Annotated in this window: 52 protein-coding genes and 1 pseudogene (1 of these 53 cut by a window edge); 24 read left to right on the top strand and 29 right to left on the bottom strand. The window is 61.3% G+C overall.

Annotation, left to right across the window (positions count from 1 at the left end; genetic code table 11):
• The 10 genes from BFP89_RS18165 to BFP89_RS18120 form a co-directional block, all read left to right on the top strand.
• Positions 1-1585 carry the 3' portion of a DUF7844 domain-containing protein gene (locus tag BFP89_RS18165; RefSeq protein ID WP_065886795.1) on the top strand. Its footprint begins 377 nt before the window's first position, so 1585 of the gene's 1962 nt are visible here — the last part of the coding sequence; its start codon lies beyond the left edge, outside the window; the stop codon is at positions 1583-1585.
• Between the two features lie 367 nt (positions 1586-1952).
• Positions 1953-3260, top strand: a complete 1308-nt coding sequence (locus BFP89_RS18160) for a CitMHS family transporter (RefSeq protein ID WP_065886794.1) — start codon at positions 1953-1955, stop codon at positions 3258-3260.
• 68 nt (positions 3261-3328) lie between these two features.
• The gene (locus BFP89_RS18155; RefSeq protein ID WP_017139071.1) at positions 3329-4096 is read left to right on the top strand and encodes a TerC family protein; all 768 of its coding nucleotides are present in this window, start codon (positions 3329-3331) and stop codon (positions 4094-4096) included.
• 278 nt (positions 4097-4374) lie between these two features.
• On the top strand, positions 4375-6033 hold the full coding sequence (locus BFP89_RS18150; RefSeq protein ID WP_065886793.1) for a Na/Pi cotransporter family protein: 1659 nt from the start codon (positions 4375-4377) through the stop codon (positions 6031-6033).
• A gap of 58 nt (positions 6034-6091) precedes the next feature.
• Entirely contained in the window at positions 6092-7474 is a 1383-nt protein-coding gene (locus tag BFP89_RS18145) for a M16 family metallopeptidase (RefSeq protein WP_065886792.1), read from the top strand.
• A gap of 70 nt (positions 7475-7544) precedes the next feature.
• Positions 7545-8576: a DUF5924 family protein gene (locus tag BFP89_RS18140; RefSeq protein WP_065886791.1), complete on the top strand. Its 1032-nt coding sequence runs from the start codon at positions 7545-7547 to the stop codon at positions 8574-8576.
• 54 nt (positions 8577-8630) lie between these two features.
• On the top strand, positions 8631-9779 hold the full coding sequence (locus tag BFP89_RS18135) for an ABC transporter permease (RefSeq protein WP_065886790.1): 1149 nt from the start codon (positions 8631-8633) through the stop codon (positions 9777-9779).
• On the top strand, positions 9776-10579 hold the full coding sequence (locus tag BFP89_RS18130; RefSeq protein WP_065886789.1) for an ABC transporter ATP-binding protein: 804 nt from the start codon (positions 9776-9778) through the stop codon (positions 10577-10579). The genes BFP89_RS18135 and BFP89_RS18130 overlap by 4 nt, the downstream gene beginning before the upstream one ends.
• 1 nt (position 10580) lies before the next feature.
• Entirely contained in the window at positions 10581-11519 is a 939-nt protein-coding gene (locus BFP89_RS18125) for an MlaD family protein (RefSeq protein ID WP_065886788.1), read from the top strand.
• On the top strand, positions 11516-12127 hold the full coding sequence (locus BFP89_RS18120) for an ABC-type transport auxiliary lipoprotein family protein (protein WP_065886787.1): 612 nt from the start codon (positions 11516-11518) through the stop codon (positions 12125-12127). Before BFP89_RS18125 ends, BFP89_RS18120 begins: the two co-directional genes overlap by 4 nt.
• A gap of 93 nt (positions 12128-12220) precedes the next feature.
• On the opposite strand, the gene BFP89_RS18115 is transcribed toward BFP89_RS18120, so the two are convergent.
• The 5 genes from BFP89_RS18115 to BFP89_RS18095 form a co-directional block, all read right to left on the bottom strand.
• A complete protein-coding gene (locus tag BFP89_RS18115) occupies positions 12221-13450 on the bottom strand; it encodes a nucleoside recognition domain-containing protein (RefSeq protein ID WP_048721443.1) in 1230 nt (409 codons plus the stop codon).
• Between the two features lie 97 nt (positions 13451-13547).
• A complete protein-coding gene (gene gltP, locus BFP89_RS18110) occupies positions 13548-14879 on the bottom strand; it encodes a glutamate/aspartate:proton symporter GltP (RefSeq protein ID WP_065886786.1) in 1332 nt (443 codons plus the stop codon).
• Between the two features lie 715 nt (positions 14880-15594).
• The gene (locus BFP89_RS18105; protein ID WP_065886785.1) at positions 15595-16062 is read right to left on the bottom strand and encodes an inhibitor of vertebrate lysozyme family protein; all 468 of its coding nucleotides are present in this window, start codon (positions 16060-16062) and stop codon (positions 15595-15597) included.
• A 2-nt stretch (positions 16063-16064) separates the two neighbouring features.
• Entirely contained in the window at positions 16065-16229 is a 165-nt protein-coding gene (locus BFP89_RS18100; RefSeq protein ID WP_003187386.1) for a DUF1328 domain-containing protein, read from the bottom strand.
• Between the two features lie 78 nt (positions 16230-16307).
• Entirely contained in the window at positions 16308-16592 is a 285-nt protein-coding gene (locus BFP89_RS18095; protein ID WP_065886784.1) for a hypothetical protein, read from the bottom strand.
• A gap of 401 nt (positions 16593-16993) precedes the next feature.
• Between BFP89_RS18095 and algB the strand changes: the two genes are divergently transcribed.
• Together algB and BFP89_RS18085 are read left to right on the top strand one after the other, a co-directional pair.
• Positions 16994-18340: a sigma-54-dependent response regulator transcription factor AlgB gene (algB, locus tag BFP89_RS18090; protein WP_057725682.1), complete on the top strand. Its 1347-nt coding sequence runs from the start codon at positions 16994-16996 to the stop codon at positions 18338-18340.
• Between the two features lie 10 nt (positions 18341-18350).
• On the top strand, positions 18351-20138 hold the full coding sequence (locus tag BFP89_RS18085; protein WP_065886783.1) for an ATP-binding protein: 1788 nt from the start codon (positions 18351-18353) through the stop codon (positions 20136-20138).
• 8 nt (positions 20139-20146) lie between these two features.
• On the opposite strand, the gene BFP89_RS18080 is transcribed toward BFP89_RS18085, so the two are convergent.
• The 6 genes and pseudogenes from BFP89_RS18080 to BFP89_RS29400 form a co-directional block, all read right to left on the bottom strand.
• The gene (locus tag BFP89_RS18080; protein ID WP_065886782.1) at positions 20147-20923 is read right to left on the bottom strand and encodes an N-acetylmuramoyl-L-alanine amidase; all 777 of its coding nucleotides are present in this window, start codon (positions 20921-20923) and stop codon (positions 20147-20149) included.
• An 89-nt stretch (positions 20924-21012) separates the two neighbouring features.
• On the bottom strand, positions 21013-23049 hold the full coding sequence (locus BFP89_RS18075) for a diguanylate cyclase (RefSeq protein ID WP_065886781.1): 2037 nt from the start codon (positions 23047-23049) through the stop codon (positions 21013-21015).
• A complete protein-coding gene (locus BFP89_RS18070) occupies positions 23046-23924 on the bottom strand; it encodes an endonuclease/exonuclease/phosphatase family protein (protein ID WP_065886780.1) in 879 nt (292 codons plus the stop codon). Before BFP89_RS18070 ends, BFP89_RS18075 begins: the two co-directional genes overlap by 4 nt.
• Before the next feature lie 10 nt (positions 23925-23934).
• The gene (gene dsbA, locus BFP89_RS18065) at positions 23935-24570 is read right to left on the bottom strand and encodes a thiol:disulfide interchange protein DsbA (protein ID WP_065886779.1); all 636 of its coding nucleotides are present in this window, start codon (positions 24568-24570) and stop codon (positions 23935-23937) included.
• Between the two features lie 168 nt (positions 24571-24738).
• Complete coding sequence (locus tag BFP89_RS18060) at positions 24739-25350, bottom strand: c-type cytochrome (protein WP_065886778.1); 612 nt, start codon at positions 25348-25350, stop codon at positions 24739-24741.
• A gap of 33 nt (positions 25351-25383) precedes the next feature.
• Positions 25384-25485: pseudogene (locus tag BFP89_RS29400) on the bottom strand (cytochrome); the annotation flags it as partial.
• A gap of 211 nt (positions 25486-25696) precedes the next feature.
• Here BFP89_RS29400 and yihA point away from each other — a divergent pair.
• On the top strand, positions 25697-26338 hold the full coding sequence (gene yihA, locus BFP89_RS18055; RefSeq protein WP_042943980.1) for a ribosome biogenesis GTP-binding protein YihA/YsxC: 642 nt from the start codon (positions 25697-25699) through the stop codon (positions 26336-26338).
• A 269-nt stretch (positions 26339-26607) separates the two neighbouring features.
• On the opposite strand, the gene polA is transcribed toward yihA, so the two are convergent.
• Positions 26608-29403 (bottom strand): DNA polymerase I, encoded by a 2796-nt coding sequence (gene polA, locus BFP89_RS18050; protein ID WP_065886777.1) that lies wholly within the window; start codon positions 29401-29403, stop codon positions 26608-26610.
• A gap of 74 nt (positions 29404-29477) precedes the next feature.
• Here polA and BFP89_RS18045 point away from each other — a divergent pair, with 74 nt between their 5' ends.
• Together BFP89_RS18045 and BFP89_RS18040 are read left to right on the top strand one after the other, a co-directional pair.
• Entirely contained in the window at positions 29478-29768 is a 291-nt protein-coding gene (locus BFP89_RS18045; RefSeq protein ID WP_017528747.1) for a DUF2782 domain-containing protein, read from the top strand.
• A gap of 56 nt (positions 29769-29824) precedes the next feature.
• Positions 29825-30778 (top strand): homoserine kinase, encoded by a 954-nt coding sequence (locus BFP89_RS18040; protein ID WP_065886776.1) that lies wholly within the window; start codon positions 29825-29827, stop codon positions 30776-30778.
• 143 nt (positions 30779-30921) lie between these two features.
• Here the strand turns inward: BFP89_RS18040 and BFP89_RS18035 are convergent, their stop codons facing one another.
• Positions 30922-31851, bottom strand: coding sequence for a zinc ABC transporter substrate-binding protein (locus BFP89_RS18035; RefSeq protein WP_065886775.1), 930 nt, complete (start codon positions 31849-31851; stop codon positions 30922-30924).
• Positions 31852-31909: 58 nt separating this feature from the next.
• Between BFP89_RS18035 and zur the strand changes: the two genes are divergently transcribed.
• From zur to BFP89_RS18015, 4 genes are read left to right on the top strand one after another with little or no spacing between them, the layout of a single operon-like run.
• Entirely contained in the window at positions 31910-32392 is a 483-nt protein-coding gene (gene zur / locus BFP89_RS18030) for a zinc uptake transcriptional repressor Zur (RefSeq protein ID WP_065886774.1), read from the top strand.
• The gene (gene znuC / locus BFP89_RS18025) at positions 32392-33171 is read left to right on the top strand and encodes a zinc ABC transporter ATP-binding protein ZnuC (RefSeq protein ID WP_065886773.1); all 780 of its coding nucleotides are present in this window, start codon (positions 32392-32394) and stop codon (positions 33169-33171) included. The genes zur and znuC overlap by 1 nt, the downstream gene beginning before the upstream one ends.
• Complete coding sequence (gene znuB / locus BFP89_RS18020) at positions 33164-33952, top strand: zinc ABC transporter permease subunit ZnuB (RefSeq protein ID WP_065886772.1); 789 nt, start codon at positions 33164-33166, stop codon at positions 33950-33952. Before znuC ends, znuB begins: the two co-directional genes overlap by 8 nt.
• A gap of 37 nt (positions 33953-33989) precedes the next feature.
• Positions 33990-34709 carry a PA5502 family lipoprotein gene (locus tag BFP89_RS18015; RefSeq protein WP_065886771.1) on the top strand — a complete coding sequence of 240 codons (720 nt, stop codon included), beginning with the start codon at positions 33990-33992 and terminating at the stop codon, positions 34707-34709.
• A gap of 109 nt (positions 34710-34818) precedes the next feature.
• Here BFP89_RS18015 and katE read toward each other — a convergent pair whose 3' ends face one another.
• Positions 34819-36960, bottom strand: a complete 2142-nt coding sequence (gene katE, locus BFP89_RS18010; RefSeq protein ID WP_065886770.1) for a catalase HPII — start codon at positions 36958-36960, stop codon at positions 34819-34821.
• 265 nt (positions 36961-37225) lie between these two features.
• Between katE and BFP89_RS18005 the strand changes: the two genes are divergently transcribed.
• From BFP89_RS18005 to BFP89_RS17995, 3 genes are read left to right on the top strand one after another with little or no spacing between them, the layout of a single operon-like run.
• Positions 37226-38233 carry a methionine ABC transporter ATP-binding protein gene (locus BFP89_RS18005; protein ID WP_057725698.1) on the top strand — a complete coding sequence of 336 codons (1008 nt, stop codon included), beginning with the start codon at positions 37226-37228 and terminating at the stop codon, positions 38231-38233.
• Positions 38233-38907 (top strand): methionine ABC transporter permease, encoded by a 675-nt coding sequence (locus BFP89_RS18000; RefSeq protein WP_065886769.1) that lies wholly within the window; start codon positions 38233-38235, stop codon positions 38905-38907. Before BFP89_RS18005 ends, BFP89_RS18000 begins: the two co-directional genes overlap by 1 nt.
• Before the next feature lie 51 nt (positions 38908-38958).
• Positions 38959-39729: a MetQ/NlpA family ABC transporter substrate-binding protein gene (locus BFP89_RS17995; RefSeq protein ID WP_065886768.1), complete on the top strand. Its 771-nt coding sequence runs from the start codon at positions 38959-38961 to the stop codon at positions 39727-39729.
• A 161-nt stretch (positions 39730-39890) separates the two neighbouring features.
• Here BFP89_RS17995 and BFP89_RS17990 read toward each other — a convergent pair whose 3' ends face one another.
• Genes BFP89_RS17990 through BFP89_RS17970 form a run of 5 tightly spaced genes read right to left on the bottom strand, consistent with a single transcriptional unit; the run spans position 39891 to position 43814 of the window.
• Positions 39891-40526: an SCO family protein gene (locus BFP89_RS17990; protein ID WP_065886767.1), complete on the bottom strand. Its 636-nt coding sequence runs from the start codon at positions 40524-40526 to the stop codon at positions 39891-39893.
• On the bottom strand, positions 40523-41422 hold the full coding sequence (gene cyoE, locus BFP89_RS17985) for a heme o synthase (protein WP_065886766.1): 900 nt from the start codon (positions 41420-41422) through the stop codon (positions 40523-40525). The genes BFP89_RS17990 and cyoE overlap by 4 nt, the downstream gene beginning before the upstream one ends.
• Positions 41410-42489: a COX15/CtaA family protein gene (locus BFP89_RS17980; protein ID WP_065886765.1), complete on the bottom strand. Its 1080-nt coding sequence runs from the start codon at positions 42487-42489 to the stop codon at positions 41410-41412. The genes cyoE and BFP89_RS17980 overlap by 13 nt, the downstream gene beginning before the upstream one ends.
• Before the next feature lie 10 nt (positions 42490-42499).
• Positions 42500-43084 carry a hypothetical protein gene (locus tag BFP89_RS17975; protein WP_065886811.1) on the bottom strand — a complete coding sequence of 195 codons (585 nt, stop codon included), beginning with the start codon at positions 43082-43084 and terminating at the stop codon, positions 42500-42502.
• Positions 43050-43814, bottom strand: coding sequence for an SURF1 family protein (locus BFP89_RS17970; protein ID WP_065886764.1), 765 nt, complete (start codon positions 43812-43814; stop codon positions 43050-43052). Before BFP89_RS17970 ends, BFP89_RS17975 begins: the two co-directional genes overlap by 35 nt.
• 31 nt (positions 43815-43845) lie before the next feature.
• On the opposite strand from BFP89_RS17970, the gene BFP89_RS17965 reads away from it, so the two are divergent.
• Complete coding sequence (locus tag BFP89_RS17965; RefSeq protein WP_057725706.1) at positions 43846-44049, top strand: twin transmembrane helix small protein; 204 nt, start codon at positions 43846-43848, stop codon at positions 44047-44049.
• Between the two features lie 6 nt (positions 44050-44055).
• Here the strand turns inward: BFP89_RS17965 and BFP89_RS17960 are convergent, their stop codons facing one another.
• The 4 genes from BFP89_RS17960 to coxB all read right to left on the bottom strand — a co-directional run bounded on the left by BFP89_RS17960 (position 44056) and on the right by coxB (position 48441).
• Entirely contained in the window at positions 44056-44943 is an 888-nt protein-coding gene (locus tag BFP89_RS17960) for a cytochrome c oxidase subunit 3 (RefSeq protein WP_065886763.1), read from the bottom strand.
• Positions 44944-44978: 35 nt separating this feature from the next.
• On the bottom strand, positions 44979-45530 hold the full coding sequence (locus BFP89_RS17955; RefSeq protein WP_065886762.1) for a cytochrome c oxidase assembly protein: 552 nt from the start codon (positions 45528-45530) through the stop codon (positions 44979-44981).
• 138 nt (positions 45531-45668) lie between these two features.
• On the bottom strand, positions 45669-47255 hold the full coding sequence (gene ctaD / locus BFP89_RS17950) for a cytochrome c oxidase subunit I (RefSeq protein WP_065886761.1): 1587 nt from the start codon (positions 47253-47255) through the stop codon (positions 45669-45671).
• A gap of 58 nt (positions 47256-47313) precedes the next feature.
• Positions 47314-48441, bottom strand: coding sequence for a cytochrome c oxidase subunit II (gene coxB, locus BFP89_RS17945; protein ID WP_065886760.1), 1128 nt, complete (start codon positions 48439-48441; stop codon positions 47314-47316).
• A 370-nt stretch (positions 48442-48811) separates the two neighbouring features.
• Between coxB and BFP89_RS17940 the strand changes: the two genes are divergently transcribed.
• Complete coding sequence (locus tag BFP89_RS17940) at positions 48812-49447, top strand: hypothetical protein (protein WP_065886759.1); 636 nt, start codon at positions 48812-48814, stop codon at positions 49445-49447.
• 127 nt (positions 49448-49574) lie between these two features.
• On the opposite strand, the gene BFP89_RS17935 is transcribed toward BFP89_RS17940, so the two are convergent.
• The 6 genes from BFP89_RS17935 to BFP89_RS17910 form a co-directional block, all read right to left on the bottom strand.
• Entirely contained in the window at positions 49575-51122 is a 1548-nt protein-coding gene (locus BFP89_RS17935; RefSeq protein WP_065886758.1) for a SulP family inorganic anion transporter, read from the bottom strand.
• A gap of 85 nt (positions 51123-51207) precedes the next feature.
• Positions 51208-51939, bottom strand: coding sequence for a carbonic anhydrase (locus tag BFP89_RS17930; RefSeq protein ID WP_065886757.1), 732 nt, complete (start codon positions 51937-51939; stop codon positions 51208-51210).
• Between the two features lie 228 nt (positions 51940-52167).
• Positions 52168-53226, bottom strand: coding sequence for a PA0069 family radical SAM protein (locus tag BFP89_RS17925; RefSeq protein WP_065886756.1), 1059 nt, complete (start codon positions 53224-53226; stop codon positions 52168-52170).
• A gap of 70 nt (positions 53227-53296) precedes the next feature.
• Positions 53297-54595, bottom strand: a complete 1299-nt coding sequence (locus BFP89_RS17920; RefSeq protein WP_065886755.1) for a cytochrome c — start codon at positions 54593-54595, stop codon at positions 53297-53299.
• A 12-nt stretch (positions 54596-54607) separates the two neighbouring features.
• On the bottom strand, positions 54608-56392 hold the full coding sequence (locus BFP89_RS17915) for a GMC family oxidoreductase (protein WP_065886810.1): 1785 nt from the start codon (positions 56390-56392) through the stop codon (positions 54608-54610).
• A 2-nt stretch (positions 56393-56394) separates the two neighbouring features.
• Positions 56395-57147 carry a gluconate 2-dehydrogenase subunit 3 family protein gene (locus BFP89_RS17910; protein ID WP_065886754.1) on the bottom strand — a complete coding sequence of 251 codons (753 nt, stop codon included), beginning with the start codon at positions 57145-57147 and terminating at the stop codon, positions 56395-56397.
• Positions 57148-57506: the final 359 nt, after the last annotated feature.

Below are 57506 nucleotides of genomic sequence, written 5' to 3'. Positions count from 1 at the left end.
CCACATCTATGACCGTGCGCGCCTGTGGTCCAAAGACGAGCGCGCCCTGATCCAGCGCTGCAGCCGCCAGAACAACATCACCGGCCTGATTGGCCTGCCCGATCAATGCCGTGGCCAGAACGACCGTCGCTTCACCCTGAGTGACGACCCTCGCCTGCTGGACCTCGCCGGCTGGCCGCAATATGTCGGCCGTCGCGGCGAACGCGAGCAGCACAACAACCAGGTGGTTCGCAGCCCGGATATCTACGAAACCACCAGCCCGCTGGAATTCGTCGCGGTCAACATGGAGTACTTCCTCCTCGACCCCAGCTACGCCTGTCGCCGTCCCGCGCTGGCGCGCTATTACAAGGAACATTTCGGCTGGGCGCCGCCGGGGCAGGATAAGTGCGGCAATACCTACGCCTTTTTGAACGCCGGCAACGATTTCGCCAAGACCCCGCTCGGCCAGATCGACCCGGAACGTGTGTACGAAATCGACTACCTGCTCGCCGAAGCCAACCAGAATCTGGTGAGCCGCTGGGGCCATAGCATGCTGCGCCTGGTGATCTGCGCGCCCGGCCGTCCTCGCGGGCCGGATTGCCGGCTGGACCTGGATCAGCACCTGGTGCTGTCCTACCGCGCCTTCGTCGGTGACGTACAGCTGTCGAGCTGGGATGGCCTGGTGGGCAAATACCCGTCGCGACTGTTTGTCCTGCCGCTGGCCCAAGTCATCGACGAGTACACCAAGACCGAACTGCGTGGCCTGGCGTCAGTGCCGCTCAAGCTCAATCGCCAGGAAATCAACGAAACGGTCGAACACGCCGCCGAGATGCACTGGAGCTACGACGGCAACTACTTCTTCATTTCCAACAACTGTGCGGTGGAAAGCTTGAAGCTGTTGCGCAGTGGCAGCGCCAACCCGCAATTGACCGGCCTGGACAACATCACCCCCAACGGCTTGCTGGAGGTGCTCAGCGCACGCGGGTTGGCCGACACCAGCGTACTGAATGACAAGCGCGAAGCGTTGCGCCTGGGCTATCACTTTGACTCGTTCCGCGAGCGCTACCAGGCGATGTTCGATGTACTGCGCAAGCGCCTGCCGATCAAGCAGACCCAAGTCGAAGACTGGCTGTCGCTGAATGCGCAGGAGCGCCGCCAATGGTTCAGCCAGGCCGACTTGCGAACCAGCGCCGCGTTGCTGTTGCTGGAGCAGGCCAGCTTTCGCAAACAATTGATGCTCGCCCAGGACGAAGTCAAACAACGCTACCTCAATGCGCGGGAGCTGAAGAACGGTGGCATGGAAAAAGCCAACAACACGTTGCAGCAAATCCTCGCCAACAGCGGCTTCCTCAGTCGCCCCGCCGAGTTGCTCGACAGTGGCGGCTACGGCCTGCCGCAGCCTTCGGAGGCCAAGCGGCTGGAATCGGAAAGTGCCGAGCGCCAGAAGCAACTGCAATCGCTGACCGGCGAGCTGGATAAAGAAGTCAGGGCGCTGCTCGATCCGTCCCGCGCTGCCGAGATTGCCGCTTGCGAAGCCAATCTCAAGCAAATGGGCGAACACCTGCGAGCGTTGCATAAAGCGGCCGGCGGCCTCGAACTGCCGTAAACACTCAGCGAATCAAGTAATTCCAATGTGGGAGGGGGCTTGCCCCCGATAGCGGTAGGTCAGCTAGCCATAAGCTGCCTGACCCACTGCAATCGGGGGCAAGCCCCCTCCCACATTTTTTATCCGCATAGGCCGCAAGACCGAGTGTCACCTGTTTTCCCGGCGAAAGCTGGCTGAAAGCTTACCCGTCTAGGATCACCCCACTGTCGGCAATAGACCGACTGTTAACAACAACAATGGTGATTCCCGATGTCCGCCCGTACCCGTCTGTTTTTCCCTACTCCCCCCGTACGCCTCGTGCCTTTCGTTCTGCGCTGACCTCACCCGGTTCGCCATTCCCTAGCCGCGCTACGCCTGGAGTATTCCTATGCTGACTTTCCTTGGCTTTGCCATGGTCATCACGTTCATGTTCCTGATCATGACCAAGCGCCTGTCTGCGCTGATCGCCTTGATCATCGTGCCGATCCTGTTCGCGCTGTTCGGCGGCTTCGCGCCGAAGATCGGCCCGATGATGCTCGAAGGCATCACCAAGCTCGCGCCGACCGGCGTGATGCTGATGTTTGCCATCCTCTACTTTGCCCTGATGATCGACTCCGGCCTGTTCGACCCGGCCGTGCGCAAGATTCTCAAGATGGTCAAGGGCGACCCGCTGAAAGTCTCGGTCGGCACCGCCGTGCTGGCCCTGGTGGTGTCCCTCGACGGTGACGGCGCCACCACCTACATGATCTGCGTCGCTGCGATGCTGCCGCTGTACAAGCGCATCGGCATGAGCCCGCGCATCATGGCCGGCCTGATCATTCTTGCCGGTGGCGTGATGAACATGACCCCCTGGGGCGGCCCGACCGCTCGCGCCGCCAGCGCGCTGCATGTGGACCCCTCGGATATCTTCGTACCGATGATCCCGGCCATGGCGGCCGGCGTGGTAGCGATCCTGGCGATTGCCTATATGTACGGCAAGCGCGAGCGCGCACGCCTGGGTGAACTGCATCTGCAAGGCGACGAGATCGACCACAGCGAAATCAGCGTGTCGCAATTTCCCGACGCCCGCCGTCCGAAGCTGATCTGGTTCAACGGCGCGCTGACACTTGCCCTGATGTGCACGCTGATCGCCGGCCTGCTGCCGCTGCCCGTGCTGTTCATGGTGGCGTTCAGTATCGCGATGATCGTCAACTACCCATGCCTGCAACAGCAGAAAGACCGCGTCGCCGCCCACGCCGGCAGCGTATTGGCGGTGGTCGGGCTGATCTTCGCCGCCGGCATCTTCACCGGCATCCTGTCGGGCACCGGCATGGTCGATGCCATGTCCAAGAGCCTGCTGGCGGTTATCCCTGAAGCCTTGGGACCGTACCTGGCGGTCATCACGGCGCTGGTGAGCATGCCGTTTACCTTCTTCATGTCCAACGATGCGTTCTACTATGGCGTGCTCCCCGTGCTGGCCGAAGCTGCCAGCCACTACGGCATCACCGCCGTGGAGATGGCGCGTGCGTCGATCGTCGGGCAACCGGTGCATCTGCTCAGCCCACTGGTACCCTCCACCTACTTGCTGGTCGCCCTGGCAGGTATCGAGTTTGGTGATCACCAGCGCTTCACCCTCAAGTGGGCAGTGCTGGTATGCCTGTGCATAATGTTCGCCGCGCTGCTGATGGGGATTTTTCCGCTGTTCAGCACTCTATAATCGTACCGACTCACTCACCGCGCGGCGCTACAGTCCGCGCGGTCTAACACTTGCTCAAAGGAATACACATGGAATGGCTGACCAATCCGGAAATCTGGATTGCCTTCTTCACCCTGACGGCGCTCGAGATCGTCCTGGGCATCGATAACATCATCATGATTTCGATCCTGGTCAGCCGCATGCCCAAGCACATGCAGGCGCGCACCCGGATCTTCGGCCTCGCCCTGGCGATGGTCACGCGCATCCTGTTGCTGCTGTCGATCACCTGGGTCATGCAACTGACCGCCGACCTGTTCGTGGTCTTCGGCCAGGGCATCTCCGGTCGCGACCTGATTCTGTTCTTCGGTGGCTTGTTCCTGCTGTGGAAAAGCTCCCAGGAGATGTACCACGCCCTGGAAGGTGAAGACGAAACCCACGACGAACCGGGTGGCAAGGGTGGCAAGTTCATCTACACCATCATCCAGATCGCGATCATCGACATCGTGTTCTCCCTGGACTCGGTCATCACCGCCGTCGGCATGGTTTCCCATGTGCCGGTCATGGTCGCCGCCATCGTGGTTGCCGTATTGGTGATGATGCTGGCCGCCGGCACCATCAGCGAATTCATCGACAAGCACCCGTCGCTGAAGATGCTGGCGCTGTCGTTCCTGCTGGTGGTGGGTACCGTGCTGATCGCCGAATCCTTCGACGTTCACGTGCCAAAAGGCTACGTCTACTTCGCCATGGCGTTCTCGCTGGCGGTGGAAGCGGTGAACATCAAGATGCGCACCGCCATCGCGAAAAAGAAGAAGCAGCAGGATCCGGTGAAACTGCGCAAGGATATTCCGGGTCAATAAACCCAAACGTCGCGCACCACCAAAACGCTGTAGGAGCGAGCTTGCTCGCGAAGAATTCAGGGACACCGCGTTGATTCAGATTGCACGCGTTATCGTTGGCGTTCTTCGCGAGCAAGCTCGCTCCTACACAGATGACAGTTTTGTTTCAATCCCGCGATCAGCTATGCGATGCTGGCGCAGAGCCCATTCGCCAACTACAGCTTAAGTACAAGACGTAGAACGGCACGCGGCAACTTTCCTTCGCTCCTGCTGGAGCTCACCTACACGGGGGGCCGAGCATGCTGACCTTGCTCAATCTGCTTTCCGCCGTGACCCTGCTGATCTGGGGCACGCACATCGTCCGTACCGGCATCCTGCGGGTCTACGGCTCCAACTTGCGCCAAGTCATCGGGCAGAACATGTCCAAGCGCTGGCTGGCGTTTATCGCCGGTATCCTGGTGACGGCCATGGTGCAGAGCAGCAATGCCACGGCGATGCTGGTGACGTCCTTTGTCGGCCAGGGGTTGATGAGCCTTACGCCCGCCCTGGCCACCATGCTCGGCGCCGACGTCGGTACCGCGCTGATGGCGCGGGTGCTGACCTTTGACCTGTCGTGGTTGTCACCGCTGCTGATCTTCCTCGGGGTGATTTTTTTCCTGTCGCGCAAACAGACGCGGGCAGGGCAGTTGGGCCGGGTCGGGATCGGCCTCGGGCTGATCATTCTGGCCCTGCAATTGATCGTCGAAGCTGCCGGGCCGATTACCCATGCCCAGGGCGTCAAAGTCATCTTCGCTTCGCTGACCGGCGATATCTTGCTCGACGCCCTGGTCGGTGCGCTGTTCGCGATGATTTCCTATTCCAGCCTCGCCGCAGTGCTGCTCACGGCAACCCTGGCCGGTGCCGGCGTGATCGGTCTGCACGTGGCCATCGGCCTGGTGATCGGCGCCAACATCGGCAGTGGCATCCTGGCCTTTCTCAGCACCAGCATGCAAAACACCGCCGGGCGGCAAGTCGCCCTGGGCAGCCTGTTGTACAAATTGATCGGCCTGCTGTTGATCATTCCGGTACTCGACCCACTCGTCCGCTGGATGGACGGCCTGGACTACAGCACCCAAGGCATGGTCATCACCTTTCACCTGCTCTACAACGTCAGCCGCTGCCTGATCCTGTTGCCCACTATCGGCCCGATGGCGCGGCTGTGCGAATGGCTGCTGCCGGAGCGTCCCGAGACCAACGGCAAAGCCAAGCCGCGCCATCTGGACCTGGCCTCGCTGAACACGCCGAGCCTGGCGCTGGCCAACGCCGCCCGCGAAACCCTGCGACTCGGCGACCTGATCGACAACATGCTCACCTCGATGCAGGAAGTGCTGCGCGGCAACCAAACCGCCATTACCCAGCAAATGCGCAGCCTCAGCGATGACGTCGAGGCGCTTTATAGCGCGATCAAACTTTACCTCGCGCAAATGCCCCGTGAAGACCTGAGTGAGCAGGACAATCGACGCTGGGCAGAAATCATCGAACTGTCGATCAACCTGAAGCTGGCCGGCGACCTGATCGAGCGCATGCTGCGCAAAGTGCAGCAGCAGAAGACGTCCCAGCGCCGGCAATTTTCCGAAGTCGGCCTGGAAGAACTCAGCGGTCTGCACAGCCAACTGATCGCCAATCTGCGCCTGGGCCTGTCGGTATTCCTCAGCGGCGACCCGGAAAGCGCCCGCCAGTTACTGCGGGAGAAACGCCGCTTTCGCGCCCAGGAGCGGCGCCTGGCCCACGCTCACGTCAGCCGCTTGCAGCGTAAAATCGTACAGAGCCTGGAAACCAGCTCCCTGCACCTGGAGCTGATCGCCGACATGAAGCGCCTGAACTCGTTGTTTTGCAGCAGCGCTTATGTCGTGCTGGAAACGTCCGACACCGGCGCACTCTCCGCCGACGATATTGCCGACATCACCCATTCGCCCTGAACGTACGCCAGCGAGCGAAGTCAGTTAACAACGGACCTCATTCGCCAGGAAGCTTGTTATGCGTCGCCTGTTACTTGCCTGCCTGTTCATGGGCTCGGCACACACCTTTGCCTTTGACCGCCTGCAGGTCGAAGGCTATACCTTGCCCAACGGCCTGCAATTGCTGCTCAAACCGGGCACCGAGCGCGGGCATGTGGCGATCCGCCTGGTAGTCGGCGTGGGCCTGGACGATTTCAGCTGCGAGCAGAAAGAACTGCCGCATTTGTTCGAGCACCTGCTGTTCAGCGGCATCGACGGCGGTAACGAAGGCGACCTCGAAGACCGCATGCAGGCCCTGGGCGGGGAGTGGAATGCCTACACCAGCAACGCCGACACCACGTTCGTGATCGAGGCGCCTGCGCAGAACCAGCGCAAGGTATTGGACCTGCTGCTGGCAATCGTCACCCGCACCCAACTGACCGATGCCAATATCAACGCCGCCAAGCAGGTGGTCGAGCGCGAGGACGGTGGCCATTATTCCCACTTGCAACGCCTGCTGGACCGCCAGGACCTGGGCCACAACGCCAGCAAGCAGCTGGCTGTCGAGTTGGGCCTCAAGTGCGCCGAACGCGCCGAGGTCAACGCTCTGACCCGCGACCAGTTGGAGGCGCTGCGCAAAAACTGGTACGCACCGAACAACATGACCCTGATCGTCGTCGGCGACCTGGACAAACTGCTGCCTGCCTACCTGGAACGCACCTATGGCCAGCTCGACCCGGTCGAGCCGAGCGAACATCGACCGCTGCCGCAAATCCAGCAGGCCGCCGCCAGCCATCGCGACCTGATCCACGGCTGGGTCGGCGACAATGCCAAGCTGCACTGGCTGTTCCCGGAGCCGGTGCTGGAAGACCAGCATGATGAAACCTACGACCTGCTCAAGGACTACCTCGACTGGGCGTTGTACCGCCAATTGCGCCTCAGGCACGGCCTGTCCTATGGGCCGTGGAGTGAGCGCGAAGTGCTCGGCGGCGTGGGCTTCCTGAGCCTGAACGCCGACCTCGAACGGGAAAACCTCGAGCAAGCCGAGCAGGTATTGCAAGACCTCAAGGCCCGCTTGCTCAAGGATGGCCTCGACCCGGCGGTGTTCGCGCGCCTGCAGCAAGCCGCCATCGCACGCCAGGCCTGGGCCGTGCAGGGCAACAGCGCGCTGGCCGACTATTATTGGAGCGCTGCCGGCGAATATGACGGTGGGCGCTTCAGCGACCCGGCCAAACGTATCAAGGCCGTGACCCTGGCCCAGACCAATCAGGCCATGCGCCAGTTGCTGGAGCAGCCGGGCTACTGGCGCATCGAAAAACCGCTGTTGAGCTATAACGCCCTGAGCTGGATAGGCGCGGGCGTGCTGGGAATGATCGTTCTTGTGTGGGTTGTCCTACGGCTTTATCGCAAACGGATCGCGTAACGAGGCACCGAACAGCGGACTAAAACGTTATTCTGTCTAAGATTTTTCCCACACACAGTGCGAACCGCCCATGCCGAATCTGCCGCCCCTTGTCCAGCGCGTTATAGAACTGATCAAGCGCTACCCTGGGGTGATCGCACTCGGCGGCTTCATCTCGGGTGTGGGCAGCTTCATCCTGGTGGACCGCCAGCAAGGCATGGCCAGTTGGATCGCCGTGATCCTGCTGGTGAGCTGGTTGTGGCTGATGCTGGAAAACAGCTTCACGCAGCTGTTCACCAAGCTGTTCAACCGCGAGATACCGGAACCGCTGCTGCGCTATGCGACCCAGATGATCCACCAGGAAAGTCTGTTTTTCGTGTTGCCGTTCTTTTTCGTCACCACGGCCTGGAACAGCGGCCAATCGGTGTTCACCGGCCTGCTCGGCGCGGCGGCGCTGGTCTCGATCATCGACCCGCTGTATTACAAGTGGCTGGCGCCCAAGCGCTCGCTGTTCCTCGCCTTGCATACGCTGACATTGTTCGCCGCACTGCTGACCGCGCTGCCGATCATCCTGCACCTGACGACCGCCGAAAGTTACAAACTGGCACTGGGCGTCGCCATGGCCCTGTCGATTCCGAGCCTGGCCGCCAGCCTGCCGCTGCGCAGCGTCAAAGGCTGGGCAATGCTGCTGGGGGTGACAGCCGCTATTGGCTGCGCCGGCTGGCTGCTGCGTAGCTGGGTGCCACCTGCCACCCTGTGGATGACTGAAGTGGCCATCAGCACCCAGCTGCAAGACCGCACACCGGGCGACGACCTCAAGCAAGTCAGCGCCGCCCAGCTGCGCAGCGGCGGGCTGTACGCCTACACCGCAATCAACGCGCCGCGCGGCCTCGATGAGCGGATCTACCATGTGTGGAAATTCAACGGCAAGGAAGTCGACCGCATTGCCCTGGATATCCATGGCGGCCGCAAGGAGGGCTACCGCGCCTGGACGCACAAGCAGAACTTCCCGCCGGATGCGGTAGGCCGCTGGCAGGTGCGGGTGCTCACCGAAGACGGGCAAGTGATTGGCGTGCTGCGCTTTAACGTCACCGACTCAGCACAAACGGACAACCCGCCATAGGCCCGATCGTGCTATTACGTAGCAATTGTGGACAGCCAAATACGCTCGGAGCTTATGACCACTCCCACGACGGCCGGCGCGGCCCAACTCGATACGTCCCGCACACCGCCGTTGCTGCGCATTACCGGTGACTGGACGCTTGACCATTACGCAAAGCTGAAGAAGCTGTCGAACACACTCGACGGCCAATACGACGCCGGCGCGCACATCGACCTTAACGGCCTCGGCGCCCTGGATACTGCCGGCGCTTCGCTGCTGGTGGAGTTGCTGGGCCCCGAACGTATCGAACGCTCCGCCGAGCAGAGCGATTGCAGCCTGTCCGCCGCCGACCGGGCACTGCTCAAGACGGTCTACCGCTCGCTCAATGATTTTTGCGTACCGCTCAAGGAGCCGGAAGAGGGCGCCGGTGTGCAACTGCTGGCGCGCATCGGCCGCGCCGTGGACACCGTCTGGCAAGACGGGATGAAACTGTTGGGCTTCATCGGCCTGATCCTCGAAACCTTCGTGCGCGGCATCCTGCGGCCCAAGCGCTGGCGCCTGACGCCGGTGGTCGCGCATATCGAACAGACCGGCCTGGATGCCGCGCCTATCGTTGCGCTGCTGACCTTTCTGGTCGGCGCCGTGGTGGCCTTCCTCGGCGCCACCGTGCTCAAGAGCTTCGGCGCGACGATCTTCACCGTGGACCTGGTGGCGTTTTCATTCCTGCGCGAATTTGGCGTGTTGCTCACCGCCATCCTGATCGCCGGTCGCACGGCCAGCGCCTTCACCGCACAAATCGGCTCGATGAAGGCCAACGAAGAAATCGACGCGATCCGCACCCTGGGCCTGGACCCGATGGAGCTGCTGGTGCTGCCGCGGGTCCTGGCATTGCTGGTGGCGCTGCCGATGCTGACATTCCTGGCGATGCTCTCGGGGATTGTCGGCGGTGGCGTGGTGTGTGCGGTGGCCCTGGATATTTCGCCGGCGATGTTTCTGTCGCTGCTGCAATCGGACATCGGCGTGCAGCATTTTCTGGTGGGCATGGTGAAAGCGCCTATCTTCGCGTTCCTGATCGCCGCAATCGGTTGCCTGGAAGGCTTCAAGGTCAGCGGCAGTGCCGAGTCGGTCGGCGCGCACACCACCTCCAGCGTGGTGCAGTCGATTTTCGTGGTGATCGTGCTGGACGCGGTCGCGGCAATGTTTTTCATGGAGATGGGCTGGTGAGTCGTCTGCATCGAGCGCCCACTGAGGCGGTGATTGAAGTTCGCGGCCTGTGCAATCGCTTTGGCAGCCAGAGCGTGCACGAGAATCTCGACCTGGATTTGTACAAGGGCGAGATCCTGGCGGTGGTCGGCGGCTCCGGCAGCGGCAAGTCGGTGTTGCTGCGCAGCATCGTCGGCCTGCGGCGACCCAGCGAAGGGCAAGTGCGGGTATTGGGCAAGGACCTGCCGAATTTGTCCGAGCATGAACGTTCACTGGTGGAACGGCGCTTCGGCGTGCTGTTCCAGAAGGGCGCCTTGTTTTCCTCGCTGACCGTCACCGAGAACGTCGCCTTGCCGTTGATCGAGCATGCCGGGCTCAGCCGCGCCGATGCCGAGCATCTGGCGGCGGTCAAGCTGGCCCTGGCCGGGCTGCCGTTGTCGGCGGCCGACAAGTACCCGGCGTCGCTGTCCGGCGGCATGATCAAGCGCGCCGCCCTGGCGCGCGCGCTGGCCCTGGACCCGGACATCCTGTTTCTCGACGAACCCACCGCCGGCCTTGACCCGATTGGCGCGGCGCAATTCGACCAACTGATCCTGACCCTGCGCGACGCGCTGGGCTTGAGTGTGTTCCTGGTCACTCACGACCTCGACACGCTGTACACCATCACCGACCGCGTGGCGGTGCTGGCGCAGAAGAAAGTCCTGGTGGCGGACGCCATCGATGTCGTCTCGGAAACCGATGACGCCTGGATCCACGAATATTTCCACGGCCCCCGAGGCCGCGCGGCATTGGATGCCGCTCAATCGCTCAACGAGGTATGACATGGAAACCCGAGCCCATCATGTGATGATCGGACTGTTCAGCGTAATAGTGGTGGTCGGCGCGATGCTGTTCGGCCTGTGGCTGGCCAAATCCAGCGTCGACAGCGCCTTCCAGGACTATGAGGTGGTATTCAACGAAGCGGTCAGCGGCCTGTCCCAGGGCAGTTCGGTGCAGTACAGCGGGATCAAGGTGGGCGATGTCACCAGCCTGCGTCTGGACCCCAAGGACCCGCGCCGCGTGCTGGCGCGCATCCGCCTGGCCGGGCAAACGCCGATCAAGGAAGACACCCAGGCCAAACTGGCACTGACCGGCATCACCGGCACGTCGATCATCCAACTCAGTGGCGGCACCCCGCAGAGCCCGGAACTCAAGGGCAAGGACGGCAACCTGCCGGAGATCATCGCGTCGCCGTCGCCCATCGCCCGCCTGCTCAATAACAGCAACGACCTGATGACCAGCGTCAACCTGCTGCTGCATAACGCCAACCAGCTGTTCTCCCGGGAAAACGTCGAACGCTTGAGCACCACCCTGGACAATCTGCAGCAAACCACCGGCGCCATCGCAGAACAGCGCGGCGACATCAAAGTGGTGATGCAGCAATTGATGCAAGTGAGCAAGCAGGCCGGCGGCGCGCTGGAACAGACCACCGTATTGATGCGCAACGCCAATGGTTTGCTCAACGACCAAGGCAAGCAAGCCTTTGGCAGCGCGGAGCAGGCAATGAAGTCCCTCGAGCAAAGCACCGCCACCCTCAACACCTTGCTGGCCAACAACAAGGACTCGGTGAACAGCGGCCTGCAGGGCCTCAATGAACTGGCGCCGGCCGTGCGCGAACTGCGCGAAACCCTCGGTTCGCTGCGCGCCATCTCCCGCCGCCTGGAAGCCAACCCCAGCGGTTACCTGCTGGGCAGTGACAAGAACAAGGAGTTCACGCCATGAAGCGCGCTTACCGAATCATCGCCCCCGTGGCCTTTGCATTGATGAGCGCGTGCTCGATCCTGCCCAAGCCGGACCCGTCCGACGTCTACCGCCTGGCGTCGACCCAGCCCGTCAGTCAAGGTACGCCGGTGAGCTGGTCACTGCGCGTGACCAAGCCACAAACCAGCGAATTTCTCGACAGCCCACGCATCGCGGTGGTGCCCAATGGCGATCTGATCAGCAGCTATGCCCACTCGCGCTGGAGCGACCCGGCGCCGGTGCTGTTGCGCAATCGCCTGCTGGATGGCTTCCAGCGTGATGGGCGGGTGACGCTGTTGAGTACCGATGAGACCAACCTGCAGGCGGACTATGAACTGGGAGGCCAGTTGCAGGCGTTTCAGAGCGAATACCACGGCACGGCAGTGGAGGCGGTGATTCGCCTGGATGCTCGGCTGGTGCGCGGCAGTGATCAAAGGATCATTGCCAGTCGGCGGTTTGAGGTGAGGCAGAAGGTGGGGGATACCAAGGTGCCGGCGGTGGTGGCTGCTTTTGGGCAAGCCGGGGATCAACTGAATAGGCAGGTAGTGGATTGGGTTGTGGCGCAAGGCAACACTACACCTAAAGGTTGAGGGCCTCATCGGGGGCAAGCCCCCTCCCACAATTTGAATGCATTCACAGATCAACATGTGGGAGGGGGCTTGCCCCCGATAGCAATCCAAGCCTCAACCAAAGAACCAGTAGCACACCGCAATAGCCGCCACCACGCCGGCAAACTCCGCCAACAACGCACACCCCACCGCATGCCGCGCCCGCTGGATGCCCACCGACCCGAAGTACACCGCCAACACATAAAACGTGGTCTCGGTACTGCCCTGGATCGTCGCCGCTACCAACGCCGGGAAGCTGTCCACCCCCTGGGTCTGCATGGTCTCGATCAGCATCGCCCGCGCCGCGCTGCCGGAGAACGGCTTGACCATCGCAGTGGGCAGTGCGTCGACAAACCGCGTGTCCATGCCGGTCCAGGCCACCAGGTGGCGAATCCCTTCCAGGCCGAAGTCCAACGCGCCGGAGGCACGCAACACACCCACCGCACAGAGCATCGCCACCAGATAGGGCAGCAGGTTCTTGGCAACGTCAAAACCTTCCTTGGCACCTTCGACAAAGGCCTCATACACCTTGACCTTGCGCAAGGCGCCGATCACCAGGAACAGCATGATCAAGCCAAACAGCGTGAGGTTGCCCAGGATCGAAGACAACCCGGCCAGCGCCGTGGCGGACAGGGTCGCCAGCAGCGCCATGAAGCCCCCCAGCACCAACGCGCCGGGAATCAGGTAGGCGAGCACGACCGGGTCCCACAGGCGCAGGCGCTGCATCACCGCTACCGACAGCAGGCCGACCAGCGTCGACGCGCTGGTGGCCAGCAGGATCGGCAGAAACACCAGCGTCGGGTCGGCAGCGCCTTGCTGGGCGCGGTACATGAAGATGGTCACCGGCAACAGCGTCAGCGAGGACGCATTGAGCACCAGGAACAGGATCTGTGCGTTGCTCGCCGTATTGGGGATGGGGTTGAGTTCCTGCAGCGCCTTCATGGCCTTGAGGCCGATGGGCGTGGCGGCGTTGTCCAGGCCCAGGCCGTTGGCGGCGAAATTGAGGGTGATCAAGCCGATGGCAGGGTGACCGGCGGGCACCTCCGGCATCAGGCGACGAAACAGCGGGCCCAGAGCCTTCGCCAGCCAGTCGACGATCCCGGCTTTTTCGGCGATACGCAGAAAACCCAGCCACAACGTCAGGGTGCCGAACAAGAGCACCATGACCTCCACCGACAATTTGGCCATGGCAAAAATGCTTTCCACCATCGCCGCAAAAATTCCGGCGTTACCGCCCACCAGCCATTGCGCCAGTGCTGACACCATTGCCACCACAAAGAAGCCAAGCCACAGGCCATTGAGCATCAGTTGAATCCCCCGAAAGATGGGCGAATGATAACGGGGCTGGCAGAAACGACAAACCCCGGAATTATCCGGGGTTTGTGTCAGAGCATTCGAGCGATCAGCCGCGAGTGATCTCGCCGGCCGGCAGCACCTCTTTGCTGCGCCAGTGCGGCAGCGAATTCCAGTAGCGCTCGCCCTTGGCATCGTCGTACATGCCTTCCCAGCGCGAGATAACCAGCACGGCCAAGGCGTTGCCGATCACGTTCAGCGCAGTACGCGCCATGTCCATCACACGGTCGACACCCGCGATAAACGCCAGGCCTTCCAGTGGGATGCCCACGCTGCCCAGGGTAGCCAGCAGCACCACGAAGGACACACCCGGCACGCCGGCGATGCCTTTGGAGGTGACCATCAGGGTCAGCACCAGCATCAGTTGCTGGCCGATCGACAGGTCGATGCCGTACAGCTGGGCAATGAAGATCGCGGCGATGCTCTGGTACAGGGTCGAACCGTCGAGATTGAACGAGTAACCCGTCGGCACCACGAAGCTGCAGATCGCCTTGGGCGCGCCGTAGGCTTCCATCTTCTCGATCACACGCGGCAGTACGGTTTCGGAACTGGCGGTGGAGTAGGCAAGCACCAGCTCGTCCTTGAAGATGCGCATCAGCTTGAGGATCGAGAAACCAAACAGGCGGGCGATCAGGCCCAGCACCGCAAACGCGAAGAACAGAATCGCGACGTAAACCAGGATCACCAGCTTGGCCAATGGCAGCAGCGAGGCGAAGCCGAAGTTGGCGACCGTCACCGCGATCAGCGCAAATACACCGATAGGGGCGTACTTCATGATCATGTGAGTGACTTTGAACATGCTCTCGGACACGCCCTGGAACATGGTCACCAGCGGCTCGCGCAGTTCCGGCTTGAGGCTCGACAAGCCCAGGCCGAACAGCACGGAGAAGAAGATGATCGGCAGCATCTCGCCACGGGCGACGGCTGCGAAGATGTTCGACGGGATCAGGTTGAGAATGGTCTCGATGAACGCATGCTCATGCTGCACTTCGGCGGCGGTGGCCTGGTACTTGGAGATATCGACAGTACCCAGGGTACTCATGTCGATGCCCGCGCCCGGATGGAACAGGTTGGCCAGCAACAGGCCGACCACGATGGCGATGGTGGTGACTACTTCAAAGTAAAGGATGGTCTTGACGCCGATGCGGCCCAGCTTTTTCGCGTCACCCACACCGGCAATACCGACGATCAGCGACGAAATCACGATTGGGATAACGATCATCTTGATCAGGCGGATAAAGATATCGCCTGCCGGCTGCAGCACGTTGCTGATCCACCAGGCCTTTTCAGCACTGAAATGGTTGAGCACTGCACCGATTGCGATCCCCAGCACCAAACCGATGAGGATCTGCCAGGCGAGGCTTAGCTTTGCCTTCTTCATGTCATTACCCTTACTTCAAGTGAACTTAAGGCAAATGCGCCAGCTGGACCGCTCGAAAGCGAAAAAGTGTGAGCATCTGCCTCCATGGAAGGTCACCGCAGCGTGGCCGAAATGGCTTACTGGCAGGCGAAAAAAGGCGCAACTATTCCCATGCAAGGCGGCGACGTCTAATGCCGTAAACGCCTACCCTATGCCGAATCGGCATGGTTTTTTTTGAAAATAATTGTCTGAACGGTCAGTTCGGATACGCCATTGAAGCGGGTGAACCGGCCGTGAAGCTGCCAATTCCGGCTTGCGCAGAGGTAGCCGAGGACTTGGGGTGTTGGGTAGAAAAGCCTGGAATATCCGCGGCATGGCGTAAGAAACAGCCTATTGCGCTCGGAAAAATTTATCGATGGATGGTCGCGCCGACACACTACGTAATGATTGGCGAGAGGCAAAACGAGGAATGCCGGCTATGACCGGCATGATGCCCGGGCTTTGAGAGTCATAAGCCCGCCGCAAGTTCAGCAAGCTTGAGGACTTGTGAACTTGCGTCGCAGCTTTTCACCTGACCCGGCCCTTGCGCAGGCACTCCCTGTACCCGTAGGTCACGCCGATCCTGATCGATCAGAGCAACCCGGCCCCCTGGTCATGCATCGCATTCGGTATGCGATGCAAACAGAAAGAAGCGAACTGGCTTCTTTCTATGGACGCCGGCTCCGTAAGACGGAACCTAGTACCAATTCGGATCTTTCTTCAGCTGCTCCATAAGCAGCTTCTGCATACCTTCATCCGGCTTACCGATAAAGCGGTAATCGGCATGCCGCGTCGGCGATTTGTCCGCCGGCAGGCCGGCCGGGACTTCCACCAACATGGCGTAGGCATCTTCCTTATCGAAGCTGAAAGCGACGATCAGGCGCTTGTTCCGGCAGGTATCTGCCGTTTCACACAGCGGACCTACCAAGTACTTCTCACCATCTTCTTCGACAGCGTTCATCTGCTCCGCCGCGCCCGACAGGTTCATCACCCATTCGGGCAGGCGCTGCTCTTTCTTGACCACGCCTTGCCAGGTTTCACGGTATTGCGCATCCGTGCTGAGCAATTCATTGGCCCGGGATTGGCCGTCATTGGCGGCCATCACCAGGCTGCTGCCGCCCAACAGCAGGGCGGCGGCTATGGCTTTAAAAGGCACAGTGGTCATATTCAGCCTCGGCCTTTACGACCAAAGAAGAACGACGCGATAAACATCACCAGGAAGACCACGAAGAGAATCTTGGCGATACCCGTAGCGGTGCCGGCGATACCACCGAAGCCCAGGACTGCAGCCACAATGGCGATGATCAGAAATGTGATTGCCCAACTCAACATGGTGATTCTCCTTAAGCTTTCATAGGGGTAACAGCGGTGATGCCATGCAATCGCTCGACGCGAGCGACGATGTGTTGCTTAGAACACCCAGCGTTCTTGAACCGGCAGTTCACTCAGGGTGGACTCCTGGTCTGCCAGTCGCAGTTGCGGGGCGGTTACATCGGCAGTCGTGCTGCCAACGGAACGAAAATGGGTCTGGGTCATGACGGGGCGTTCGAACTGCGGGGCTTGCTGCTGACTCTGCTGCCAATGCTGCATCTGCTGGCCGGCAATCAGCGTGACCGTCAACGCCAGGCTGGCGAACAGACCTTGCTGCACATGAAGCGGCGATACACGCAATTGGCTGAGGCTTTGGCGAGTCATACTGCTTTCTCCCGCATTCTGATTATTCGGTCATGACGCTCTATGCAGTACCTATTGCAGAGCTCATGCCAGCTTTTTTACAAAATAAAACTCAATAAAATCAGATAGTTAAGAATTATCTGTCGGCACACAGCACAGCATCCTGCACGATGCACGGTCAGGGGCCGTGCGAAATGCACGATGGTCAGTGGTCGGGTCGAGGGATCGAAAGCGAATGGGCGATTGCCGAAGGGGCGAGAAGCTATGAAAACGCCACTAGATCGGGCCTTTTACTAGGGCGTGTAGGAAGATGTGCAGATAGCTACGCGATGCTTCCTTTTATCGATCAGAATAAACCATGCAACTTGCCCGATTATTCCGGGACTAAACACCAACATTCACAGTTAAGGAGCGCGGGACAGATGGAATCAGCCAAGGAACTTCAAGGCCGCATTCTTTTAGTGGATGACGAGTCCGCGATCCTCCGTACCTTCCGCTATTGCCTGGAAGATGAAGGCTACACCGTCGCCACCGCCAACAGCGCAGCCCAAGCCGATGCGTTGATGCAACGCCAAGTGTTCGACCTGTGCTTTCTCGACTTGCGCCTGGGCGAGGACAACGGCCTGGATGTATTGGCGCATATGCGTATTCAAGCGCCATGGATGCGTGTCGTGATCGTTACCGCCCATTCGGCGGTGGACACTGCAGTCGATGCGATCCAGGCCGGCGCCGCCGACTACCTGGTCAAGCCCTGCAGCCCGGACCAACTGCGCCTGGCCACCGCCAAGCAGCTTGAAGTACGCCAACTCTCGGCACGCCTGGAAGCCCTGGAAGGCGCGGTGCGCCAGCCCAAGGACGGCCTCGACTCCCATAGCCCGGCCATGATGGTGGTACTGGAAACCGCACGGCAGGTCGCCGGCACCGATGCCAATATCTTGATCCTCGGCGAGTCAGGCACCGGTAAAGGCGAGTTGGCGCGGGCCATTCACGGCTGGAGCAAACGCTCGAAAAAATCCTGCGTGACCATCAACTGCCCATCGTTGACCGCAGAACTGATGGAGAGCGAACTGTTCGGCCACAGCCGCGGCGCATTTACCGGCGCCAGCGAAAGCACATTGGGCCGCGTCAACCAGGCCGACGGCGGCACGCTGTTTCTCGACGAGATCGGCGACTTTCCGCTGACTCTGCAACCCAAGTTGCTGCGATTCATTCAGGACAAGGAATACGAGCGAGTGGGCGACCCGGTTACCCGCCGCGCAGACGTGCGTATTCTCGCCGCCACCAACCTGAACCTGGAAGACATGGTGCGCGACGGCCGCTTCCGTGAAGACCTGCTGTACCGCCTCAACGTCATCACGTTGCACCTGCCGCCGTTGCGCGAGCGCAGCGAAGACATCCTCACCCTGGCCGACCGCTTCCTGGCGCGTTTCGTCAAGGAATATGCCCGCCCGGCGCGCGGCTTCAGCGATCAGGCGCGCGAAGCGCTGCTCAACTATCGCTGGCCCGGCAACATCCGCGAGCTGCGCAACGTTGTGGAACGCGCCAGCATCATCTGCCCTCAGGAGAAGGTCGAGATCAGCCACCTCGGCATGGCCGAGCAACCGACCAACAACGCCCCACGCATCGGTGCGGCACTGAGCCTGGACGAATTGGAAAAAGCCCATATCGGCGCGGTACTTGCCACCAGCGATACACTGGATCAAGCCGCCCGCACCCTCGGCATCGATGCGTCGACCCTGTATCGCAAACGCAAACAGTACAACTTATGAGCTGTACCTCATGAAGCTCGCGATGAAACTGCGCACCCGGTTATTCCTGAGCATCTCGGCGCTGATCACCGTGGCCCTGCTGGGGCTGATCCTGGGCCTGGTCAGCGTGATGCAGATGGCCAAGACCCAGGAGTCGTTGATTCGCAGCAATTTCGTCACCCTGGACCTGGGTGTGAAGTTGCGCCAGAGCCTGGGCGATCAACTGATCATGATGCTCGAAAAGCGGCCTGATCCTGCTGCCCTGCAAGCCTCCAAACAGCGCTACTTTGACCTGTTGGACCAGGGCATAGCCCATGAACAGCGTGACGGTCACACCCACGGTTTCGAGCAGGCACGCGAGGACTATCAGAACCTGCTGCAGGCTTTTGACGAGTCTCAACAGAACCCGTCTCTGCCGAGCAGCAGGCAAAAGCTCACTGAAGCCTTCAATACCCTGCGCAACGGGCTGATCGTTCACCACAAGCTGGCGCTGGAAAATATCAGCACCAGCGAGCATAAATCCCGTGAACGTGCGCTGCTCGTCGCCAGCTTGCTGGGGCTGGTGGGCCTTGCGGTGCTGATCATCGGCTTCGTGACTGCCCATGGCATTGCCCGGCGATTCGGCGCACCCATCGAAGCGCTGGCCAAGGCTGCCGATAAAATCGGGCAAGGCGATTTCGAAGTGACATTACCGATATCGACGGCGGCGGAAATGAACCTGCTGACCCGTCGCTTCGGCATCATGGCCGAGGCCTTGCGCCAACACCAGGCCACCAATGTCGATGAGTTGCTCGCCGGTCAGCAGCGCTTGCAGGCGGTGCTCGACAGCATCGACGATGGTCTGCTGATGATCGACCGCCAAGGCCGCCTTGAACACCTCAACCCCGTCGCGCAACGCCAGCTGGGTTGGGACGAAGAGCGCCTCGGCCAGGGCCTGGGCGAAGCGCTGGGCCGCCCGGAAATGGATGAACAACTGCATCTGGTGCTGCGCGGCGGCAATCTGGAGCGGGCGCCGGAAGATCTGGAAGTGGAAGTCGAAGGTGAGCTGCGCCTGCTGACGTACAGCCTGACCCCGGTGAGCCACACCGAGGGGCATATTCTGGGCGCCGTGATGGTGCTGCATGACGTCACCGAGCAACGTGCCTTTGAGCGGGTGCGCAGCGAGTTCGTGTTGCGCGCCTCCCATGAATTGCGTACACCGGTGACCGGCATGCACATGGCCTTCGGACTTTTCCGCGAACGAGCCAAGTTCCCGGCTGAGTCACGCGAAGCCGACCTGCTGGACACGGTCAACGAAGAAATGCAGCGGTTGATGCAGTTGATCAACGATTTGCTCAACTTCTCGCGCTACCAGAACGGCCTGCAGAAACTCACGCTGGGGCCGTGCGACGTCACCGACCTGCTGGAACATGCCCGGGCCCGGTTCGCCGAACCGGCGAACGCGCAACGCGTCGAACTGCTGGTGGAAGCCCAGTCAGGCCTGCCACGCCTGTACGCCGACCAGGCGCAACTGGAGCGCGTGCTCGACAACTTGCTGGGCAATGCCCTGCGGCATACTGCCGAGGATGGACAGATTCGCTTGCAGGCGCGACGTCATGGCGAACGGGTGATTATCAGCGTCGAGGACAACGGTGAAGGCATTGCCTACGGCCAGCAGGGGCGCATCTTCGAGCCCTTCGTGCAGGTAGGGCGCAAGAAAGGCGGCGCCGGCCTGGGGCTGGCGCTGTGCAAGGAAATCGTGCAATTGCACGGCGGCCGCATGGGCGTGTATTCACGGCCGGGGCAGGGCACACAGTTCTATATGGCCTTGCCTCTGTAAGACCCCATTCAGCGTTGGTTCAAGGCGCGCAGGATTGCCGCACTTTGCGCATCCGGCGTTCCGTCGAACAACGATGGGCGGAAACGCATCTGGAATGCGGCGATCACGTGACGCGTGGCCACGTCCAGCTCACCGGTCTGCGGCGTCGGGTAGCCCAGACGCGCCAGTTCTTCCTGGAACCAGGTGATGCTCGGCAGCTGCGCGGCGTACTGCTGCTGCAATTGCGCCACTGCCTGGGCATTCGGCCAGACCCCCAGACCCTCATCGGCCAGGCGCTTCCATGGGAACAACGGGCCCGGGTCCAATTTACGCAGCGGCGCGATATCGCTATGCCCGATGATATTCCTGGGGTTGATACCGTTACGCTTGCTGATGTCCTTGAGCAGCACCACCAGCGACTTCACCTGCGCCTCGGAGTACGGGTACCACACCCGGCCGGTCGGGGTATCGCTATAGCCGGGGTTGACGATCTCGATGCCGATGGAGCTGGAGTTGAGCCAGGTACGCCCCATCCACTCGCTTTCCCCCGCATGCCAGGCACGCTGGCTTTCATCAACCAGCTTGTAGATTGTGCCTGAGGCGTCATCGCCGATCAGGTAGTGGCTGCTGACCTGGCCGTGGGTCAGCAGCGCGAGGGAGCGCTCGAGGTTGGCAGAGGTGTAGTGCACCACCACGAACTGCACGCGGTTGTCGTGATTCACGGAAGGATGGCTGGTATTGATGCGCGGGCCGCTGGAGCAGCCGGCGAGCAGAACAACGGCAACGGCGATGAAGAAAGATTTCATAGGAGAAGGCATTACACAAAGGACGATAATGCAACAGTGTAACGTACCGCTGGCGGGCAAGCGGTCAAATTACATATTCAGAACATTTTTTACGCCGCCTGCACCCGATTACGCCCCGCCGCCTTGGCCCTGTAAAGCGCTTCATCGGCGCGCTTGAGTACCAGGTCACTGCGCTCGCCCGGCTGGAACTGCGCCACGCCCATGGATACGGTGATGGTCACCGGTTCGCCCTTGAAGTGGAACGGGCAAGCCTCGATGGCCACTCGCAACACGTCACCGACAGCCAAGGCATCCGCCAGGGCCGAATCGGGCATCAACAACACAAATTCTTCGCCGCCGAAGCGCGCAATAAAATCGGTCGGACGCAGGCGTTTGCGCAGCACATTGGCGATGATCTTCAGGACTTTATCGCCGGCCAGGTGGCCGTAGCCGTCGTTGATACGCTTGAAGTGGTCGAGGTCCAGCATGGCCAGTGACAGGCTGTTGCCACGCTGGTGCCAGGCATTGACCTCATGATCCAGGCGCTCACTCCAGGCCGCGCGGTTGGGCAGGCCGGTGAGCGGATCGATCAGCGCCTTCTGGCGCTGTATCTCCAAATGCTCACGATAGCCCTGGGCTTCCTGCTCCATGTTCGCCACCCGTTCAGCCAGGCCCTGGAGCCGCGCGGCCACTTCCTGCTCGCGCTGGTCGCGCTGTTGTCGGTGCTCGTCCATGGTGCCGAGCAAGCCCTCGAGGTGGCTCTCCAGCACCTGCTTGAGGCTGTCCAGATCGGCCGCGTCCTGCACGCTGCTTTGCAGGCCGTCTACCTGTTCGCGAATTTGCGTGTCCAGCTCCCGCGCGGCGGAGCGGCTGTCGGCGTGCCCTTCGCTGGCGACCTGCAGGTGACCCTGGAATGCCTCAAGACGCTCGTTGAGCTGTTTAAGGTAAGCCTCGAATTCATGCTGGCCGCTGTCGGTAACCGCCAGCATCAGCACCGCCAGGTCGTCGAGGATCGGCAGCAGCTCGTACCAGTTCAAGCCATCGGCCAGGCGTTCGCGCATGGCTTCGGCCTGGGGTCGGTGGCGCTCGGGCAGGGACAGGTCTTCCAGCAGGCCGAGCAAGGTGTCTTCAATATGCTTGGCAACCGAGCTATAGGAAGGCTCGGGCGAATCGGGCAGGGCGTAGAGACCATCCGACTGCACGGCGTCGGGGTCAGGCTCTGCGGTATCCAATACGGGCGGGAGTGAAAGGCTGCCGATCAGCGTTTCCTCTGGCGTATCGACGGAGTCTTGGGGCGCTTCGATAAAAGCCGCGAGTGCACTTTCGGGAGCGGCGTCATCGGCTGGGGTGTCAGGCGCCTCACGATCGAAGGTTTCGTCGGGCATGGGCGCGAGCGGCGTTTGAGCAGGCGCTTGGAACTCGGACGTTACGCCGGCCGGTACCTCTTTGACGGCAGGCGCAGAGACGTCCGTTGTCGGCGGCAACGGCGCGAAAGCTCGCAATGCCTGGGTCAGCTCCTCGGAGTGCGCGGGTTCCGGGGCTTCAAGCGCTGCAGGCGAGGGCGCGACGGAGAGTGGCGCAGGGGGTGTCTCGGGCTCGGGGGCTTCGCTTGAGGGCTCCTTGGCACCAAACAGGCGCTGTAATAACCCGGGCCCGGAGCGCGGCGTTTCGCCATCCGGCTCCAGGTTATTCAGCGCCTGTTCCTGCAGGCTGCTCAACTCGCTGAGCAGCAGCGGTATTTCCCGTGCCTGCCCGACTCGACCGTCAAGCTGCTTGGCGAAGGTTTTCAGCGGGCGCGCCACCTCACGGGGCAGCGGCAGTTTCTGCAACTGCGCGACCAGGGCGGTGAGGGCGGTACTGATTTGGTCAACCCGGGTTTCGCGGCGCTGCTCGGAATCCAGCACGGCCTTTTCCAGACGCGGCAGCAGGGCGGCCAGGGCGGCGTCCATGTCGTCAGTGCGCACGACATCGCGCATTTCCTTCATGCACTGATCGACAGCGCGGTCAGTCCCTTCCGCCGCCAGCGTGCTGCGCACCAGCCCTCGACGCAACAGATCGAGGCGGGCGGCCCAGCGGCGTTCGAGCTTGTCTTGCTGCTCAACGCCTTTAAGGTACTTTTCTTTCCAGCGCTGGGCGTCGTCGCTCATGCAACAGGTCCGCCGGGGCCAGGGCTCAATGCGGGGAACGCATCAGCCGTCAGCGAGCCCGGCAGACGAATTTCCACCGCGACCGGCAGGTGATCGGAAATGGGGTGCGCCAGCACCTGCACACTTTCCAGTGTGAGGCTCGGGCTGAGCAGGATATGGTCCAGGCAGCGCTGCGGGCGCCAACTGGGAAACGTGGCTTCGACTTGCGGCGCCAGTAAGCCGAGGTCACGCAGCGGGGAATTCTGCAGCAGGTCGTTGGCGTGGGTGTTCATGTCCCCCATCAACACCTGATGCTTGTAGTTGCCAATCAAGTCGCGCACGTAGGCCAACTGGAGGTTGCGCGTACGCCCGCCGAGGGCCAGGTGCATCATCACCACCACCAGGGCTTCCGGGCCTTCGCCAAAACGCACCAGGATCGCACCGCGCCCCTTGGGGCCTGGCAACGGGTGATCCTCGATGACTGTCGGCTTCAGGCGACTGAGCACACCATTGCTGTGCTGCGCCAGGCGCCCGAGGTTGCGATTGAGTTGCTGGTACCAGTAGGGGAAGGCACCGAGCTGGGCAAGGTGCTCCACCTGATTGATGTAGCCGGAGCGCAGGCTGCCGCCGTCGGCTTCCTGCAGGGCGACCAGGTCGAAGTCGCTGAGCAGGTCGCCGATTCTCTGCAGGTTGCCGGTACGCCCCTTGTGCGGCAGCAAGTGCTGCCAGCCACGCGTGAGGTAGTGCCGATATTTCTCGGTACTGTTACCCACCTGAATATTGAAACTGAGCAGGCGCAAGCGGCTGTCCGCCGGCAGGCCTGTGGACTCCAGGTGATGTTCGTTGACCTGCGGATCATGCAGGCCGACGACACGCTCGGTACCCCAACGACGCATGGCGAGCCCCTTACTTGGCTGCGCGCTCTTTGGCGATCAGCTGGTCGGCGACATTGAGGACCGCTTCAGGACCACCGGCAGTGCCAAGGTCGAAACGGTACTTGCCGTTGACGATCAGGGTCGGTACGCCTTGCACGCCATACTTCTGCGCGAGTTCCTTGGCCTGCTTGATCTGGCCCTGGATGGCAAAGGAATTGAAGGTGGCCAGGAACTTGTCTTTATCGACACCCTGGGTGGCAACGAAGTCAGCCATTTCGTCCGGCTTGGTCAGGCGCTTGCCTTCTTTCTGGATCGCGTTGAATACCGCGTTGTGGACCTTGTGCTCCACACCCATGGCTTCCAGGGTCAGGAACAGCTGGCCGTGGGCATCCCATGGGCCGCCGAACATGGCCGGAATGCGTTTGAAGTTCACGTCCTTGGGCAGCTTTTCGGCCCAGGGGTTGATGGTCGGTTCAAAGGCGTAGCAATGCGGGCAGCCATACCAGAACAGCTCCACCACCTCGATTTTGCCGGGCACCGAAACCGGGACCGGGTTAGTCAGTTCAACGTAGGTTTTACCGGCTTCAAGCGGCACGTCGGCAGCTTGTGCGGTCATGCCGAAGAGACTGGCAGTGACGAGAGCGGCGCTGAGGATCAGATTACGCATGCTTTACTCCTGGACAAATAAAGTCGCCTCACGCGACCTTTATGTGTGACAGGTCTACGCGGACATGAGTTCGTTAGTGTAACGGCAGCGGCCACAAAAAAGGGCGGCCGTGGCCACCCTTTTTATGCTTGCATCGACGGATTAATCGAGCGTTAACGTTGCCGTCTGTCAGTGCAGGCCCTGGATGTAACTGGAGATTGCAGCAATGTCTTCATCGCTCAGTTTGCGGGCGATGGTGCGCATGGTCATTGCGTCGCCATCATTGGCCCGGCCGGCTTCTTCCTTGCGGAAGTCGGTCAGCTGTTTGGCGATGTAGGCAGCGTGCTGGCCGCTCAAGTGCGGGAAGCCGGCGGCGGCGTTGCCTGCGCCATTTGGCGAATGGCAGCCGGTACAGGCGGGCAGGCCCTTGTCCAGGTCGCCGCCACGGAACAGTTTCTCGCCACGGGCGACCAGTTTCGGATCGGCAGCTCCCACACTGCCTTTCTGGCTGGCAAAATACGCCGCGATGTCAGCGATGTCCTGATCGCTGGAGTTGGCCAGCAAGCCGGTCATTTCCAGCACCACGCGCTTGCCATCCTTGATTTCGTGCATCTGCTTGGCCAGGTAACGTTCACCCTGGCCGGCCAATTTGGGGAAGTTCGGCGCCGGGCTGTTACCGTCCGGTCCATGGCAAGCACCACACACGGCGGCTTTCGCCTGCCCCGCGGTAGCGTCGCCTGCGGCATGGGCAATACCGGTGATGCCCAAGGTCAACAGCAGACTCACGATCAGTTTGTTCATCAGCTAATCCAACTACGGCTAAGGGTTTAAGAGTTATCTACCGGGTTTACTCACCATCAACTCATTGATGGCCTGGTAATCCTCGGTACTGCAGTCCATGCACAAACCACGCGGCGGCATTGCCTTGAAACCCTGGGGCAATCACTTGATCATGTGTCGATCAATTCAGGGTTTGAGAGCGTTTTGCGTTCTAATGCGCAATAAAGGTCTTTTCGCTCCCGTGAACGTCATCCTTCGCTGGGACAAAGCACACACAAAATCTGCGGCATTATATACTGGCGCTACTGAAACGGAAACGACACCGCTTGCCGCACCCTTTTTCGGCACCGCCCACATCGGAAATCTCATGCAACTCAAGAATCCCATCCTCGGCCTGTGCCAACAGTCCACCTTCATGCTCAGCGCCGCCAAAGTGGACCAATGCCCCGATGACGAAGGCTTTGAAGTCGCCTTTGCCGGCCGTTCCAACGCTGGCAAGTCCAGCGCCCTGAACACGCTCACCCATGCCAGCCTGGCACGCACCTCGAAAACCCCGGGTCGCACGCAGTTGCTCAATTTCTTCAAGCTAGACGATGATCGGCGTCTGGTCGACCTGCCGGGCTACGGTTATGCGAAAGTCCCTATCCCGTTGAAGCTGCACTGGCAGCGTCACCTGGAGGCTTACCTGGGTGGTCGGGAGAGTTTGAAAGGTCTGATCCTGATGATGGACATCCGTCATCCAATGACCGATTTCGACTTGTTGATGCTCGATTGGGCGGTCGCCAGCGGCATGCCGATGCATATCCTGCTGACCAAGGCCGACAAGCTGACCTACGGCGCGGCCAAGAATACCCTGCTCAAAGTGCAGTCCGAAATCCGCAAGGGTTGGGGCGATGCCATCACCATCCAATTGTTCTCCGCGCCAAAGCGCATGGGCCTGGAAGACGCCTACACCGTACTGGCCGGCTGGATGGAATTGGCGGACAAGGGCGCGGAAATCGCCGAATAACTTTTGCGCAGGCAAAAAAAACCCCGGACTTCGTATGGGGAGGGGAAGTTCGGGGTCCAAGTTCCGAACCGCTAGGGCGGGGTCCGGATATCTGCCAACACTTAACACAACATAGGAGCATTGAAGGGCTTCACCACCCATTCAGTAACTCTGAGTGGCAGTTCACAGGTTAAGTTCCGGCAGGTTCAAAAAACACTTGGAAATAACTGACGGCAGCTTCCGATCTAAAGCGTTTCGCCATCACCGGTTGTGACGGCGAAACCGCAGAATCAATGCGCCTCGTCCCAGTTATCGCCAACGCCCACGTCCACTACCAGGGGCACGTCCAACTGAGCCGCAGCGCTCATGTGCTCGCGAATTCTTTCGCTGACCTCGGCGACCAGATCCTCACGGACCTCCAGTACCAGTTCGTCGTGCACCTGAAGGATAACCTTGGCGTCCAGGCCTGATTCCGTCAGCCAGTCGTCCACCTTCACCATGGCCTTCTTGATGATGTCCGCTGCCGTGCCCTGCATCGGCGCGTTGATCGCGGTGCGTTCTGCCGCCGCGCGCTCCTGGGGCTTGTTGGAGTTGATGTCCGGCAAGTACAGGCGCCGCCCGAAGAAGGTTTCCACGTAGCCCTGGTCCGCCGCCTGGGCACGGGTGCGCTCCATGTACTCGCGCACACCGGGGTAGCGGGCGAAGTACACATCGATATAGGCCTTGGCAGTCTTGGTGTCGACGCCAATGTCCTTGCCCAGCTTCTGGGCGCCCATGCCATAGATCAGGCCGAAGTTGATCGCCTTGGCGCTGCGGCGCTGGTTGGAGGTGACTTCGCTCAACTCAACCTTGAACACCTCGGCAGCCGTGGCGGTGTGCACGTCCAGATCATTGCGAAAGGCATTCATCAACCCTTCGTCCTTGGACAGGTGCGCCATGATCCGCAGTTCGATCTGCGAATAGTCCGCCGCCAGCAGCTTGTAACCCTTGGGCGCGATAAACGCCTGGCGAATGCGCCGCCCCTCGGCGGTGCGCACCGGGATGTTCTGCAGGTTCGGATCGCTGGAGGACAGACGCCCGGTCGCCGCCACCGCCTGGTGGTAGGACGTATGAATACGCCCGGTACGCGGGTTGATCTGTTCCGGCAGGCGGTCGGTGTAGGTGCTTTTCAGCTTGCTCATGCTGCGGTACTGCATGAGTACCTTGGGCAATGGAAAATCATCCTCCGCCAGCTTGGCCAGCACTTCTTCAGCGGTGGATGCCTGGCCCTTGCCGGTTTTTTTCAATACGGGCATGCCGAGCTTCTCGTAGAGGATCGCCCCAAGCTGCTTGGGCGAACCCAGGTTGAATGCCTCACCGGCGATTTCGAAGGCCTGGCGCTCCAGCTCGATCATCTTGTTGCCCAGCTCGATGCTCTGGATGCCCAGCAGGTCCTTGTCCACCAAGGCACCCTGGCGCTCGATACGCGCCAGCACCGGCACCAACGGAATTTCGATATCCGTCAGTACGCTGGCCAGGCTCGGGATCGCGGTCAACTTCGCGTGCAGTGCCTGATGCAGGCGCAAGGTCACGTCGGCATCTTCGGCTGCGTAGGGGCCGGCTTGCTCAAGGGCGATCTGGTCGAAGGTGAGCTGTTTGGCGCCCCTGCCGGCGATGTCCTGGAAGCTCACGGTGGCGTGGTCCAGGTACTTCTTCGCCAGGCTGTCCATGTCATGGCGGGTCGCGGTGGAGTTCAGCACGTAGGATTCGAGCATGGTATCGAAGGCGATGCCGCGCACGGTGATGCCGCGCGCCGGGTCGCCACCGATGGCGCAGTTGGCCAGGATGTTCATGTCGAACTTGGCGTGCTGGCCCACCTTGAGCTTGGCCGGATCTTCCAGCAAGGGCTTCAAGGCCAGCAGTACGGTGTCACGGTCCAATTGCTCCGGCGCGCCCGTGTAGGCATGCGTCAGCGGAATATAGGCGGCTTCGTGGGCCTGTACCGCAAACGACAGCCCAACCAATTGGGCCTGTTGGGCGTCGATCCCGGTGGTCTCGGTATCGAAGGCAAACAACGTCGCGTCGTTGAGTTTCTTCAGCCACAGATCAAACGTGGCCTGGTCAAGAATGGTGGTGTACACCGTCTCCACCGGCACTGCGAGAACCGCCTCGGCAGTCGCCTCGGCGGCAGGTGCAACTTCGTTGGTCGCCTTGAGTTCGACACGCTTGCTATCGCGCTGGATCTCGTCGTACCAGCTCTTGAACTCGAGCAGCGTGTACAGCTCCAGCAACTTTTCGCGATCCGGCTCGATCAGGTGCAAGTCGTCCAGGCCGATGTCCAGAGGCACGTCGATTTTGATCGTCGCCAGCCGATAGGACAGGAACGCCATCTCCCTGTGCTCTTCCAGCTTGGCCGGCAGCGTCTTGGCGCCCCGAATCGGCAGGGTCGGCACAATGTCCAACTGCTCATACAGCTCTTTGAGACCGCCATTGACCCCCACCAGCAAACCGGAGGCGGTCTTCGGACCGATGCCGGGAACCCCAGGGATGTTGTCGGAGGAATCGCCCATCAACGCCAGATAATCGATGATCTGCTCCGGAGCGACGCCGAATTTCTCCTTTACGCCCTCGATGTCCATCGAACTACCGGTCATGGTGTTGACCAAGGTAATGTGCCCGTCCACCAATTGCGCCATGTCCTTGTCGCCGGTGGAGATCACCACCGGGCGGTCAGCGGCGGCGCTGCTGCGGGCCAGGGTGCCGATCACGTCATCGGCCTCGACGCCTTCGACGCACAGCAACGGGAAGCCCAGGGCGATCACGCTCTGGTGCAGGGGCTCGATCTGCAGGCGCATGTCATCGGGCATGCTCGGGCGATTGGCCTTGTAGTCGGCGAACATTTCATCGCGAAAGGTTCCGCCCTTGGCGTCGAATACCACGGCGAACGGGCTGTCCGGGTATTGCTTGCGCAGGCTCTTGAGCATGTTCAACACGCCCTTGACCGCACCGGTCGGCAGGCCTTTGGAGGTGGTCAACGGTGGCAGCGCGTGGAAGGCGCGGTACAGATAAGAAGAACCGTCCACCAGGACGAGGGGCGCTTGGCTCATGAGCAGGATCAACCTTTTCGGCGGGTCAGGCGCTAGAATAGCCGGACCAATGAAAACAAAGGGACAAGGTTATCATGCGTACATTCAATCGCCTGCTGTTGACTGGCTTGATTGCACTCGCTCCGATGGCTGCCATGGCGGCAGACGATGCCCCATCGGGCGATCCGGAAGTGACCATTCGCACGGAAGGCGACAAGACCATCCAGGAGTACCGTCAAAACGGCTTCCTGTATGCCATCAAGGTAACGCCGAAAGGCGCCCCACCGTATTTCCTGGTACGCGCGGATGGAACCGACGCGAACTTCATCCGTTCTGACCAGCCGGATATGCTGATCCCGTCATGGAAGATCTTCGAATGGAAATGATTCCCTAATTTCAACCGGCGCCGCCCTGAGCGGCGCCCGTAACGGCAGTTTTAACCATGTCTGTGTTCACCCCCCTGGCTCGGTCCGAGCTGGAAACCTTTCTTGCCCCTTACGGGCTCGGCCGCCTGCTTGATTTCCAGGGGATTGCCGCCGGTAGCGAAAACACCAATTTCTTTATCAGCCTGGAGCAGGGCGAGTTCGTCCTGACCCTGGTTGAGCGCGGCCCCGTGGCGGAAATGCCGTTCTTTATCGAACTGCTCGACGTGCTCCACGACGCCGACCTGCCGGTGCCCTACGCCCTGCGTACCACCGACGGTATCGCTTTGCGCGAACTCAAGGGCAAACCCGCCTTGCTGCAACCGCGCCTGGCCGGCAAGCACATCACGCACGCCAACGCCCAGCATTGCGCCCAGGTCGGCGACCTGCTCGGCCACCTGCACCTGGCGACCCAGGGCGACAAGGTGTTGGAACGCAGGACCGATCGCGGGCTGGACTGGATGCTCAGTGAGGGCGCGCAGCTGATTTCGCACCTCAACGATGCACAACAGCGCCTGCTGCAGGACGCGTTGAGCGAGATCGAAACCCACAAGGCACAGATCCTCGCCCTGCCGCGCGCCAACGTTCACGCCGACCTGTTCCGCGATAACGCGATGTTCGAAGGCACGCACCTGACCGGCCTGATCGACTTCTACAACGCCTGCTCCGGGCCGATGCTGTATGACGTCGCCATCGCCTTGAATGACTGGTGTTCGGACGCCGACGGCGTGATTGATGGGCCGCGCGCCCGTGCGCTGCTGGGTGCTTATGCGGGGTTGCGGCCGTTTACCGCCAAGGAAGCCGAGCTATGGCCGACCCTGTTGCGCGTGGCGTGCGTGCGGTTCTGGCTGTCGCGGCTGATCGCGGCCGAGTCGTTTGCCGGGCAGGATGTGTTGATTCACGATCCTGCCGAATTCGAGCATCGCCTGCTGCAGCGCCAACAGGTCACTGTGCATCTGCCGTTCGCGCTCTAAAGACCTGCTCAGTCCAAATGTAGGAGCGAGCTCGCTCGCGAAAAACGTCAACGATAACGCGTGCTTTCTGAATGAACGCGGTGCCTGTGAGTTTTTCGCGAGCAAGCTCGCTCCTACAACAAGCCTTAACGCTTGCCCCACATTTAGAGTGACTCCAGGCATCCAGCCAGATCATTGCCGAGCTTTTCCAGCACCTGCTCATACCCCTGCGCAGTGGCCGGGGTGTAGCCGCCCAGCGCATCCAGCTCTGCCAATTTCACCGGCAACCCGGCAACCAATGTTTCGGCCAATCGCGGCCGCAGCGGCGGCTCGCTGAACACGCACGTCTTGCCCACTTCCTGCAGCCGCGTACGCATCGCCGCCACATGCTGGGCGCCGGGCTGCACTTCGGCGGCTACGCTGAACACCCCGGTGTGCTTCAAGCCGTAAGCGTCTTCGAAGTAATCAAAGGCCTCGTGAAACACAAAGTAGGGCTTGCGTTCAACGCCTGCCAGGCGCTTCTTCAAGCGTATATCCAGCGCATCCAGGCGACCCGCGAAGGCTTTGGCGTTGCTCAGGTAACGCTCGGCGTTGGCCGGGTCGACCGCACTGAAGTCAGCCGCCATCCGCGCCGCGATGACGCGCGCGTTCACTGTCGACAACCACAAATGCGCATCGACGCTGCCGGGACGATGATCGTGATCATGTTCGTCGGCTTCGTCGGCATGGGAGTGGCTATCTTCGCCGAAACGGCGCAGTTTCATGCCTGGCAGATCCTGCACGGCCACCGTCGCTGCGGTACGGCCTTTCAGCACGCGCGGCAGGAAAGTTTCCATGTCAGGCCCGATCCAGTACAGCAGGTCGACCGACTGCACGCGCCGTACGTCGGATGGACGCAAGGCGAAGTTATGCGGCGACGCACCCGGCGGCAGCAATACCTCCGGAACGGCCACTCCATCCTGCACAGCCGCGGCGATCAGTTGCAGCGGCTTGATGCTGGTCAGCACCTTGACCTCGGCCTGAGCAGCGCCAGCCACGAACAAACTGGTGACAAATACGACAAAAACGGGAAAAAGTCGGGACACGATGACCACTCAATGGCATAGGAACAGGTAACATAATAACGTCTCTATCAAATATCTGTCGCCGCTCATGCCTATAACACCGCTTGCCAGCCGTCCCCATGACCACTCTCACTGCGTTCACAGCGCATTGTCGGAGGCCGACACCCTATGCGCGCAGAAGGGCTTGCGCCTGACCGCGCTGCGTCGACGCGTGCTGGAGCTGGTGTGGCAAAGCCACAAGCCGCTGGGCGCGTACGACATCCTTGGCGTGCTGAGCGAACAGGACGGCCGCCGCGCCGCGCCGCCTACGGTTTACCGCGCGCTGGATTTCCTGCTGGAAAACGGCCTGGTGCACCGCATCGCCTCGCTCAATGCGTTCGTCGGCTGCAACCACCCGGAGCACGCGCACCAGGGCCAGTTCCTGATTTGCCGCGAGTGCCACGCCGCCATCGAGCTTGAACAGAAAAGCATCAGTGATGCCATCGTCAAAAGCGCCGCCGGAGTCGGCTTCAGCGTCGAAGGGCAAACGGTCGAAGTGGTCGGCCTGTGCTCGGGCTGTCAGGGGGCTTGATGAGCAACCCGTTAATCCGCCTGGAGCAGGTCGGGGTCACGTTCGCCGGGCAACACGTGCTGGACAACATTGCGCTGAGCGTGGAGCCGGGGCAGATCGTGACCCTGATCGGCCCCAACGGCGCCGGCAAGACCACCCTGGTGCGCGCCGTGCTCGGCCTGCTCAAGCCCGACCGCGGCAGCGTATGGCGCAAGCCCCGGCTGCGCGTGGGCTATATGCCGCAGAAGCTGCACGTGGACCCCACATTGCCGCTATCGGTATTGCGTTTTCTGCGCCTGGTGCCGGGTGTAGACCGCGCCCGCGCGCAGGCGGCGCTCAAGGAGGTCGGCGCGGAACAGGTGATCGACAGTCCGGTGCAGAGCATCTCCGGCGGTGAAATGCAGCGCGTGCTGCTGGCCCGCGCCCTGCTGCGCGAGCCGGAGCTGCTGGTGCTCGATGAGCCGGTGCAAGGCGTCGACGTCGCCGGCCAGGCCGAGCTGTACAGCCTGATCACCCGGTTGCGCGACCGTCATGGCTGCGGCGTGCTGATGGTCTCCCACGACTTGCACCTGGTGATGAGCACCACCGATCAAGTGGTCTGCCTCAACCGTCACGTGTGCTGCTCCGGCCACCCGGAACAGGTCAGCGGCGACCCGGCGTTCGTCGAGCTGTTCGGCAAGAACGCCCAGAGCCTGGCGATCTATCACCACCATCACGACCACGCCCACGATCTGCATGGCGCCGTTGTCGATGACGCTTCTACCCCCCACGTTCATGGAGATAGCTGCAAGCATGGCTGATTTTCTGCTCTACGCCCTGCTGGCAGGCTTGGCTCTGGCGTTGGTGGCGGGCCCGCTGGGCTCGTTCGTGGTTTGGCGGCGCATGGCGTACTTTGGCGACACCTTGTCCCATGCCGCACTGCTTGGCGTGGCCATGGGCTTCCTGCTGGACGTGAGCCCGACCATCGCCGTAACCGTCGGCTGCCTGCTGCTGGCGGTGTTACTGGTGACGCTGCAGCAGCGCCAGCCGCTGGCGTCCGACACGCTGCTGGGCATCCTGGCGCCGAGCACCCTGTCCCTGGGCCTGGTGGTGCTGAGCTTCATGCATGAAGTGCGCATCGACCTGATGGCCTACCTGTTTGGCGATCTGCTGGCAATCAGTCCTACCGACCTGGCATGGATCCTCGGCGGCAGCGCGGCGGTGCTGGTGCTGCTGGTGAGCCTGTGGCGCCCACTGCTGGCGATCACCGTGCATGAAGAACTCGCCACGGTGGAAGGTTTGCCCGTGCCGGCCCTGCGCCTGGCGCTGATGCTGTTGATCGCGGTGGTGATCGCTGTCGCGATGAAGATTGTCGGCGTATTGTTGATCACCTCGCTGCTGATCATTCCAGCCGCCGCCGCTCAGCGCCATGCCCGTTCGCCGGAGCAAATGGCAATCGGCGCCAGTCTGCTGGGCATGCTGGCAGTGTGTGGGGGCCTGGCCTTGTCATGGTTCAAGGACACGCCGGCCGGGCCGTCGATTGTGGTGTCGGCGGCCGCCCTGTTTCTGCTGAGTTTTGTCCTGCCCCGTCGAGGGGTGTAGACTTGCTCGCTTTTTGCGCAAATAGAGAGTCGCAGGAATGAAGCCGTTCACTTTCCGTTATCTGCTCCTTGCCGCATTTTCCCTGCTGCTGGGCGCCTGTCAAAGCACACCGCCCGCCGCCCCCGAAGCGCCGGACCCGCGCGCTGCGGCCATCGCGCAGCTGGAGCAAAACCTGGCCAGCAGCGAATTGGCCACGGCCGAAGACCAGCTCGCCACCTTGCAGGCCCAATCGCCCAATGACCCGGCGCTCGAGGCTTACCAGCGCCAGCTGGCCGAAGCCTACCTGCAGCGCAGCCAGATCGTGCTGCAAAAGGGTGACGTCAACGCCGCCGCCACGGCGCTGAGCCGTGCCCGCGCGCTGATGCCCAAGGCCCCGGCCCTGACCGGCGGCGTTAACAGCGCCATCAGTCATGCGCGCAAAGCCGAGCTGGATCAGGCCGAGGCCGCCCTGAAAGCGGCCGAAGCCAAGCCCGCCGCCAAGGTCATCGACCCGGTGGCGCCGAGCACCACCGTGGCGCTGAATTTGGCGGATGTCGAAGCCATGCGCCATCAACTGGATGCCATCGCCACCGACGTGGTGAATTACCAGTGCGACGTCAGTATCCAGGTGCCACGCACCGAGGATTACCCGTGGCTGGCCACATTGCTGACCAAACGGGTGAAGCGAATTGATTCGGGGTATGACCTGAAGATTCACCGGCAAATTCTGAAGCACATTCCGGCGCAGGTTGTGCTGATTCCGCGTAAAGCGGACTAAAAGCATCGGGGGCAAGTCGAATCGTCGCACCGCCCCTCCCACATTGGAATTCAGTTCAAATGTGGGAGGGGGCTTGCCCCCGATGACGATCTAACAAACAACCAACAAATTAAGCCGGAATCGCCTTAGCCTTCGGCTCACGCTCCCATACCCGATGCTGAGCAATCGCGGCAAAGAACGCCTTGAACGCCTTGGCATCCGCCCCCACGATCAACCCCGCATCCGCTTCCAGCTTCAACAGGTCGAGCAATGGCTTCACGTCGCTGGCGACCGCAATGGCCTTCAGGTGCTTGTACGCTTCCAGCACGTAGTGCAATGCCACGCCGTCGCCGCTCAAGGCCTTGACCGACTCCTTGCCGCCCGGGATAAACACCGCGTCGAACGCAATGGACGGCATGCCTTCCATCGACGCATCCACCGGCAGCGACTTGCCATCGGCCGTGGTCACAGGCGCCGACGTCGGCCCGAGCAGCTTGGCATGCGCACCTTCAGCCTCCAGGGCTGCCTTGAGTGCAGCAATCGCCGCACCGTCCACGCCGTTCGCCGCCAGAATCGCCACTTTGCGCGTCTTGATGTCGCCCGACAGCAGGTTCACCTGGCTCAAGGCCGGCGATTCCTTCAACGACGTTTCACGCACAGGCACCGTGCCTTTGGTCGGCGCCGGCAAGCCCAGGTTCTGCGCAACGCGCTTGGCCAGTTCCAGGTCGATGTTGGCCAGAATCTCATTCACCTGGCGGGCACGAATATGTTCGCGCTCGACCTTGCCCAACTCGAAGCTGTAGGCGGCGATGATGTGCTCTTTCTCGTGATGGCTCATGCTGTTGAAGAACAGCGTGGCCTGGGAGAAATGGTCGCCGAACGATTCGCTGCGCTCGCGCACCTTGTTGGCATCAACGCGCTCGTAGTAAGTCTCGAAGCCACCATCCGTAGGACCGGGAGGTGTTTCCTTCGGCCAGCCGCCATCGATGGAGTTGGGCTCATAAGCCGCACGCCCTTTATCGATCACCGTGCGATGCTGAGCGTCGCGCTGGCCGTTATGGAACGGCGCCACTGGGCGGTTGATCGGGATCTCATGGAAGTTCGGCCCGCCGAGACGGCTGATCTGGGTGTCCGTGTAGGAAAACAGACGACCTTGCAGCAGTGGGTCGTTGGTGAAGTCGATACCCGGCACGATATGGCCCGGGCAGAACGCAACCTGCTCGACCTCGGCGAAGAAGTTGTCCGGGTTACGGTTGAGCACCATCTTGCCCAGCGGCGTGATCGGTACCAGTTCCTCCGGGATGATCTTGGTCGGGTCGAGCAGGTCGAAGTCGAACTTATGCTCGTCTTCTTCTGCAACGATCTGAACACCCAGCTCCCACTCAGGGTAATCGCCGCTTTCGATCGACTCCCACAGGTCGCGACGGTGGTAGTCGGTGTCTTTACCGGCCAGCTTTTGCGCTTCGTCCCATACCAGCGAGCAAGTGCCGACTTTCGGCCGCCAGTGAAACTTCACAAAGCTCGACTTGCCTTCGGTGTTGATCAAACGGAAGGTATGTACACCGAAGCCCTGCATGGCACGCAGGCTTTTTGGAATGGCGCGGTCAGACATTGCCCACACCACCATATGCGCCGACTCGGGCACCAGCGAGACAAAATCCCAGAACGTATCGTGCGCCGACCCGCCGGTAGGAATCTCGTTGTGCGGCTCAGGCTTAACGGCATGCACGAAGTCAGGAAACTTGATCGCATCCTGAATGAAGAACACCGGCATATTGTTGCCCACCAGGTCGAAGTTGCCTTCCTCGGTGAAAAACTTCACGGCGAAACCGCGTACGTCACGCACGGTGTCACCGGAACCGCGTGGGCCCTGCACCGTGGAAAAACGCGCGAACACCGGGGTTTTATGCTCTGGAGTCCGTAGGAAACCGGCCTTGGTCAGCGCGGAATGGTCGCCGTAGCTCTGGAAATAGCCATGGGCGCCCGTACCACGGGCATGCACGATGCGCTCCGGAATACGCTCATGGTCAAAGTGCGTGATCTTTTCACGCATGATGAAGTCTTCCAGCAGCGACGGGCCACGCGCGCCGACCTTCAGGGTGTTCTGGTTGTCGGAGATCTTCACGCCCTGGTTGGTGCGCAGGGCCTGACCGGTCGCATCGGAACGGAATTCTTCCAGCGCCTGCAGTTTGGCGTTGGTATTGCCTCGGTCCAGGGTATCAGTGCCCGCGAGTTCACTCTTCGGCGGGGTGGCTGGCTTCTTGGTACTCATCAGTCAAAACTCCTTAGTCAAAGTGGCCAGAGCGGTCCCCGGCTCATTTGAGCGAAACCCCGGACACGGCACCCGGGAGATCGAATTGCTTAAGTAGTGACTGACAGGGTTTTGAGCCGTTCCTTTTTTATGACCTTTGGTCTCGTTATTGCCAAATCGCTGGATGGATGCGAAATAAATGCTAAGAAACGCTATACGGACAGGCTAAAATGCGCGCCCGGCTAACCGCTGATCCCTTTTCCATGCGCCCCACAAGGTTCGCTACGTGATCGAGTTTCAAAACGTCCATAAAACCTACCGCGTCGCCGGTAAGGATATTCCCGCCCTGCACCCCACCAGCCTGCGCGTCGAAAACGGCCAGGTGTTTGGCCTGATTGGCCACTCGGGTGCGGGAAAAAGTACCCTGCTGCGCCTGATCAACCGCCTCGAAGAACCCAGTGGCGGGCAGATCACGGTTGATGGTGAAGAAGTCACCGCGCTGGATGCCAATGGCCTGCGCCGTTTCCGCCAACAGGTCGGGATGATCTTCCAGCACTTCAACCTGCTGGCGTCCAAGACCGTTGCAGACAACGTGGCGCTGCCGCTGACATTGGCCGGCGAATTGTCGCGCAAGGACATCGACCTGCGCGTGGCTGAACTGCTCGCCCGCGTCGGCCTGTCGGACCACGCCAGGAAGTACCCGGCGCAATTGTCCGGCGGCCAGAAACAGCGCGTCGGCATCGCCCGCGCCCTGGCCACCAAACCCAAGATCCTGCTGTGCGACGAGGCCACCAGCGCCCTCGACCCGCAGACCACCGCCTCGGTCCTGCAACTGTTGGCCGAGATCAACCGCGAACTCAAGCTGACCATCGTGTTGATCACCCATGAAATGGATGTGATTCGCCGCGTCTGCGACCAGGTGGCCGTGATGGACGCCGGCGTGATCGTCGAGCAAGGCTCGGTGGCCGACGTGTTCCTGCATCCCAAGCATCCGACCACCAAGCGCTTCGTCCAGGAAGCCGAACAGGTCGACGAAGGCGAGCAACGCGACGACTTCGCCCACGTACCGGGCCGTATCGTGCGCCTGACCTTCCAGGGGGACGCGACCTACGCGCCATTGCTGGGTACCGTCGCCCGGGAAACGGGGGTGGACTACAGCATCCTCGCCGGTCGTATCGACCGCATCAAAGACATTCCCTACGGGCAATTGACCCTCGCCGTCACCGGCGGTGACATGGACGCCGCGTTTGCGCGCTTCACCGCCGCCGACGTTCATATGGAGGTGCTGCGCTAATGGACGTTTTCCTGAGTTTCTTTGCCAACATCGACTGGTCCGAAATCTGGCTCGCCACTGGCGATACCATGATCATGCTGTTCGGTTCGCTGTTCTTCACGGTCGTGCTCGGCCTGCCGTTGGGCGTACTGCTGTTTCTGACGAGCCCGCGCCAACTGTTCGAACAGAAGGGCCTATATGCGCTGCTGTCGCTGGTCGTGAACATCCTGCGCTCGCTGCCGTTCATTATCCTGCTGATCGTCATGATTCCGTTCACGGTGTTGATCACCGGGACATCGCTGGGTGTGGCAGGTGCGATTCCGCCGCTGGTCGTGGGCGCCACACCGTTCTTTGCGCGCCTGGTGGAAACCGCCCTGCGTGAAGTCGACCGCGGCATCATCGAGGCCACTCAGTCGATGGGCGCAACGACGCGTCAGATCATCACCAACGCCCTGCTGCCCGAAGCCCGCCCCGGCATCTTCGCGGCGATTACGGTGACAGCGATTACACTGGTGTCCTACACGGCGATGGCCGGGGTAGTCGGTGCCGGTGGCCTGGGCGACCTGGCGATCCGCTTCGGTTACCAACGCTTCCAGACCGATGTAATGGTGGTCACCGTGGTAATGCTGTTGATCCTGGTGCAAATTCTGCAAACCGTCGGCGACAGGCTGGTGGTGCACTTTTCTCGAAAATAACGGCCATTGCCGGCCTTGTGCCGGCAGATGTCCGAACAAGGAGCTTGCTGGATGAAAAAACTACTGGTTGCTTTCGCCGCCGTTGCCGCGTTTTCCGCCCATGCCGAGACCATCACGGTCGCTGCTTCGCCGGTGCCGCACGCGGAAATTCTCGAATTCGTGAAACCTGCGCTGGCCAAAGAAGGCGTGGACCTGCAGGTCAAAGTCTTCACCGATTATGTGCAGCCGAACGTACAGGTGGCTGAAAAGCGCCTGGACGCCAACTTCTTCCAGCACCAGCCGTACCTGGATGAATTCAACAAGGCCAAGGGCACTCACCTGGTGAGCGTCGGCGGCGTGCACCTGGAACCGCTGGGCGCGTACTCGAGCAAATACAAGAAGCTGGCCGACCTGCCGGACGGCGCCAACGTGGTGATCCCGAACGACGCCACCAACGGCGGCCGTGCTCTGTTGCTGCTGGCCAACAACGGCCTGATCACCCTGAAGGACCCGACCAACATCCTGTCGACCATCAAGGACATCACCGGTAACACCAAGAACCTGAAATTCCGCGAACTGGAAGCCGCCACCCTGCCGCGCGTACTGACCCAGGTCGACCTGGCGCTGATCAACACCAACTACGCGCTGGAAGCCAAGCTGGACCCGTCCAAGGACGCCCTGGTGATCGAAGGCAGCGACTCGCCTTACGTCAACATCCTGGTGACCCGCGAAGACAACAAGGATTCGGACGCCGTGAAGAAGCTGGTTGCCGCCCTGCACACGCCTGAAGTGAAGCAATTTATCGAAGAGAAGTACAAAGGCGCGATCAAGCCGGCGTTCTGATTCAAGGCGGACGCAGAGCGTGGGAACGATCTCCAACACACTGGAGATCAAAATGTGGGAGGGGGCTTGCCCCCGATAGCGGCGGGTCAGTCAACATCTTCATCGACTGACACCCTGCTATCGGGAGCAAGCCCCCTCCCACATTTGTATTGTGTTGTGCGTTATTTACGCTGCAGCAGCACTGGCAACTGCGCCACCAGCTTCTGGTTGTTCAACGGCGCGCGGATAAACCCGCGCTGGGTGCCATCCGGGCCGATCAGCGCCAGGTTGCCGCTGTGGTCGACGGTGTAGTTCGGCTTGCTGGTGTCCGCAGGAATGAAGGGAATGCTCACGGCATTCGAGACCTTCTGCACCTCCTGCACATTGGTGCCGGTCAACCCCTGGAATTGCGGGTCGAAGTAGCCCAGGTACTGCTTGAGCTGGGTCGGGGTGTCGCGGTTCGGGTCGACGCTGACCAGGATCACTTGCAACTTGTCCACCGCCTCTTTGGGCAGTTCGCTCTTGATCTGGCGCAGTTGGGCGAGGGTGGTGGGGCAGATGTCCGGGCAGAAGGTGTAGCCGAAGAACAGCAGGCTCCACTTGCCTTTGAGCTCATTGACCAGCACCGGCTGGCCGTCCTGGTCGGTCATGCTCACCGCAGGCAGCTGGCGGCTTTGCGGCAGCAGGATAATGCCGGCGTCGATCAGCGCGGTCGGGTCGCCCTGGCCTTTGCCCGAGAGCACCTTGTTGACGGTCAGGCCCATGATCAATGCCACCAGGGCCACCAGAATGAAGACAGTTTTTTGAGTTCGAGTCATAGGTTCAACAGTAGGTAGTGGTCTACGAGCAGGGCGATAAACAGCAACAGCAGGTACCAGATAGAGTACTTGAAGGTGTTGACCGCCGCGTGCGGCTGGCTGCCACGGTACAGCACCCAGGCCCATTGCAGAAAGCGCCCGCCCAATACCGTCGCACAGGCCAGGTACAACAACCCGCTCATATGGATCACATAGGGCATCAGGCTCACCGCCAGCAGGGCGAAGGTGTAGAGCAGGATATGCACTTTGGTGTAATGCTCGCCGTGGGTGACCGGCAGCATCGGGATGTCGGCCTTGGCGTACTCCTCCTTGCGATGGATGGCCAGCGCCCAGAAGTGCGGCGGGGTCCAGGCGAAGATGATCAGCACCAGCAGCAGCGGCTCGGCGCTGACATGCCCGGTCACAGCGACCCAGCCCAACAACGGCGGCGCGGCACCGGCCAGGCCACCGATGACGATATTCTGCGGCGTTGCGCGCTTGAGAAACCCGGTATAGATCACCGCGTAGCCCAGCAACGAAGCCAGGGTCAGCCAGGCCGCCAGAGGGTTGGTGAACGCCAGTAACAGCGCCAGGCCCGTCACCGCCAGCACCAACGCAAAGACCAGCGCCGCAACGGCCGAGACCCGCCCCTCGGCCAGTGGCCGTTTGTGAGTGCGCGCCATCAGCGCATCAATGCGCCGATCCACCACATGGTTGACCGCCGCCGCCGCGCCCGCACACAGGGCAATGCCCAGGTTGCCGAACACCAGCACCGTCCACGGCACCCCGGCGCGGGTGGCGAGGAACATGCCCACCAGCGAGGTGATCAGCATCAGCACCACCACTTTCGGCTTGGTCAGCTCCAGATAGTCACGCCAGACCGCCTGGCCGTGACGCGCGCCGATCAAGGACGCCATGGCATCTCTCCTTTAAGGGTCATCAGGCCCGATGCCGGTTTTCGCGGGGTGAGCCGCCAGGTGATTGGTCGTGGGTGGCGCACCTGAACCAGGCTGGTGCGCGCGTGATAATTGACCAGCACCAGGGTCAACAAGAGCGCTGCGCCCCCGGCGTTGTGCGCCACCGCCACCGGCAGCGGCAAGCCGAACGCCACATTGCTCAAGCCCAGGCTGATTTGCGCCGCCAGGGCGATCAACAGCAAGCCCGCCAGGCGCGTCATGCCCACCGCGCGCAACTGCCAGGCCAGGCCCAGCAGCACCAGCGTGACCAGCACCGCACCCACGCGATGGGTAAGATGAATGGCCGTGCGCGCATCGCTGTCCAACTGACCGCCCAGGTAATTGGGGCCGATATGCTGGGTCAGGTGAAAGCCATTGGCGAAGTCCGCCGCCGGCCACCATTGACCGTGACACGTCGGCAAATCGACACAGGCCACCGCCGCATAGTTGGCGCTGACCCAACCGCCCAAGGCAATCTGCCCGATCACCAGCACCAGCCCCGCCGTTGCCCAATATTGCAGGCGCCTGGGTACGATCAATGCGGGCAGCACGCCGGACAGACGCAGGCTCAGCAGGAACAGCAGGCTCAAGGTGGCAAAGCCGCCCAGCAAGTGCCCCGTCACCACCTGCGGCCACAGCTTCAGCGTCACCGTCCACATGCCAAACGCCGCCTGGGCGCACACCACTATCAATACGAACAGCGGCAATTTCACCGGCTGGCCCGGGTCACGCCGGTGGCTCCAGGCCCGCCCCGCCAACAGCGCGATGAGGATGGCGAGGGTGCCGGCAAAGTAGCGGTGGGTCATCTCGGCCCAGCCCTTGTCGGCCTCCACTGGCGTATCAGGAAAGTGCAGTTCGGCATGGGCCAGTTGGGCTGCGCTTTGCGGCACGCCGATAAAGCCATAGCACCCCGGCCAGTCCGGGCAACCCAGGCCGGCATGGGTCAGGCGGGTATAGGCACCGAGCAACACGACAATCAGCGCGAGCAGGGTGGCAAACAACGCGAGGCGAAATCCAGGCTTGGCCATGACGATGCCCTTATCCGATGTTCGACAGTTTCAGCAGCAGGCGCAGGTCGTTGAGCAAGTCCTTGCCGTTGACCTTGGCGTCATAGCGCAGCACCAGGTTGCCGTGGGGGTCGACGATCCACAGTTGCGCATCGCCAGGCGCGGCGGCGTTGCGGTTGAAGGTTGACAGGTCCAGTGAGTAGCGCTGCAATTGCGGGTATTCGGCCTTGAGCCGGGTGTCGTAGTCGGTGCCGACCGGCTGCGCACTGGCCAGCGCGTGGCTGGCACGGGACGCATCGCGACCCAGGCCGATCTGCAGCTGACGCGCCAGGTACACAAGTTGCTGGCACTCGGCGGCGCAGCTGGCGGGCGCGGTGACCAGCAACTGCCAGCGATCCTCATCGGCCTGCACGCCTATGTCTGCGCGGGTCTGACCGTTACCGATCAGTTCACCGTGATAACTGCGGCTGTCCGGCACCCAGAATTGCAGCTTGTACATAAAAGTCGCCAGCACCATCGGCCCCACCACCATCAGCAGGATCAGGATCAACTGCCAGCGGCCCTTACGCCGGTCCGGCGCTTCAGACACGTTGAGTGGATTCATGGCGGCTCCCATGGTGCTTCTCCTTTGCGTTGTGCCATCCGAGGTAGAGGTAAAGCGCCAGCAGCGCCAGCGACATGGCAAACCACTGCACCGCATACCCCAGGTGTTTTTCCGGCCCCATGGCGACCACAGGCCAGTGGGTGTCGTACGTACCGGGCCCGGCTTCGGCGCGCAGTTCAAAGGCGAACCCGCCGCGGCCCAACTCGGCCCACAGGGCGACGGGGTGCAACGCGGTCAGCAAGCGCGGCCATTGCACCGTCGCGGGATCAACCTGCAACTGGAAGGTTTCGCCGGGAGCGACGTACACCCAGGCGACCAGATTCACCGGCTGACCCGGCGTGGCGAACGCCGGTGGCGTACGGCGATCCGGCCAGGGCAGCCAGCCGCGATTGAGCAGCACCCAAAGGCCGCTGGCCTGATCATGAAAGGGTTGCAGCAACTCGACACCGGCCTTGCCGTCGCGCATACGGTTGTCGAGCAACACACTGTGGTCGGCATCGAAGCTGCCACGCAGATGCACCCGGCGAAAGGCTGGATCGGCGCTCGTCTCAAGCTGCTCGCTGCCAACAGGCTCGGCGGCACGCCGCTCGGCGTAGGTGTCGACCAACTGCTGTTTTTCCTGACCGCGCGACAGCTGCCAGAACCCCAGGCCAATCATCAACGGCAGCAGCATCAGCACCACCAACGTCGGTGCGATGCCGGGCCTGAAGCGCTGCCGGGCACTGGCTATACTGGATTTCATTGCCCCTCCCCGTATGGCCCGGAGCCAGACCATGCTCAAAGCACTGATTGCCCTGATGCTGATCGCGACCGTTGCGAGCCTGTTCAGTGGCTTGTTCTTCCTGGTCAAGGACGAGGGTCGTTCCAACCGCCTCGTCACTGCCCTGACCGTACGTGTGGTGTTGGCCGCAATCACCGTGGGGCTGATCGCCTGGGGCTTTTTCAGCGGCCAGTTGGTCTCGCATGCGCCGTGGTAGAACGGCTCACAGCACATACACAAAGAAAAACAGCCCAATCCACACCACATCCACGAAGTGCCAATACCAACTGGCCGCCTCGAAACCGAACTGGTGCTCGGCATTGAAATGCCCCTTCAGGATGCGCATCAGCATCACAAACAGAATGATCGTGCCGATGGTCACGTGGGCGCCGTGAAACCCGGTGAGCATGAAGAAAGTCGCGCCGTACACGCCCGAACCCAGCGTCAGGCCCAGCTCTTTATAGGCGTGGATGTACTCCTCGGCCTGGAACCCGAGAAACGCCAGGCCCAGCAAAACGGTCAGCGCCAGCCAGAGCTTCAGCGCGCCGCGATGTCCTTTGCGCAGGGCATGGTGGGCAATGGTGATGGTCACGCTGGAGCTGACCAGCAGGATGGTGTTGACCAGCGGCAGGCCCCACGGGCTGATGGTGCCTTTGGGCGCCGGGTACAGCTTGGGGTCCGGGTTGTTCAGCAAAGGCCAGGCAAACTCGAAATTGGGCCACAACATATGCGCGATGCCCTTGGGCCCCTCGCCCGCCAACCATGGCCCCGACCAGGTGCGCACGTAAAATAGCGCGCCGAAGAACGCGATGAAGAACATCACTTCGGAAAAGATGAACCAGCTCATGCCCCAGCGAAACGAACGGTCCATTTGCGCACTGTACAAACCGGCGCGGCTCTCCTTGATCACTGCGCCGAACCAGCCGAACAGCATGTAGGCCAATAGCAGGCCGCCAACGAAAAAGATCCATGGGCCATGGGATTCCGGGCGCAAGGCCTTGAGGTCGTTGAACCACACGGCCAGTCCATACACGGTCACCAACAGGCCAATCGTGGCAATTATCGGCCATTTGCTTTGCGCCGGTACGTAGTACGTATCATGAGTCGACATGTATTCGCTCTCCTGATTGAGCGGGCAAACAGTAGCTAGCCGCCGCTGCGGGCCGCTCCGGGCGGCTGGCGCGCGGTGATATCGAACAGCGTGTACGCCAGGGTCAAATGCTTCACATCCTTGGGCATCGCGCGATCGACGATAAAGCGCACCGGCATCTCGATACGCTCGCCCGGCTGCAGCACTTGCTGGGTGAAGCAAAAGCACTCGGTCTTGTGGAAGTACATCGCCGCTTCGGCCGGGGAAATGCTGGGCACTGCCTGGGCGGTCATCGGTTTGTCGGTGGGGTTGTAGGCCACAAACAGCATCTCGGTCACCGCGCCCGGATTGACCACGACTTCGTCGGCCTTGGCATGGAAATCCCAGACCATATCGATGGCGTTGGTGGACAAAAACTGCACCCGCACCTGACGCGACGGGTCGACGACCTGCTCGCCTTCGTATTGCCCGCCAGTCTTGCCGTTGATGCCGAACGCCTTGCACATCACGTCGTAAATCGGCACCAGGGCAAAGCCGAAGGCGAACATGGCCAGCACCAGGATCAGCAGGCGTGTGACCAGGCGTTTGAGCGGCACGGTGTCAGCCATGACGAACACACACTAATGTGGGAGGGGGCTTGCCCCCGATGGCGGTCTCCAAGCTGATAACCATATCGGCTGACCCACCGCTATCGGGGGCAAGCCCCCTCCCACAGGGGATCGCGGGTGACCGAGCGAGCAGCGTACTCATTTGACCTCCGGCGGCGTGGTGAAGGTGTGGTACGGCGCGGGCGAGGGCACGCTCCATTCCAGCCCTTCGGCGCCATCCCACGGCTTGGCCGGCGCGGGCGGGCCGCCGCGGATGCACTTGATCACGATGAACAGGAAGAAAATCTGCGTGGCGCCGAACATGAAGGCGCCAATCGAGGACACCATGTTGAAGTCGGCGAACTGCAGGTTGTAGTCCGGCACCCGGCGCGGCATCCCGGCCAGACCCACGAAGTGCATCGGGAAGAACGCCATGTTCATGCCCACGAAGGACAGCCAGAAGTGCAGCTTGCCGAGGGTTTCGTCATACATGTGGCCGGTCCATTTCGGCAGCCAGTAGTAGGCCGAAGCGAAGATGCCGAAGATCGCGCCGGGTACCAGTACGTAATGGAAATGCGCCACCACAAAGTAGGTGTCGTGGTACTGGAAGTCCGCCGGCGCAATCGCCAGCATCAGCCCGGAAAAGCCGCCGATGGTGAACAGGATCACGAAGGCCACCGCAAACAGCATCGGCGTCTCGAAGGTCAACGAACCCTGCCACATGGTGCTGACCCAGTTGAACACCTTGACCCCGGTAGGCACCGCAATCAGCAGGGTGGCGTACATGAAGAACAGCTCGCCCACCAACGGAATGCCGACCACGAACATGTGGTGCGCCCACACGATGAACGACAGGAACGCAATGCTGGCCGTGGCGTAGACCATCGAGGTGTAGCCAAACAACGGCTTGCGCGAGAAGGTCGGGATGATCGAGCTGACGGCGCCGAAGGCCGGCAAGATCATGATGTACACCTCGGGGTGGCCGAAGAACCAGAACACGTGCTGGAAAAGCACGGGATCACCACCGCCCGCCGCACTGAAAAAGCTGGTGCCGAAGTGGATGTCCATCAGCATCATGGTCACGCAACCGGCCAGCACCGGCATCACCGCAATCAGCAGGAACGCGGTGATCAGCCAGGTCCACACGAACAGCGGCATTTTCATCAGGGTCATGCCCGGTGCGCGCAAGTTGAGGATGGTTGCGACTACGTTGATCGCGCCCATGATCGAACTGATGCCCATCAGGTGGATGGCGAAGATGAAGAACGTCACGCTTTCCGGCGCATAGGTGGTGGAGAGCGGGGCGTAGAAGGTCCAGCCGAAATTCGGCCCGCCGCCGGGGCTGAACAGGGTCGACACCAGCAACAGGAATGCCGCCGGCAGCAGCCAGAAGCTGAAGTTGTTCATGCGCGGCAGGGCCATGTCCGGCGCGCCGATCATCAGCGGGATCATCCAGTTGGCCAGGCCGACAAAGGCCGGCATCACGGCGCCAAACACCATGATCAAGCCATGCATGGTGGTCATCTGGTTGAAGAACGCCGGCTCCACGATCTGCAGGCCGGGCTGGAACAGTTCGGCGCGGATCACCATGGCGAACGAACCGCCCAGCAGGAACATGGTGAAGGCGAACCACAGGTACATCGTGCCGATGTCCTTGTGATTAGTGGTCAGCACCCAGCGCATCAACCCTTTGGCGGGGCCGTGGGCGTGGTCGCCGTGACCATGGTCATCGATCACAGTGCTCATGGCCGTTCTCCTGCAAGCGAGTAAGCGGGGCGATTCAGTGCATGTGCAATGAAGGTAGTCATTTGCTTTGCGCCTGTTTCAGAGCCAGCACGTCTTTGGGCGTGACCATGTCGCCTTTGTTATTGCCCCAGGCATTGCGCTCGTAGGTCACGACAGCGGCGATATCGACTTCCGAAAGTTGCTTGCCGAAGGCCGCCATCGCGGTGCCGGGCTTGCCGTGATAGACAATGTTCAGGTGATCGGCGGCCGGGCCGGTGGCGATTTTCGAGCCCTTGAGCGCCGGGAACATCGGCGGCAGGCCCTGGCCTTCAGCCTGGTGACAGGCCACACAGGTGGTGTGGTAGACCTTGTCGCCGCGCGCGACCAACTCTTCCAGCGTCCACTCCTTGGAGGTCAGTTCCTTGAGCTTGGCCGCCTCTTGTTTGCGCTCACCGAGCCAGGTGTCGTAGTCAGCCTTGGATTTGACTTCGACCACAATGGGCATGAAGCCATGGTCCTTGCCGCACAATTCGGCGCACTGGCCGCGATAGATGCCGGGCTTCTCGACACGGGTCCAGGCCTCGTTGACGAAGCCGGGGATGGCGTCACGCTTGACGGCAAAGGCCGGCACCCACCAGGAGTGGATCACGTCGGCGGCGGTCACCAGAAAGCGCACCTTGGCGCCCACCGGCAACACCAGCGGCTGGTCGACTTCCAACAGGTAATGTTCGCCCTTGGTGGCCTGGTTATGGATCTGCTCGGCTGGCGTGGCCAGGTTGCTGAAGAACTCCACGTCCTGGCCCAGGTATTTGTAATGCCACTTCCACTGATAGCCGGTGACCTGGATATCGATATCCGACTCACTGCTGTCGTAGATGTTGATCAGGGTCTTGGTCGCTGGAATGGCCATGGCCACCAGGATCAGCAATGGCACCACGGTCCAAAGAATTTCTACGGTGGTGCTCTCATGGAATTTGGCCGCTACCTGGCCCGTGGACCGGCGATGCAGGATCATCGACCAGAACATCGCGCCAAACACAACGATGCCGATCACCACACAAATCCAGAAAATGGTCATGTGCAGGTCAAACACAGCGTGACTGACTTCAGTGGCCCCTGGCGCCATATTCGTTGTCCAGGCCGCGTGGGCCTGGCCGAATACCGACCACAACAGTAAGCCCATCCAAACGTGTGGATGTCGCGTCATTGCGGGTTCCCCTTTATGTTTCTTGTTATCCCGCCGGTTTGCACCTGCGGCCAAGGGAGCGGCTTCCAGACTGCTTACAACCGCCAAGCCTTGCCTGCGTCATGCAGTCGGGCGTCATCAGCTAATTGCGTTCAAATCCGAGTATAGACAGCCGTAGCGACCCCGCAATGTGTAGGGGCAAATGAGTGAAAACAGCCGGACGGGGCCCAATGAAATGGGGCACAGAATCGTTTATCCAATGAAGTCTGGTATTTCGATATAACGTCTACGTATAACCATGAAATAATTATGACAAATGCGTCTTAGGCGCTCGTATAAACGAGCTACCTTATCCTCTCCCTTTTCCTACACCTGCATGACTGGAGCCTTCATGAACACCGCCGCATTGCGCGAGCAGATTTCCCTTGCCCATCAACACGAAGCAACGACGGGCCAGCTTGCCAGGCAACTGGAAAAACAATTGCCGCACCTGCATTCGGCCATTTCCCTGGCTGACGGTGATCGCAACATTGTCATGACCCGCTTTGTCACCGCCTACATCGACCTTGTCCCCGAGTTGCTCGACGCTGCCAATGACGTGGCCCGCGAGGCCGGGATCGAAAGCCAGATAAAGCCCGTGCTGAAGATCGCCGAGCATTTCTTCCTGCAGCCACCGGCGATTCTGGCCGGCCACGAAGGCCTCGACGGCCTGCTGGACGAGGCCTACCTGGCCCATCGTCTGGTGGAGGAGGTCAACGATCTGTACATCAAGCATTTCGGCCAGCCGCTGATCCCGGCGGATACCACCGTCGCCAACCTGATCGCCCATCAATTGATCGGTGAAGGTTTCGCCAACCAGCTGGATGAAGCCGTGCACCTGGCGGTGGATGAGATGCTTAACGAGGAGAGCTTTGCGCTGGAGTCGGTCGAGGCTTATCGCGAAACGCTCAAAAGCCCGAACACAGAAGCCGCGTGGAAGCGCTGGCCATGCCTGTCGCGCCAGTTGGGCGTTGAGCTGGCGCTGTAATCTTCGGCTACGACGATCAAATGTGGGAGGGGGCTTGCCCCCGATAGCGGTGGACCAGTCAAAATCTCTTTGGCTGACACACCCCAATCGGGGGCAAGCCCCCTCCCACATTTTTGATCCGGTTTCGTCAGGTGGTGGACGGCGCCGAGCCAATCCCCACCGTTGTCCTTACCCGACCTTCCAACCGACGCTTCAAGCCACGCGCTTCGATCACCAGCCTGGAGCCCTTGGCCGCATTGGCCCGTCCCCATTCCTCCAGCAACTCCAGGCAGGAATGATCGATATAACTCAGGTTATTGAGCGGCACATGCACGGTGGTTCCGGTCGGCACGGTCGACAGCACCTGCGTCAACGCCGGTACTTTGAGGAACGTCGCCGCTCCGGTCAGGCGTAACTCCATCTCACCGTCCTGAGGCAAATCGATCAGGCTGATTTTCAGCCGTGATGCCTTGAAGGCCAGCTTGACCAGCGTCAGACCGAAGCCCACCAGCACACCCGTCAGCAGGTCGGTGAAGATGATCGCCAGCGCCGTGGCGGCATAGGTGAACATCGGCATGCGGCCATAACGTCCCAAGGCCTTGAACGCCTTCACGTCCACCAGCTTGATCCCGGTATACACCAGCACGCCGGCCAGGCTCGCCACGGGGATGCTTTGCAGCACGCTCGACAGCAACAACACGAAGCCCAGCAACCACACGCCATGGAACATCGCCGACAACCGCGTGGTGGCGCCCGCCTGGACGTTGGCCGAACTGCGCACAATCACACCGGTCATCGGCAAGGCACCGACCAATCCGCACAGCATGTTGCCCACGCCCTGGGCGGACAATTCCTTATCGAAATCCGAGCGCTGCCCGCTGTGCATGCGGTCGACCGCAGCGGCGGACAGCAGCGTCTCGGCACTGGCGATAAACGCGACGGCAAATGCCGCGATCAGCAGTTGCGGATCAGCCAGGTTGAGCAGGTCGCTGGGGCGCAACCAATCGATGGCATCGGACAGGTTCTCCGGTACTTCCACACGCTTGACCTGCAATGCCAGCACCAGACTGGTCACCGTCGCCAGGCCTACGCCCAGCAGAGCGCCTGGCACAAAGCGCAGTTTTTGCGGCCGGAATTTATCCCACAGGTACATCACCAGCATGGTCGACACACCGAGCAGGCCCGCCTGCCAGCCGAGCCCGCCGCCGAGGGTGGGAATCGCTTCGACCAACGCGGCCGGAAAGCCCGCCAGGTTATCCAACCCCGACGGTTTGGGCGCACCGTCGAGCATCACATGGATCTGCGACAGCACGATCAATACGCCGATCCCCGCCAGCATGCCGTATACCACCGCCGGCGCCGTCACGCGGAACCAGCAGCCCAGGCGCAGACGCCCCGCCACCAATTGCAGGAACCCCGCCAGCAGCAGGATAGGTCCCAGCATCAGCATGCCGTGCTGGCGCACCAACTCGAACACCAGCACCGCCAGGCCCGCTGCCGGGCCACTGACTTGCAGCGGAGAACCCGCCAACCAGCCCACCACCAGACCACCGATGATACCGGTGATCAAGCCCTTGGCCGGCGGCATGCCGGACGCGATTGCAATCCCCATGCACAAGGGCAGGGCGACCAGGAACACCACCACGGAGGCAAGCAGCTCCCGAGGCAGAACAGCTTTTAATTGAGCAGCACGCATGATGACTCTCCCGAGGCATTCGCCGGGCGCGGTAAAGCCTGGCTGCATCCATGGCAGCCACCGCATTACCCGGCAGGGAAGTGTGTTAGAAGCGCGCTTTAGGCGTCGCGGATGGAATCGGGCCTTCGCCGCCCAACGGTCGGAACGCCGACTGATCCGCATCGTAGGCCCGGATTTCGCTGGTCTCGATGTTGTAGATCCAGCCGTGAATAAACAATTGACCATTGGCCATGCGCGAAGCCACGGAAGGGTGGGTGCGCAAGTGCTGCAACTGGGCGATGACGTTTTCTTCAGTCAGTACCTTCATGCTCTCGCCTTCACTGGCGCAGTCGCAGTTGTCGTGGACCATCGTCTTGGCGACCTCGGCATGACGCAGCCAAGCCTTGACCGTCGGCATCTTCTCGAGGCTGTCGGGATTGAGCACCGCGCGCATGGCGCCGCAATCGGAATGCCCGCACACAATGATGTGCTGTACGCCAAGGGCGAGTACCGCGTACTCGATGGCCGTGGAAACACCGCCGTTCATCTGGCCGTAGGGAGGAACCACGTTACCCACGTTGCGGGTCACGAACAGGTCGCCGGGCGAACTTTGGGTAATCAGCTCGGGCACGATGCGCGAGTCGGCGCAGGTAATGAACATCGCGCGCGGGCTCTGGGCCGTGGCGAGTTTCTTGAAGAGTTCTTCCTGCTGGGGGAAGACGTCGTGATGAAAATGCAAAAAACCGTCGACGATATGCTGCAGCGCTGCATCGGCGGTTTCCGCCACTTGAGGGGCTGAAGCCGACGCAGCCAACGGCTGTTTATCCTTATCACTCATGATTCAACCTCTTGATCAATGCAGGGGAAGTGTTCAAGTCAGTTCGACGCTCGGGCGGTGAAATAGTTGGGAAACTCCACCGACCAGGGCGCCGACTCGTCAGTCACTCGTCGAACAAGGTACCCAGCGAAACTTAACTCAAACTGAATGAACCGCTCTAGATCGGGGGTTTCAGTGATATCAAAACGCGACTATTCCTACAGCAATTTCGCACTTGCCTGCTTCAGTCTACAACAATGCCATTTGCCTGCCCGGTGGGCAAAACGCCGTGCAATCAAAATTGAAGCCTTCACGGCGATTCAATCCCAGACGCTTGATCGCCTTGCTGAAACGCTGGGCCAGCAGATCGGCAAACGGACCCTCACCGCGCATGCGCACCCCGAAGCGGCTGTCATACACCTCGCCACCACGCACCTGACGCACCAGGCTCATCACATGCGCCGCGCGCTGCGGGTAATGCGCCGCCAGCCATTCCTCGAACAGCGGTGCCACCTCGAGCGGCAGGCGCAGCATCATGTACGCGGCACTTTGCGCACCGGCGGCATGGGCCTCGGTGAGCAGGCTTTCCAACTCGCTGTCGTTGATCATCGGAATCATCGGCGAGCACAGGACGCCGACCGGAATACCCGCCTCCCGCATCACCCGTATCGCCCGCAACCGCGCCTTGGGTGCCGCCGCACGCGGCTCCAGGATGCGCTTGAGCTCATCGTCGAGGCTGGTGAGGCTGATCATCACCGCCACAAGCCGTTGCCGGGCCAGTTCGGCAAGCAGGTCCAGGTCGCGCAGGATCAATGAACCCTTGGTGATAATCGTCACCGGATGCCGGTAGCGCAGCAGCACTTCGAGGGTTTGCCGGGTGATCCTGTATTCACGCTCGATAGGTTGGTACGGGTCGGTGTTGGAGCCCAGGTTGATCGGCGCGCACACATACCCCGGTTTCGAGAGTTGCTGTTCCAGCACGTCGGCGGCATTGCTCTTGGCGATCAGCCGGGTTTCGAAATCCAGCCCCGGCGACATGTCCCAGTAGGCATGGCTGGGCCGTGCATAGCAGTAGATACAGCCGTGCTCGCAGCCGCGATAAGGGTTGATGGAGCGATCGAACGGCAAGTCCGGCGAGTTATTGCGGGTGATGATGGTCTTGGCCGTTTCGATGCGCACTTCGGTGCCCTGGGTGGGCGGCACCTCCTGGAACCAGCCGTCGTCCTCGGCCACGCTGACGGTGGGCGCGAAACGGTTATGCAGGTTGGTGGCCGTGCCCCGGCCACGGGGTGGCAGTGCAGTGGTCATGAAAACGCCTCGATACTGTTTTTATATACAGTATCGAGGCATGGAGCTTCTGACCAGTGCCGTTTGGCGGTCAGTGCTTTTGCGTGACCTGCCCCAGATCGTCACCCGAGGTGGTGTGCATATCGCTCTTGCGCAGGTCGGCTACGTCGCTGGCATTCACCGGTGCGCCTTGGTTGCCCCAGCTGCCGCGAATGAAACTGACTACATCCGCCACTTCCTGGTCCGACAAGCGCCAGGCGAATGCCGGCATGGTGAAAGTCGACGGCGCAGCGTGGGTGGCGGGCAAGGTGCCGCCGTTCAACACGATGTTGATCAACGACGTGGCATCCGCCGTCTGCAGCACCGGGTTGCCCGCGAGCGCCGGGAACACCCGCGTATAGCCATGCCCATCGGTACGGTGGCAGGCCGCGCAGTTGTCGATGTACACCGAGGCGCCCGGCTTGCTGTCATCCCCTTTCCACAGCGCCTGGGCCACTTGTTGGTCGTACTGGTGCGGCTGGTCCTTGGGGTCCACCGCCGGCAGGCTCTTGAGGTAACGGGCGATAGCGGTCAGGTCGTCCTGGGACATGTATTGCATGCTGTGGACCACCACATCGCTCATGCCGCCGAACACGGCGCTGCGATCACTGCGACCGGTCTTGAGAAATTGCACCAGTTGCTCTTCGCTCCAGCTGCCGAGGCCGTCCTTGTGGTCGCCGCGCAGGCTTTTCGCAATCCAGCCTTCCAGCGGCGCGCTGCCGGACAGGAATGCGCTGCCGTCGGCGGCGCTCAGGGCTTTTTCCTGCATGGTCAGGGCGCGGGGTGTATGGCATGCACCGCAATGGCCGAGGCCTTCGACCAGGTAGGCGCCACGGCTGACCACAGGGTCGGCGGTGGTGTGTGCCTGATGCTCCTCGACCGATGGCGCGAACATCCAGCGCCACGCCGCCAGGGGCCAGCGCATGCTCAACGGCCAGGGAATATCACTGTCCTTGTTCTCCTGGGCGACCGGCTCGACGCCTTTCATGAAGTAGGCATATAACGCCTGCATATCGCTGTCGCTGACACGTGCGTAAGACGGGTAGGGCATTGCCGGGTAAAGCGTACTACCGCTCTTGGCGACGCCATGGCGTACGGCCTTGTCGAAGTCTTCGAAGCTGTAGTCACCCAGGCCGGTCTTGTCCGGTGTGATGTTGGTGGAGTAAATCACGCCAATGGGGGTTTCCATCGGCAGGCCGCCGGCGAATGGCTTGCCGCCCTTGGCGGTGTGGCAAGCCACACAATCACCGGCGCGGGCCAGGTATTCACCTTGCTTGATCAGGTCGGTTTCAGCCGCGCTGACCGAGCAACTGCTCAGCAGCGCCAGAGAGGCGATAACGAGTGCTTTCATGGTCATCGCTCCTTATGCCTGAACCAGCGGGCCGGGGTTTTTCAGGTACTGCTCGCGGATCGCCCGAGCCGACCAATAGGTCAAGGCTGCCACCAGACCGGTAGGGTTGTAGCCCAAACCTTGTGGGAAAGCGGACGCTCCCGGGACAAACACGTTGTGTACATCCCAGCTCTGCAGGTAGCGGTTCAACGCGCTGGTTTTCGGGTCGGTGCCCATGATCGCGCCGCCGTTGAGGTGCGTGGTCTGGTACGACGCGGTATTGAAATGCTCGCCGACTTTTTTGCCAAGAACGGCGATTGCCTTGGGATTCATGGCCTGGGCGACCTTGCCCATTTTTTCCATCATGAAGCGGTTCATCTTGATGTCGTTTTCCTGCCAGTCGAAGGTCATTCGCAACAGCGGCAGGCCGTAGGCATCGCGGTAAACCGGGTCCAGATCCAGGTAATTGCTGCGGTAGGACTGATGCGCACCGTGGGAATCCATCGACACCTGGTGGGTGTAGTAATCGGCGGTGGCACGCTTCCACGCGCTGCCCCAGGCCGGCGTGCCCGGCGGGTTGGAAGTGCCGGCAATCGGCCGGCTGCCCGCCTGGTTGACCCACATCGGCGAGCCGCCCACGAAGCCGTGGGGGCCGTGGTCGAAGTTGTCGGCGTTGAAGTCATCGATGGCCACGCCATTGCCGCCCGCGCCGATGAAGTTGTTGGTGTGGGTGTCCTTGTCGAAGAACGCCTTGATGGTGCCCATGTTCTGGTAGGCAAAGTTCCTGCCGACCACGCCTTCATTGGTAATCGGGTCGTAAGGCTTGCCGATGCCCGACAGCAGCATCAGGCGCACGTTGTGGAACTGGAACGCACCGAGGATCACCAGGTCCGCCGGTTGCTCGCACTCGCGACCCTGGCCGTCGACATAGGTCACACCGGTGGCTTTCTTCCCGGTGCTGTCGAGGTTGACCTTGAGCACGTGGGAATTGGGCCGCAACTCGAAATTCGGCACCTGGCGCAACGCCGGCAGGATGTTCACGTTCGGCGACGCCTTGGAGTACATGTAGCACACGTAGCCACTGCAAAAACCGCAGAAGTTGCACGGCCCCATCTGCGCGCCGTAAGGGTTGGTGTAGGGCCCCGAAGTATTGGCCGACGGCAGATTGTAGGGTTTGTAACCCACCTCGGCAGCCGCTTTCTGAAACAGCTGCGCGGAGACCGTGTTTTTCTGCGCCTCCAGCGGGAAGGGGTTGGAGCGATCCGGTGCATAGGGGTTACCGCCGCGACCTTCACCGACCAATTGACCCTTGACGGTCCAGGCCTGGCCGGAAGTGCCAAAGACTTTTTCCGCGTAGTCGAAAAACGGCTCCAGCTCTTCGTAGCTGACGCCGAAGTCCTGGATGGTCATGTCCTTGGGAATGAAGTGCTTCCCATAGCGTTCTTCGTAGTGGCTGCGCATGCGCAACTCGATGGGGTCGACGCGAAAATGCACGCCCGACCAGTGCAGGCCTGCACCGCCGACGCCGTTACCCGGCAAGAAGGCACCGAGCTGACGGTTGGGCAGGGCGACGTCATTCACGCTATGACGAATGGTCACGGTTTCCTTGGAAATGTCCTGGAAGAGTTTTTTACGCACGCTGTAGGTCAGTTCGTCGATGACCTGGGGATAGTTGCCGTCCGGGTAGGTGTCCTGCATCGGGCCGCGCTCCAGCGCTACCACGTTGAGGCCGGCCTCGGTCAGCTCCTTGGCCATGATCGCGCCGGTCCAACCAAAGCCCACGATCACTGCGTCCACTTTCTTCATGATGGTCGCCACGCTCATGCCCTCTCGCCGCGAATGGAAACAGCCGGGAAGGGGTATTGCTCGTTGCGCTCCACCCAGTCCATGAAATCGGCGCGGGCGCCGGGGAAGCCGATCATGGTCCAGCCGACCATGCCTTTGTTGCCGCCGTGGATGGGGTCGCAGAAGAAGCCTTCCTTGGTGTTCTGCAGCAACAGATTGAAGAACATCTTTGCTGGCACTGCCGCGAAGTGAGCGCTCACTTCACTGCCACCGGCCTCAAGGCGGCGCAACATATCGTCTCGGGTAGCGCTGTCTTGCGCAGCAAAAGCTTTACCGTTGAACGCCTTCGACCAGGCATCCGTCGCGGCGATACCCAGGCGATAGATCTCCCTGGGCACCAATTTGCTCTGCCAGCCCATCTCCGGCGAGGCGTCGGCATTGAAGGGGCCTTGCATGAACCACAGCGCGCCACTGGCGTACGGGGTACTCATCTGACGGTCGATGTATTCCGGCGCGCCGGCTTCCAGAGCGCCTGGGCCCTGGGCATCAGCGGGAATCAAACGCTCGACGGCAGCGTTGATAAACGCCCATTCCTCGGCGGTGAAATAAGTCGGTTCATACGCCTTATCACCGGGAGCCGGCTGGACCGGCGCGGCCTGGGCAGGCTCGGGCGTGGCCATCAGCATCGAACCGCCAAGGCCGGTACTGGCAACCGTGACCACCGGGATCAAGGTCAAGGATTTGCGCAAAAAATCACGCCGGGGGTTGTCTTGATCTTGATCAGACATGGGTGCACCTCATCATGTGGTCACGGGGTTGGCCGCCGCTTCTGGGGAGCGACTTGGCTTTTTTTGCTGGGAGCGGCAATTAATGGTTACAAATGATAGCAGGCTAAGCATGTGAAGGAGGAATTCAGCGACGTAAGTCGCATACAGGCGGGAAAAAAAATGCGAGAAGACTTCCGATGGCGATGGGTCCGTCATGCGCAGGCGCAGGTATACACAACTCAGCAGCGCCAACCGTAACCACGATGCGCAGCGAGTCGCTCTTGACCTTGATCTTGATCTCAGGCGCCCCGTTAAACCACGCTGGCCGAACGCAGGCTTGAATCCGTGGGTAACCCGGCAGGACGCCGGGTTAGCCGCAC

The sequence above is a fragment of the Pseudomonas sp. 31 R 17 genome, from assembly GCF_900004915.1.
Lineage (GTDB): Bacteria > Pseudomonadota > Gammaproteobacteria > Pseudomonadales > Pseudomonadaceae > Aquipseudomonas > Aquipseudomonas orientalis_A.
This window is presented reverse-complemented; position numbering and strand designations above follow the sequence as displayed.

Excerpts from the sequence above, each read along its gene's own strand:
- coxB (WP_065886760.1), bottom strand. The coding sequence starts at position 48,441 with ATGACGCGACATCCACACGTTTGGATGGGCTTACTGTTGTGGTCGGTA.
- BFP89_RS18075 (WP_065886781.1), bottom strand. The coding sequence starts at position 23,049 with ATGAGCGACGACGCCCAGCGCTGGAAAGAAAAGTACCTTAAAGGCGTT.
- BFP89_RS18060 (WP_065886778.1), bottom strand. The coding sequence starts at position 25,350 with ATGAACAAACTGATCGTGAGTCTGCTGTTGACCTTGGGCATCACCGGT.
- cyoE (WP_065886766.1), bottom strand. The coding sequence starts at position 41,422 with ATGGCGTCCTTGATCGGCGCGCGTCACGGCCAGGCGGTCTGGCGTGAC.
- BFP89_RS18140 (WP_065886791.1), top strand. The coding sequence starts at position 7,545 with ATGCCGAATCTGCCGCCCCTTGTCCAGCGCGTTATAGAACTGATCAAG.
- BFP89_RS18070 (WP_065886780.1), bottom strand. The coding sequence starts at position 23,924 with ATGCGTCGTTGGGGTACCGAGCGTGTCGTCGGCCTGCATGATCCGCAG.
- BFP89_RS18100 (WP_003187386.1), bottom strand. The coding sequence starts at position 16,229 with ATGTTGAGTTGGGCAATCACATTTCTGATCATCGCCATTGTGGCTGCA.
- BFP89_RS18085 (WP_065886783.1), top strand. The coding sequence starts at position 18,351 with ATGAAGCTCGCGATGAAACTGCGCACCCGGTTATTCCTGAGCATCTCG.
- gltP (WP_065886786.1), bottom strand. The coding sequence starts at position 14,879 with ATGAAGAAGGCAAAGCTAAGCCTCGCCTGGCAGATCCTCATCGGTTTG.
- znuC (WP_065886773.1), top strand. The coding sequence starts at position 32,392 with ATGAGCAACCCGTTAATCCGCCTGGAGCAGGTCGGGGTCACGTTCGCC.
- ctaD (WP_065886761.1), bottom strand. The coding sequence starts at position 47,255 with ATGAGCACTGTGATCGATGACCATGGTCACGGCGACCACGCCCACGGC.
- BFP89_RS17965 (WP_057725706.1), top strand. The coding sequence starts at position 43,846 with ATGCTCAAAGCACTGATTGCCCTGATGCTGATCGCGACCGTTGCGAGC.
- BFP89_RS17935 (WP_065886758.1), bottom strand. The coding sequence starts at position 51,122 with ATGCGTGCTGCTCAATTAAAAGCTGTTCTGCCTCGGGAGCTGCTTGCC.
- BFP89_RS18015 (WP_065886771.1), top strand. The coding sequence starts at position 33,990 with ATGAAGCCGTTCACTTTCCGTTATCTGCTCCTTGCCGCATTTTCCCTG.
- BFP89_RS17910 (WP_065886754.1), bottom strand. The coding sequence starts at position 57,147 with ATGTCTGATCAAGATCAAGACAACCCCCGGCGTGATTTTTTGCGCAAA.
- katE (WP_065886770.1), bottom strand. The coding sequence starts at position 36,960 with ATGAGTACCAAGAAGCCAGCCACCCCGCCGAAGAGTGAACTCGCGGGC.
- zur (WP_065886774.1), top strand. The coding sequence starts at position 31,910 with ATGCCTATAACACCGCTTGCCAGCCGTCCCCATGACCACTCTCACTGC.
- yihA (WP_042943980.1), top strand. The coding sequence starts at position 25,697 with ATGCAACTCAAGAATCCCATCCTCGGCCTGTGCCAACAGTCCACCTTC.
- BFP89_RS17930 (WP_065886757.1), bottom strand. The coding sequence starts at position 51,939 with ATGAGTGATAAGGATAAACAGCCGTTGGCTGCGTCGGCTTCAGCCCCT.
- BFP89_RS17990 (WP_065886767.1), bottom strand. The coding sequence starts at position 40,526 with ATGACTCGAACTCAAAAAACTGTCTTCATTCTGGTGGCCCTGGTGGCA.
- BFP89_RS17955 (WP_065886762.1), bottom strand. The coding sequence starts at position 45,530 with ATGGCTGACACCGTGCCGCTCAAACGCCTGGTCACACGCCTGCTGATC.
- BFP89_RS18105 (WP_065886785.1), bottom strand. The coding sequence starts at position 16,062 with ATGACCACTGTGCCTTTTAAAGCCATAGCCGCCGCCCTGCTGTTGGGC.
- BFP89_RS18115 (WP_048721443.1), bottom strand. The coding sequence starts at position 13,450 with ATGCTCAATGGCCTGTGGCTTGGCTTCTTTGTGGTGGCAATGGTGTCA.
- BFP89_RS18080 (WP_065886782.1), bottom strand. The coding sequence starts at position 20,923 with ATGAAATCTTTCTTCATCGCCGTTGCCGTTGTTCTGCTCGCCGGCTGC.
- BFP89_RS18135 (WP_065886790.1), top strand. The coding sequence starts at position 8,631 with ATGACCACTCCCACGACGGCCGGCGCGGCCCAACTCGATACGTCCCGC.
- BFP89_RS17995 (WP_065886768.1), top strand. The coding sequence starts at position 38,959 with ATGAAAAAACTACTGGTTGCTTTCGCCGCCGTTGCCGCGTTTTCCGCC.
- BFP89_RS18125 (WP_065886788.1), top strand. The coding sequence starts at position 10,581 with ATGGAAACCCGAGCCCATCATGTGATGATCGGACTGTTCAGCGTAATA.
- znuB (WP_065886772.1), top strand. The coding sequence starts at position 33,164 with ATGGCTGATTTTCTGCTCTACGCCCTGCTGGCAGGCTTGGCTCTGGCG.
- algB (WP_057725682.1), top strand. The coding sequence starts at position 16,994 with ATGGAATCAGCCAAGGAACTTCAAGGCCGCATTCTTTTAGTGGATGAC.
- BFP89_RS17940 (WP_065886759.1), top strand. The coding sequence starts at position 48,812 with ATGAACACCGCCGCATTGCGCGAGCAGATTTCCCTTGCCCATCAACAC.
- BFP89_RS18145 (WP_065886792.1), top strand. The coding sequence starts at position 6,092 with ATGCGTCGCCTGTTACTTGCCTGCCTGTTCATGGGCTCGGCACACACC.
- BFP89_RS17960 (WP_065886763.1), bottom strand. The coding sequence starts at position 44,943 with ATGTCGACTCATGATACGTACTACGTACCGGCGCAAAGCAAATGGCCG.
- BFP89_RS18040 (WP_065886776.1), top strand. The coding sequence starts at position 29,825 with ATGTCTGTGTTCACCCCCCTGGCTCGGTCCGAGCTGGAAACCTTTCTT.
- BFP89_RS18160 (WP_065886794.1), top strand. The coding sequence starts at position 1,953 with ATGCTGACTTTCCTTGGCTTTGCCATGGTCATCACGTTCATGTTCCTG.
- BFP89_RS17980 (WP_065886765.1), bottom strand. The coding sequence starts at position 42,489 with ATGGCCAAGCCTGGATTTCGCCTCGCGTTGTTTGCCACCCTGCTCGCG.
- BFP89_RS17925 (WP_065886756.1), bottom strand. The coding sequence starts at position 53,226 with ATGACCACTGCACTGCCACCCCGTGGCCGGGGCACGGCCACCAACCTG.
- BFP89_RS18120 (WP_065886787.1), top strand. The coding sequence starts at position 11,516 with ATGAAGCGCGCTTACCGAATCATCGCCCCCGTGGCCTTTGCATTGATG.
- BFP89_RS18150 (WP_065886793.1), top strand. The coding sequence starts at position 4,375 with ATGCTGACCTTGCTCAATCTGCTTTCCGCCGTGACCCTGCTGATCTGG.
- BFP89_RS17970 (WP_065886764.1), bottom strand. The coding sequence starts at position 43,814 with ATGAAATCCAGTATAGCCAGTGCCCGGCAGCGCTTCAGGCCCGGCATC.
- BFP89_RS18045 (WP_017528747.1), top strand. The coding sequence starts at position 29,478 with ATGCGTACATTCAATCGCCTGCTGTTGACTGGCTTGATTGCACTCGCT.
- dsbA (WP_065886779.1), bottom strand. The coding sequence starts at position 24,570 with ATGCGTAATCTGATCCTCAGCGCCGCTCTCGTCACTGCCAGTCTCTTC.
- BFP89_RS17975 (WP_065886811.1), bottom strand. The coding sequence starts at position 43,084 with ATGGGAGCCGCCATGAATCCACTCAACGTGTCTGAAGCGCCGGACCGG.
- polA (WP_065886777.1), bottom strand. The coding sequence starts at position 29,403 with ATGAGCCAAGCGCCCCTCGTCCTGGTGGACGGTTCTTCTTATCTGTAC.
- BFP89_RS18095 (WP_065886784.1), bottom strand. The coding sequence starts at position 16,592 with ATGACTCGCCAAAGCCTCAGCCAATTGCGTGTATCGCCGCTTCATGTG.
- BFP89_RS17920 (WP_065886755.1), bottom strand. The coding sequence starts at position 54,595 with ATGAAAGCACTCGTTATCGCCTCTCTGGCGCTGCTGAGCAGTTGCTCG.
- BFP89_RS18000 (WP_065886769.1), top strand. The coding sequence starts at position 38,233 with ATGGACGTTTTCCTGAGTTTCTTTGCCAACATCGACTGGTCCGAAATC.
- BFP89_RS18155 (WP_017139071.1), top strand. The coding sequence starts at position 3,329 with ATGGAATGGCTGACCAATCCGGAAATCTGGATTGCCTTCTTCACCCTG.